We start from the raw sequence: 57,671 nt of genomic DNA, 5'->3' as shown, positions 1-57,671 counted from the left end.
CCACTGGGACCTGCCGCAGACCCTGGAGGACGGGGGCGGGTGGACCGTACGGGACACCGCCCACCACTTCGCCGGGTACGCGGAGGCGGTGTACGACCGGCTCGGAGACCGGATCAGGACCTGGACGACCCTCAACGAGCCGTGGTGCTCGGCCTTCCTCGGGTACGGCACCCGCGACCAGGCTCCCGGCCGCGCCGAGCCGGCCTCGGCCTTCCTCGCGGCGCACCACCTGCTGCTCGGCCACGGCCTGGCGGCCCGCGCCCTGCGCGCGGCGGGCGCCGGGGAGGTCTCGGTCACGGTCAACCTCACCCCGGTGTCCCCCCGCGACCCGCAGGACCGGCACGACGTCGCGGCGGCCAGGCTCGTCGACGGCCTGCACAACCGGATCTTCCTCGACCCGATCGTGTACGGGCGCTACCCGGCCGACATGCTGGAGCACACGGCCCGCTTCACCGGCCTGGACCACATCCTCGACGGCGACGAGGAGCTCATCGGCGCCCCGATCGACTTCCTGGGGGTCAACTACTACGCGCCGACCTATGTCGCGGCGAAGGTCGGCACGCCCTCCTCCGACCGCTTCCCCGGCACCGAGGGCGTCGAGCACCCCGACCCCGGCCTGCCGGTGACCGCCATGGGCTGGCCCGTCGAGGCGGACGGCCTGCGCAGGCTCCTGGTACGGCTGGCGCGGGACTACCCGTCCACCCCTCTGATGATCACCGAGAACGGCGCCGCCTACCCCGACTCCGCCGAGGACGGCAGGGTGGCCGACGCCGAGCGCGTCGACTACCTGCGCACCCACCTGCTCGCCGCCCACCAGGCGATCCAGGAGGGAGCCGACCTGCGCGGCTACCTGGCCTGGTCGCTGATGGACAACTTCGAGTGGGCCTACGGCTACGACAAGCGGTTCGGGCTGGTCCACGTCGACTACGACACCCAGACGCGCATCCCCAAGGACAGCGCCCTGTGGTACAGCGGGGTCATCGGCAGGAACGGGATCTGACCCGGGAGTCCCGGGTATCACCTGACACGGATGCTCCCCCGCCCTCGGAAAGGGACGGGGGAGCATCCGCTTTCACCACCTCGTGAAGCCGCGATCCGTGTCCGTGATGCCGTACGACCTCCCGTCGTACGGCATCACGTCTTCGAGGCAGGCCCGTTTCCGCCACGGCGTACGGCCGGACACGGCGGCCGCCGCCGGGAGGTAACCCCTGCGCGCGTCACGCGGTGATCGCCAGCAGTTCCGGGTCCACCGGGTGGCGCAGCGGCCGGCCCGCCAGCGCCAGGAGCACCTCGTCCACCGCGCACGCCCCCAGCCTGGCCAGCTCGTTGCCCAGCGCCCCGGCGACGTGCGGGGTGAGGATGACGTTGGGCAGGTCCCACAGCACCGAGTCGGCGGGGACGACCTCGGGCTCGGTCACGTCGAGCACCGCCGACAGCCTGCCGGTGGCCAGCTCGGCGACGAGCGCCCCCTGGTCCACCAGGGAGCCCCTGGCGGTGTTGATGAGCGTCGCGCCGTCGCGCATCGCGGCCAGGCGGGCCGCGCCGACCATCCCGATCGTGTCGTCGGTGGCCGGGGCGTGCAGGGAGACGATGTCGGCGGCGGCGAACAGCTCGTCGACCCCGACCAGGCGGGCACCGAGCGCCCGCGCGCCCCGAGCGTCCAGGTACGGATCGGCGATCAGAACGTCCAGGTCGAAGGGGGCGAGCAGTTCCGCGACCCTCCTGCCGATCCTGGAGGCCCCGACCAGGCCGACGGTCCTGCCGTAGTTGCCGTAGTCGCCGTAGTCGCGGTGGCCGTCGCGCCCCTGGTACAGGCGCAGGTCCTCCCTCCTGTCCCGGTACTCGCGGGCGAGCGCGAGGACGGACTTGCCGGTGAGCAGGATCATCGCCACGGTGTACTCGGCGACCGGCAGGGCGTTGGCCGAGGCGGCCGAGCTGACCGGGATCCCCCGGGCGAACACGGCCTGGCCGACGTGGCCCTTGACGCTCCCCGCCGCGTGCACGACGGCCCGCAGGCGCGGCGCGCGGCGCAGCACGGACTCGTCGATGAGCGGGCAGCCCCAGCCGGTGACCAGGACCTCCGCCCGCTCCAGGCGCGCCCGCGCCTCGTCGGAGGCGAAGTCGGTGAGCGGCGCCGCCAGGTCGGCCTCGGCGACCGCGCGGAGGCGGTCGGCGACGCCGGGGGGGAACAGGCGGGCGGGCAGCCCCGGGTACATCGCCGGCACCACCGAGGGCGGACCGGCGGTCACCGGCCGGCCCAGATCAGGCCCCGCCGGGTGAGCTCGTGCACGGTGGGGTGCCGCAGGTCCTCCATCCGGTGGCCGACGGCGGAGAAGAAGACCTTCCCCCTCCCCCACCGGCGGGTCCAGACGACGGGCATCGGGGTCTGTGGGGAGACGAACCGGGTGGTGGCGAGGACCTCGTTGTGGGCGTCGGTGAGCATCCAGTACTGCTCGGTCTCGACGGTGAAGTCGTCCAGCCCGGCGACGATCGGGTGCCCGGCGTGCGCGGGGTCGATGACGACGTCGTAGGTGAGGAAGTCCTCGGGGTGGTGCAGGAAGAGCCCGCCGACCATCCGCAGGTAGTCGTGGCTGCCGTCGAAGGTCGCCACCAGGCCGCCGTGCCAGCCGGCGAAGCCGGTGCCCGCGCGGACCGCCGACACCAGTCCCGCCTCCTGTTCCGGTGTCAGGACGCCGCCCGTCCAGCACTGCACGATCAGGTCGGTCCCGGCCAGCAGCGGCCCGTCGGCGTAGACCGCCAGGTCGTCGGCGACGGTCACCTCGAAGCCCGCGGCGGCCAGCTCGGGGACGAACAGCTCGGTCGCCTCGACGGGGACGTGCCCCTCCCAGCCGCCGCGGACGACCAGCGCCCTCCTCATCGGCGGCCGGCCGGGTCGCTCGCCCAGTCGGGCAGGGTGAGCGGGGTGCGCTGGACCCCGATCCACTGGCGCCTGGTGAAGCCCGGCATCTGGTTCTCCGCGCCGTGACGGGCGTGCGCGTCGTTGACGTGGACCTCGCCCGCCCGCAGCCGCTCGGCCACGTCCATGCCGCGCATCAGGTCGGCGGTGAACACCGAGTCCATCATCATCGGATGCCGGTTGGCCAGCTCGACGGCCTCGTCCTCGGAGTCGACCACCGTCACCGGGATGACCGGCCCGAAGATCTCCTCGGTGAACGCGGGCATGTCCGGGGTCACGTCGGCCAGCACGGTGGGGCGGTAGAACAGCCCGTCGTAGGTGCCGCCGGCGACCAGCCGGGCGCCCTTGGCGATCGAGGGCGCGACGATCCGCTCGTGCAGCCGGGTCCGCTGGCCCTCGCTGATCAGCGGGCCCAGGTCGGTGTCCGGCGACATCGGGTCACCCAGGCGCAGCGCCTCGACCCGTCTGGTCACGGCCTCCAGGTAGCGGTCGGCGACCTCGCGGACGACGATGTGCCGGCTGGAGCTGATGCACGTCTGCCCCTGGAACTCCAGCGAGGCGATCATGGCGTGGGAGGCGGCCAGCTCGACGTCGGCGTCCTCCAGGACGATGAAGGCGTTGTCGCCGCCCAGCTCCAGGCGGATCGCGCGCAGGTCGGTGGCCGCGGAGGCCGCGATGAGCAGGCCGACCTCGCGGGAGCCGGTGAAGTCCAGCAGGTCCAGCCCCCGGTGCTCGGCCAGTGCCCAGCCGGCCTCGGGGCCGTCCCCGGTGACCACGTTGAACACCCCGGCGGGCAGCCCGACGGCCTCGGCGGCCTCGGCCAGCACGTGGCCGCCGACCAGCGGGGTCAGCTCGGCGGGCTTGAGCACGACGGTGTTGCCGAACGCCAGGCCGGGCGCGACCATCCGCATGGCGAGGTTCATCGGGTAGTTCCACGGCGTGATGACGCCGATCACGCCCAGCGGTACCGCGCGCGACAGCGAGAGCTTGCCCGCCTTGTACGGGGGCAGGATGTCCCCGGCGTTCTCGGTCGCCTGGACGGAGGAGATGAGGAGCTGGCGGATGCTCGTGCTCACCTCGTCCTCGGCCTTGGCCCGCACCCCGCCCGTCTCACGGATGCTCAGCTCGACCAGCTCTTCGTAGCGGCCCTGGAGGTGCTCGGCGAGGCCCCGCAGGTATCCGGCCCGATCGGGTGCCGACAGGGCGGCCCAGGCGGGCTGCGCGGCACGGGCGGCGGCGACGGCCCGATCGACGTCGGCGGGACCTCCCAGCGCGTACGTGCCGATCTGCGCACCGGTCGCCTTCTCGTGCACGGGGGCGGCGCCTCCTGAGGCGGCGTCCTGGAACGTCCCGTCGATGTACAACCTGCCCACAGCCATCCCCTACTTCATCATCACGCTTAGTACAGAATGCAAAATAAGTGCTGAACGGACGCGGCGTCAACAGTCCCGGGGACACCGTGAGGGCGGTCGCGGCGCCTCGCCCTGCGAGGTCAGACGGGCGCGTGCCCGGCCGGCTCCGGCGTCGGGGGCGGGGGCGTGACGCGGCCCGCGGGACGCACCGCGTGGCTGCGCAGCAGGAAGTCCTCGACGACCAGGGTGGCCGCGCCCAGGGCGACCGCCTCGGCCCCGAGCCTGCCCAGCTCGATCGACGCCTGCGAGAAGGGCAGGGGCAGGGCGTACCGGGCGGCGGCGGCGCGGATCTCGGGAAGGAACCTCCGCCCGAGGAGGGATCCGGCCCAGCCGCCGAGGATGATGCGCTCGGGGTTGAAGAGGTTGATCAGGTTGGCCAGCCCGGCCCCCAGGCAGCGGACGGCCTCGTCGAGCGCGGGCCGCGCCAGCGGGTCGGCGAGGAGTTCGGCGAAGACGCTCTCCTCGTCGTCACCCCCCAGGTCCCTTCCCGCGCCGGCCAGGATCGCCTCGGCGCCGATGTAGGCCTCCAGGCAGCCCTGGCCGCCACAGCGGCAGGGGCGCCCGTCGAGGACGATCTTCGTGTGGCCCCACTCGCCCGCGCCGCTCGCCGTTCCCCGGTAGGTGACGCCGCCGTTGATGATGCTCGCCCCGGCCCCCGTGCCGATGAAGGTCATGACCAGGTGCTGGGCGCCCTTGCCCGCACCGAACCAGAGCTCGGCCTGGCCCGTCGTCTTGACGCCGTTGTCGGCGAAGATCGGGAGCGAGGTGCCCTCGCGGAGGAGCGCGCCCAGGGGTACGCCGTCCCAGCCGAACGCGCGGGCGTGGATGAGCAGGTCGGAGCCCTGCTCGGCGACGCCGGGAACGCCGAGACCCATGCCGAGCACCTCGGACTCCGTGGCTCCGGCGTCGGACAGGACCGCCTGGAGACCGTCGAGGATGTGCCGGGCCACCACGGCCGGTTCGTGGTGGCTGGGGTCGAGGGCGAACTCCTTCCTCGCCCGCTCCTCCATCGCCAGGTCGTACAGCTCCACCCGGACGCGCGTCTCCCCGACGCCCACCCCGACCACGTATCCGTACGAGGGATCGACCTTGAGCATGATCCGTGGTCGCCCGCCGTCGGAGTCGACGGAACCGGTCTCCACCACGATGCCGTCCGTGATGAGGTCACCGATCACGTTGCTGACCGTGGCGGCGCTGAGGCCGGTCAGCTGGGCCAGATCGTGCCTGCTCAGCTCGCCGGCGAAGTACAGCGTCCACAGGACCACGGACCGGTTGCCCTTGCGCACGTCACGAAGGGTCCCCCGCTGTGGACGGCTCATGCTTCTCCCCCGGGGAAGTAATTTCAGATGTTAGTACAACTACTCTAGTCACTGCCGGACCTGGCTTTTCTGCCACGCTCCCACCTGACGGGGCACGGCCCGCCCGTATCGCGCGTGAGGAGAGTTTCCCAGGTCGCGCCGCGCGTCGCCATGCCCGGCCACACCGTGGAACCTGCGGGCGGAGAACCCCAGGTCTCCTGGGCGCGGACGGCCCCGGTTGTTAGGCTCGGCCACCAAGCAAGTGCTCACTCCAGAGCACGGGCAGGTGCCCACCCCAGGGCACGAGGACGGGCGAGGACGGGCGAGGACGGGCGATGGCGGCAGACGGCGGGACCGAGGGTCGTGTGGGGACGTACGGGCACTGCGACCCGCGCTTCTCGCGGGTACGGGAGGTGTTCGACGCGCACTTCGCCGGCGGCGAGGAGCTGGGCGCGGCGTTCGCGGTCTTCCTGGACGGCGAGCCGGTCGTGGAACTGTGGGGCGGGGTCGCCGACCGCCGCAGCGGGCGGACCTGGGAGCGCGACACCCCCGTGCTGGCGTACTCGTGCACCAAGGCGGTGACCGCGACGGTCGCGCAGCTGCTGGCCGAACGCGGCCTGCTCGACGTCACCGCCCCGGTCGCGGACGTCTGGCCGGAGTTCGCGCGGCGCGGCAAGGAGCGCGTCACCGTCGAGCACCTCCTCACCCACCAGGTGGGGCTGCCCGTGATCGAGGAGGAGGTCCCCGTCGAGGAGTTCGAGGACCAGGCCGCCATCGCGGACCGGCTGGCCGGGCAGGAGCCGATCTGGGAGCCGGGCACCGCGCACGGCTACCACGCGCTGACGTACGGGTTCCTGGTCGGCGAGGTGGTCCGCAGGGTGTCGGGCAAGTCCGTGAGCGAGATCGTGGCCGCCGAGATCTCCGGTCCCCTCGGCCTGGAGCTCTGGGTCGGCGCCCCGGACGACGTGGCGGCGCGGGCGGCCCGGCTGTCCGCCGGGGATCGCCCCGCGCCCCCCGCCGCCCCGCCCGCCGATCCGCCCGTCGCCTCGCCGTCCGCCCCGCCCGCGGAACCCGCGGCGCCGGAGCTGCCGGGACAGGGGCCGGGAGACCCGGTCTACGAGATGGCCAGGGCCTCGCTCGACAAGGACAGCCTGCTGAACCGGGCCCTGGGCAACCCTCCGATCCACCGGCTGCGGGGCGGCGCCAACCACCCGGTCGTGCTGCGCGCGGGCTGGCCCGCGATGGGCGCCGTCACCACCGCGCGGGGCCTGGCGGGTTTCTACCGCGACCTGGTGGCCGGGCGGATCCTGCGCCCGGAGACCCTGCGCGGCGCGACGCGCAGGAGGGTGAACGGACCGGACAGGGTGCTGTTCCTCGACAGCTCCTTCGGCCTGGGCTACATGCGCCCGGCGCTGACCTTCCTCACCCCCGCGAGAGGCGCGGAGACCGCGTTCGGCCACACCGGCATGGGCGGGTCGCTGGGCCTCGGCGACGTCGAGCACGGCCTGGGCATGGCGTACACGATGAACAGGATGGCGGGCGCCGCCTCGGGGAACCTCCGCGCCTACCGCCTGGCCGAGGCCGTCTACGAGTCGCTCCCCCGCGCCCACCCGGCCCGCTGACCCCCGCACCCACTCTGCCCCTGCCCCTGCGCGGTCGGCTACCGAGCACGATTCCAACGTCACCATTCGCAAAAGTTGACCAATCGTGACAACCAACCGCAGGGGTGAGACCGTCGAACAAGTCGACGGCACTCGGAAGGGGACGGGATGGTTCCGGGATACCGCGAGGTTCGGGAACTCGGCGCCGGCGGGGGCGGGCGCGTGGTGCTGGCCACCTACGCCCCCACAGGCGCCTACGTGGCCATCAAATACCTCAACGCGACCCTCAAGGACGATCACCGCTTCCTGGCGCGCTTCCGCGCGGAGGCCCGTGTCATGGTGGAGCTGCAGGACCCGAACGTGGTCCAGCTCTACGAGTACTACGAGGACGTGCTCGAAGCCGCGATCGTGATGGAGCTGGTCGACGGGGTCGCGCTCAGGCGGATCCTGTCCGAGCACGGCAGCACGAGCCCGGAGGCGGCGCTGGCCGTGCTCAAGGGCTCGCTGCTCGGCCTGGCCTTCGCGCACGCCGCCGGTGTCGTGCACCGCGACTACAAGCCGGAGAACGTGCTGATCCAAGCCGACGGCGGCAGCAAGCTGGCCGACTTCGGCATCGCCGCCCACGTCGGGGAGACCGGGACGACCGCCGGCACCCCGGCCTACATGGCGCCCGAGCAGTGGGAGGGGGCGCCGGCGAGCGCGGCGACCGACGTCTACGCGGCCACGTGCGTGTTCTTCGAGTGCCTCACCGGGCGCAGGCCCTACCTGGCCGACCACCGCCTCGTGCTGATGCACCGCCACCGGCACGAGGCGATCCCGGTGGAGGAGGTGCCCAGCTCGGTACGCGGGCTGGTCACGCGGGGCATGGCCAAGAACCCGGCGGACCGGCCGCAGAGCGCGCGGGCGTTCCTTGAGGAGCTGGAGGCGGCGGCGCTGGCGGCGTACGGGCCGGAGTGGGAGCAGCGCGGGCGGCGGCACCTGGCCGAGCTCGCCACGCTGCTGGCACTGGCGTTCCCGCTGGCCAAGCCCGCGCCGAAGGCGGCCTCCTCGGTCGCCCAGACGGTACTCGGCCGGGTGGGGCGGGTGCGCCGTCCCCGGCTGGGCCCCAGGACCCTGGCCGGGCTGGGAGTGATCACCGTCGCGATGACCGCCGGTGTGATCGCGGCCAACCGGCCGCAGGACCGGCTCTCCGCCGACACGATCTTCACCCCGCCGCCCGGTTCCGCGATGATCGAGGAGACCCCCGCGCAGCGGCGGCGGAGCCAGGTGTCGGCGCCTCCCGATCCCTCCGCCGGGCCGGGCCGCCCCTCGGGAAGTGCCGCCGCCAGAAAGCCCGGCTCCTCCCCGAACGGCGCGAACCCCGGCCAGGTCACCTCGCCCCCGTCACCGGTCCCCACCCGGACGCTGATCTCCCCGCCCCCCGCCCCTCCCTCGCCGACCGGCTCGCAGCCACCGCCCCCGTTGCCCACGCGCTCGCGAACCGCGGCCCCCACCCGCCCGCCCACGCCCGTACCCACGTCCACCCGGCCGCCGGTACCGGAACCCACCGGGACGGGGGCGCCGGGGTCCGTGCACACGGTCAGCGGCCTGAAGGTCGTGGGAATCGACTCGCTCGGGGCCACGGTCGGCTTCCGCGCCTCCACCACGGGGAAGGTCGCGGTGACCGTCACCTTCGCCGAGGGACCCGATCCCGGCCGGCTCGTCCGGGCGGCCCCGCGCACCTCCGTGATCGGCGGGCTGAAGAGCTACTCCCACACCGTCCCGCACGACTTCACCGTCCCCGCCTGCGAGCAGACCCTCTACCGCCGGGTCACGGTCTCCACCGTGCCCCGTTCCCCGGGCGGAGCGGCCAGCCGCACGGAGAGGGTCGGCGGCGAGCCGTGCGCGCCGTCCACGGTCTCGATCACCTCCTTCGACGGCACCACGGTCGGCTTCCGGGTGAAGGCCCCCAGCACCTGGCCGGTGACCGTGCGGCTCGGGTTCCTCCAGACGATCGGGGACACGCGAGAGACGCTGACCAGCAGCACGCGGGAGCTGGAGCTGTCCGGCGACACGGAATACGAGCGGGAGGTGATCGGGAAGTTCGCCGCCCTGCCCCGGTGCGGGGGGCACGTCACGCGGGTGGTGGTGATCAACACCGATCCCATGGGTGATTTCCCCACCCGGAGTGTCCGGATCGACCTGCCCCCCTGCGCCCCCGACCCGGGCACGAACCCGGACCCGGACCCGGACCCGGAGACAGGCCCGGAGACAGGCCCGGAGACAGGCCCGGAAACGACCCCGGAGACAGGCCCGAACACGGAAACGACCCCGGACACGAGCACGGACCCGGGCCCGCGCGAACCCCGGGACTCGGAGAGCCCTCCCGGGAACGGGCCCGCCCTGGTGGACATCGACCTGGGCGGACTCCTGGACGGCCTCCTGTGAGGTGATCGTGCCCGCGCCGGCGTGGTGAGCGGCGGCCACCGAACCGGACCGGACCCGCCGGCCGGCGGCACACCCCGCCACCGGAACCCCCGGGCCGGGGCGACGGGTCACCGGCCCGCGCCCCCGCCGGTGCCCGCCCAGGTCACGGGGCCCGGGACACGGGAACGCGCGGGAAAACGGCCTGCGCATAGTGTGGATTGTGCCGGTTGGATCCGGACATACGGCGATCCGCTCGCCGAAGCCGGCGTGAGGCACTGATGGATGAGGTGGCATCGGTCACCCCGAAGCGGTGGCAGGCGACGGCTCTGCCCCCCGAGGTGACCAGTTTCGTGGGGCGTCGGCACGAGATGGCCGAGGTCAAGCGCCTGCTGTCCGGAGCACGCGTGGTGACCCTCACCGGCCCCGGCGGGGTCGGCAAGACCCGGCTGGCCCTGCGCGTCGCCGCCGACGTCCAGCGGGCGTTTCCCGACGGGGTGTGGCTGGTCGAGCTCGCCGGGCTGGAGAACCCGGAGCTGCTCGCCGCATCGGTGAACGAGGCCCTGGCGATCAGGGACGTCTCCCACCGGCCCCCTGTGGAGGTGCTCGTCGACCACCTGCGGGAGAAGCGGGCGCTGCTGATCCTCGACAACTGCGAGCATCTCCTGCGAGCCTGCGCCGTACTGGCGGAAACCCTCGTCCGCGCGGCCCCCTCCCTGCGGATCCTCGCCACCAGCCGGCAGGCCCTGGGCATCTCCGGCGAGCAGACACTGGTCGTGCCCACCCTGCTGCTGCCACCGCCGCCGGGCCCCGGCGGCCCCGGGCCGTCCGCGGAGCCGCCGGCGCAGTCGGAGGCGGTACGCCTGTTCGCCGAACGGGCCACCGCCGTCCTGCCGGACTTCACGCTCACCGAGGCCAACAGGTCCGCGGTGGAGGAGATCTGCCGCCGGCTGGACGGCATCCCGCTCGCGATCGAGCTGGCGGTCGTGCGGCTGCGCGCCCTCTCCCCCGAGGAGCTGCTGGCCCGGCTGGACAACCGGTTCCGGCTGCTGACCGGCGGCTCACCCGCGACGCGGCCCCGCCAGCAGACGCTGCGCGCGCTGATCGACTGGAGTTACGCCCTGTGCACCGAGAAGGAGCGGCTGCTGTGGGAGCGCGTCTCGGTGTTCACCGAAGGCCTGGACCTCGACGCGGCCGAGGCGGTCTGCTCGGGGAACGGCATCGACCGCGAGGAGGTGGTCGACCTGGTGATCGAGCTGGTGGGCAAGTCGATCCTGGTCCGGGAGGACCTTCCCGCCACGTCCACCGCGACCCGCTACCGGTTGCTGGAGACGATCAGGCAGTACGGCCGGGAGAAGCTCGTGGCCTCGGGGCAGGAGAGCGCCCTGCAGCGGCTGCACCGCGACCACTATCGCCGACTGGCGGCGCAGGCGTACGCGGAGCGGTTCGGCCCGCGCCAGGTGTCCTGGCTGGGCAGGCTGAACCTCGACCACGCCAACCTGCGCACCGCGCTGGAGTACTGCTTCGGCGAGTCCGGGGAGACCTCCACGGCCCTGGGCATGGCCACCGATCTGCTCTACCACTGGATCACGAGCCACTACCTCAGGGAGGGGCGCCACTGGCTGGACCTGAGCCTCCTCTCCGGTACCGGCTCCGACGAGGTCCGGGGCCGCGCGCTGTGGTCCAACAGCTGGCTGGCCGTCATCCAGGCCGACATCGTCTCCGCCGCGACGATGCTGGAGGAGGCCAGGGAACTCGGCTGGCGTCCCGGGCACGAGCCGGTCCTGGCCTACGTCGCGCTCTACTCGGGGATGATCGCCATGTTCCGGAGGGACGTCGATCTCGCGATCAGCCTGTACGAGGAGGCGGTGACGCGCCACCGCGCCGACGACGACCCGGCGGGCCAGGCACTGGCGCTCGTCCGGCTCTGCCTCGCCCACTCCTTCCGGGGCGACTGGCCGAGCGCCGTCTCCGCCGGCGAGGAGTGCATCGCGCTGTGCGACGCCCACGGGGAGGGCTGGCACCGGGCGTACGCGATGATGGCGCTCGGCGTCGGGGTCTGGTGCCAGGGCGACGCCCCGCGCGCCACGGAGCTGGAGAAGGAGAGCCTGAGGTTCAACCGCTCACTCGACGATCTTCTGGGCGTCGGCGTCAACGTGGAGGTGCTGGCCTGGATCGCCGCCGCGGACGGCGACCACCGGCGAGCGGCCAGGTTGCTGGGGGTGCTGGAGACGGCCTGGCAGGTGATCGGGGCGCCGCTGTCCGGTTACGGGCACCTGACGCGCTACCACGACGAATGCGAGGAGCGCACGCGCGAGGCTCTCGGAAAGCAGGCCTTCGACACCTTGGTCAGGCAGGGCTCGAAGATGCGGTGCGACGAGGCCTTCGCCTTCGCTCTCGAAGAGGAGGCGCCCCGCGGCGAGCCCTCCGGCGAGGCCGAGGAGCCGTCGCCGCTGACCCGCAGGGAGACGGAGATCGCCAAGCTCGTCGCCCAGGGGCTGAGCAACAAGGAGATCGCGTCCTCGCTGACGATCGCCCAGCGCACCGCGGAAGGTCACATCGAGCACATCATGACCAAGCTCGGCTTCCACTCGCGGGCCCAGATCGCCGTCTGGACCGGCGAGCGCATCCGGAACGCGGACGGGAACCGCACGCCCGACGGCTGACGGGCAAGACGGAGACGACGGGAAAGCCAGGACGCCGGAGCCGACGAGTGCGATGATCCCGTCGGCTCCGGCGTCCGGCTGGAACCGGGTCGGGGGACTCGGCTCCGGCCTTCGGAGGTGGTCTGTGCGCCCGGCCCTCGTGGAACCGGGCGGCGGGGCCCGGGGCGGTGGTCCTGCAACCCGTGGCCGGGGTTGTGCGGTCTTTTACCCCCGGGACGGCGCGGGCGGGGCTTCTCAGCCGGGGCCTCAGGGCAGATCTCCGGGTGGCTCTCCGGGGCGGCGCGTGCGGCCGATCTCGCGCGGTCGGCTCTCGGCGTGTACGGCCGGCGCGGAGGCGGCGCGTCGATCGACCTCGCGGTCAGGCCTCGGGAGCGTTCGCGATGAGCTCGAACCAGACGGCCTTGCCGTCGGTCGTACGGGCACTGCCCCAGCAGCAGGACAGGAGCTCGAGCAGCTGCAGCCCTCGTCCCCGCTCCTCGTCGTCGCGTGCCCGGCACACGCGGGGCAGGTGGCAGTCAGGGTCCGCGTCCTCGACCTCGCAGCGCAGCAGGCCGTCCTGGAAGGAGAGGGCGAATCCGATGGTTCCCCGCGAGTGGCGCAGCGCGTTGGTGACCAGCTCGCTGACGAGCAGCTCGGCGACCGTGCTGTGCTCGTGCAGTCCCCAGTCCGCCAGGCAGGCGCGGGTCAGATGGCGTGCCTGGGGCACGGATGCCGACTCGGGTGCGAAGGAGCACGACGTCTCCTGGCCGTACGGCGCTCCGAGCAGAGCGTTCATGAGCGTTCACCTACGTGGTCGGCGGTTACCTCGGTCGGGCGCGGTTCGCACGCGCGTCCGCCGCCGGAGACCTCAGGCCGCCGCGGAGCAGTCCGCCCGCGTGGCGTGTTCGGTCCCGGTCCGGCGGGCACGCGCGACGAGATCATGCCGCCTGCCCCAAGGAGACGCGGTGCAGAGGCATGCCGTGGACGGGAGTGCTGCGACCGTCAGGCAGGAGCGCTCCGGTGTCGTCGAAGACCACCACGCCGTTGCAGAGCAGGCCCCACCCCTGCTCGGGGTGGAAGGCCACGAGGGACGCGGCTTCGTGATCGGGTGCGCTTGCGAGTGGGCAGCGCGGCTGGTGTTGACACATGGCTCGTACCTTTTTACCTTCACTGGTTGCTGTTGAGCCTTTCCTGGTGTGACCAGCATCTCTCAGCACCCATACGTGCATAGCGGGATAAATACCCATATGTCTACCCATTTCGCCGAAAAGGTAAAGAAACCAGGCGCTGGCGCAAAGAACGATCGGCAAGATCGAACGGGGCGGATACGGCGGTCCCGGCCCCGGTCGCGGCGACCCAGTAGATCTTTTTCCCGGACGGTTTACCATCGGAGATCATCCGGAGGCCCCCTGACATCGTCTTTTATCCGCATGTGTGACACCGAGCTCCTTGACGCGTCCTTTAGCATGTCGTGACCTGTCCTTGGGGCCGGGTAGCCTCCCTCGGCACGGAAGACAACTGGCCAGTGGTGCCGCCACACGCGTCCCTCCACACCCCCCGGTGGGCTCGCGTGAACGCGCCGTCGCTCAACCTCGTCTCCCGGTGGCCAGGTCGCGAGGCGGAGCGACCATGCCCGCACGGCCGCCGGGGGTCCCCCGAAATCCTCAATGACACCTGAGATGCGCAAGTTCATCGAGCTGCTGGAGAGCCAGCTCGGATACTCCGAGAAGAGTGGCGGCTACACCAAGTTCGGTGACTGGTACGGCAAGAACGTCGAGTTCGACGCCGACTACACCGCCGCCCCCTGGTGTGACATGTACCTGTCGTGGGCGGCGGAGAAGCTCGGCTACCAGGAGTGGGTCGGCCAGTTCGCCTACACCGTCCACCACGCCCAGTGGTTCCGGCGGCAGGACGCCTGGGGCACCGTCCCCAAGCCGGGGGCCATCGTCTTCTTCGACTGGAGCGGCTCGAACAGGATCGACCACATCGACCACGTCGGGATCGTCACCGGGGTCGAAGGGGGCAGGATCCACACGATCGAGGGCAACATCGACGGCGGGATCGCCAAGCGCAAGGAGCGCGACACCGGCAAGGTCGTCGGCTACGGGTATCCGGAGAAGATCAAGGCCAGGCTGGACCGGGAGGCGACCGAGAAGCAGACGCTCGTCAGGCCCGCCGACGCGGCCGGGGACAACACGGTGGTGATCGGCCCAGGACCCGGCCTGCTCGCCATGCTCCCCGCCCCCGTACCCGCACGGGAGACCCGCACGCCCACCGGGCCGGACACGGGTCCGGGCAGGCCCAAGGCCGCCCCCGGGCACGCCGCCGGGACGACGACCGGCAGAACCGGGAAGGACGGCGGGGACGCCAGGGCCGCCTCGGGGAACGACGGCAGGACCGCGTCCGGGAAGAGCCCCGCCGCGAGCGCCCCGCAGAACGATCGGACGACCGCGAAGGCGCCGGTCAGGACCCAGGAACCGGCCTCCGCCGGCCGCACCTCGCCGGGCAAGCACGCCAAGGCCTCCACCGCCGACACCAGCGCGCTCGCCGTCACGCCCACCGCCGCCGTCCGCGACCTCGCCACGCCCGCCCCGGGGTTCGACGCCCCCGCCGTACTCGCGCCGGTGCTGCTCGCCGCGGTCGCGATCCTCGCGCACGGCAAGGCCCGGCAGTCGCGGGTACGGCTCCTCGCACCCGCCTCGGCTCTCTCACCCTCGGCCCGCAGGACCCCGGGCTCGGTCCGCAGGACCCCGGGTCGCCGCCGCGCACCCGGCCGCCGCCGCATGCCCGGGAACGCCCCCGCCCGCGACCTCTCGTACGCACCGGCCCCGGCCCGGGGGTCCGTCACCCCCCGGGAGCTCGCTCCCGAGAGCACGTTCGCCCCGGCCGCGAGCACCGGGTTCCCCTCACTCACGACCTCCGTCGCCCACGTCGAGGAGCCCCGCGTGCCGGACCGTCGCGACGACCGTCCCCGCGCCCCCTACCGGGGCAGGCGTCGCCTGCACGAGCATGCCGTGGTGGAGTCGTCGACCTTGGTCCAGGACTCCCCGCCGCGCGGTCGCCGCCACCGCCGGGCCGACCCCGTGGCCACCACCGCCATCCCGGTCGTCCCCGCGCGTCCCGCCCGCCCTACCGCGCCCGCCCGCCCGGTCACCGGCCCGAGAGCGGCCGTTCCCGTCCCGGCGGCCCGGGCGGGCCAGGGCGATCCGGCCGGCCCGGCCGCCGCGGCCCGCTCCGCCGCGCCCCTCGCCGAACCGGGCGACATCCTGGTCCACAGCGGCTACCGGGGACGCCGCCGGGCGGAGGCGCTGGTCCAGCTGGTCTAGCCGTGCTCAATCTCTGTGGCCGGTACGGCCGGCCCCTTGAGGGGAGCCGTCGCGGCCTCGGCGGGGCGAGAGTGCTCAGCGCTGCTCGGGCGGGCGCCCCATGGTCCGGCGCAGCTGCTCCAGCTCCGCCTCCAGCCCGGCGATCCGGGTGTCGGCCCCCGGACCTCCCGGCCTTCCGGAACCCCTCGGGCCCCGCTGGGGCTGCGGCGGGCCGTAGGGCGAGTGCGGGTGGACCGCCCGGGTGTCCTCGGGCGCGGCCGGGAGCGGGTAGGGCGCCCGCTGCTGGTACTGCTGCGGCGCACCGTACGGCTGTCCCTGCTGCCCGTAGTGCGGCGGGCCGTACTGGCCGCCGTGCGCCGGGTGGCCGGGCTGCGCACCGTACGGAACGGGCGGGAACGAGGCCGGCACCCTGGCACGGCGCCTGCCCCTGGCGACCGAGGCGATCGTACCGATCACGAACAGGGCGATCAGGCCGCCGCCGCCCCACAGCAGCCACGGCAGGATCGGCGTGCCGCTCTCGTCCTTGCCTGCGGTGATGGCCTGCTGGGAGTCGCTGACGTACTTGGCGACGTACGGGTGGTTCGGCTGCAGCGCCTGCGTCTCGCGGAACTTGGGCAGCGCGTCGGAGTACCGGTTCTGGAAGAACAGGTCGAGCGCCTCGTTGTAGGCCTTCGTCGTCGACGACTCGGCCGGCTTGATGTTCTTCTCGTTCAGCTTCTCCTTGACGATGCTGACCGGCAGCACGAAGCTCTCACCCTCGGTGGAGCCGCCGTCCTGCTGGATCAGGCCGCCGACGAGGATGCCGATGACCCTGCCGTCCTTGCTGAACACCGGACCGCCCGAGTTGCCCGGGTACGAGGGCGCCTGGGTCTGGATGTACGGCACCCCCTCGGGGGTCTGGCGGGCGGCGTTGTAGGGGCCCTCGGTGAACGCCGGATCGAGCTTGGACTCCAGGTTGAAGATCGAGGTCTGCGTCACCGTACCGGGAAATCCGCTGATGTACAGGGTGTCGCCGACGCGCACGTCGGAGTCCTCGCCCAGCGGCACGGTCGGCAGGTTGCTCTGCCCGTTGGCCTTGAGGATCGCGACGTCCTTGCCCGGGTAGACGGTGCCCTTGGCGACCAGCTCGATCGGCACCGTCTTGGTGGTCTTGTCGACACCCCCGCCCGGCAGGCTCTGCAGCAGCGAGAGCGAGCTCTTGACGTTGCGGATCTTGATGTTGTCCGCGTTCCAGACCTGGAAGATCTTCGTCGCCGTCCTGAGGATCTCCTCGTCGGAGGCGATGTCGCCGAGGTCGGCGACCAGGTCGGCGGCGTCCTTCTCGTTGATCTTCGTGAGGGCCTGGGCCGCGAAGGTCCGCGCCAGCTCGGTCTCCTCCTGGCCGACGCAGTGCGCCGCGGTGACCATGTAGCCGTCCGGCGTGACCCACCAGCCGGTGCACAGCCCGCCCGCCGTCGCCTCGACGACCCGCTCCCGCCCGCCGGGCGAGAAGTAACGGCCCGGGTCCTTGGCCATCTGCTGGACGACCCAGCGGTAGATGCTGTTCTCGTCGGAGGAGATCTTGCCGCTCTGCACGGCGTCGACCCCCTGCTGGGTCAGGGTCCTGATCGCCTCCAGGTTCGCCTCGGGCGTCGGCACGGCCACGTCGGCCGTGTAGGACACCGAGGTCAGCTGGACGGCCGGATGGGTCCTGGCCGCCAGCCACGTCCCGACGGGGACGTCCACCTCCTTGGGTTTCGCCATCGCGGTGCCCGGCAGGGCCAGCGTGCTCGCCAGCGCCAGGCCGGCGACGGCGCCGATTCTTCCCCACATCTTCGTACTCTCCCCAAACTCGCTTCCCGGGCGAGAGCATGGCGGAGGCCGCTTGGGGAGGACTTGGAAGCGACTGGGACACCGGCGGCGTTCCCGGCGGCACGGGGCGGAGGCCCGCTCCCGTCAGCCGCGGCCGGCGCCGACGAGTTCCCTGCGCGGCTCCTCCGGCCTCTCCGGCCTCTCCTCGTCCTCCTCGTGGCCCTCGACGGAGAGGTCGGGCAGGATGCGGTCCAGCCAGGCGGGGCACCACCAGTTGGCCCTGCCGAGCAGGGCCATGGTCGCCGGGACCAGCAGGCCCCGGATGATCGTGGCGTCCACCGCGATGGCCACCGCCAGGCCGACACCGAAGATCTTGACCATGGGATCGGGGTAGGCGACGAACGCGACGAAGACCGCGACCATGATCAGGGCGGCGGAGGTGATGACCCTGCCGGTCGACCCCAGCCCCTCGGCCACCGCCCTGCGGTTGTCGCCGTGCTTCAGGTACGCCTGCCGCACGGCGGTGAGCAGGAAGACCTCGTAGTCCATCGACAGGCCGAACAGGATCGCGAACAGCATCAGCGGGATGTAGCTGTCGATCGGCACCGTGAAGAACACCGTGCTCAGGTAGGAGCCGTCCGCGCTGACCGGCGGGTCCATGCCGACCAGGCGGCTGCCCAGTCCCAGGGAGAAGACCAGCGAGAGCGCGCCGAACGCGGCGCCGAGGGAGACCAGGTTCATCAGCGCGGCCTTGATCGCGACGACCGGCGAGCGGAACGCCAGGAGCAGCAGCAGCGCGCTCAGCAGGACCACGACGCCGACGACCAGGGGCGTACGTCCGGCGATCCTGTCACCGGCGTCGGCCATGCCGGCGACCTGCCCGCCCACGTGCACCTGGGCTCCCTCGACGTCGAGCGCGCGCACCGCCCTGACCACCTCGAGCGCCCGGGGGTCGCCGGGGGCGTAGGCGGGGATCGCCTGCACCAGCGCCGCCGTACCGCCCCTGTTGAGGACCGGGTCGCCGACGTGGACCACTCCCTCGACGTCCGCGACGCGATCCTTCAGGTTCCGCAGCACGGCCGGGCTCGGCTCCCGGTCGACGACCCTGGTGTCCAGGTCCGCCACCACGACGAGCGGGCCGTTCATGCCGGGCCCGAACCCGGCCTGCAGGAGCTCGTAGGAGCGCCGCGTGTCGGTGCCGCGGTCGGCGTAGCCGTTGTCGAGCGGGCCCAGCTTGAGGGCGAGCGCGGGTGCGGCCAGCGCGCCCAGGAGGGCGACGCTGAGCGCGAGCACGCTCCACGGCCGCCGGGCCACCCAGTTGCCCAGCGAGGCCCAGCCGGAGGAGCCGTGACTGCCCCGCCGTCCCGTGAGCGGCAGGCGCAGCGCGTTGACCCGGTGCCCGAGCAGGCCGAGCAGCGCGGGGACCAGCGTGACCGAGGTGAACACCGCGCAGACGACCGAGATGCCGGTGATCCAGCCGAGCGTCTGCAGCATGGGGAAACCCGCGAGCATGAGCGCGCTGAGCGCGATGATCACGGTGCCCCCGGCGAACACCACCGCGCCGCCGGAGCCGGCGACCACCCGGCGGACCGCCTCGCGGACCGGCACGCCGTCGGCCAGCAGCTTGCGGTGCCTGCTGAGCAGGAAGAGCGCGTAGTCGATGCCGACGCCGAGGCCGATCATCGTCGCCATGATCGACGCCTGCTTGGGCACGTCCACGAGGTGGCCGAGCAGGCTCACCACGCCGAGCCCGGTCGCGATGCTGACCAGCGCGGTGAAGATCGGGATCATCGCGGCGACCAGGGTGCCGAACGCGAGCAGCAGCACCAGCAGCGCGCAGACCACGCCGATGATCTCGCTGGTCCCGGTCTTGATCTCCTTGTCCGCCGGGCTGCCCGAGGAGGCGGGCACCGCCTCGATGCCCGCCGCCCGTGCGGGTTCGGCCGCCTCGGAGAGGAGCCTGGTGGTCTCGGGCAGCTTGGTGGTGTCGTTCCCCTCCAGCTTGACCGCGATGATGCCGATCTCCAGGCTGGGGGCGAGACCGCCCACCTGGTAGGGGGATTTCACCTCCACCACGTGCGGCACCTCGCGGATCCGGTCCACGGCGCGCTCCACCGCGCGCTTCCTGTCCTCGGAGATGAGGGAGCCGTCGGGCGAGTAGAGGACGATCTGGGCCGAGCTCCCCACCCCGTAGCCGGGGCCGAAGCCGTCCTTCATCAGGTCGACGGCCCGCTGGGCGTCGGTGCCGGGAATGCTGACGTCGTTGCTGACCGGGCCGGGGAAGAACACCGATCCCGCTGTCAGCAGCGCCGCCGCGACCACCCACAGGGCCAGCACGGCCTTGCCGTGCCGCGCGCACCAGCTTCCCAGCCGCCCCAGCAAACCAGACATCGGTGACCGCCCCGCTTTAGAGTGTCAAACGTCCTGAAAAGCCGTACTGTACGCTCGTACAGAACCTACGGTATAAGAGTAGGGGGACAAATCCGGAAATGCTCTAGGCGGCGTGGGACTGAGACGATGACCACACTCGAGCACGGGCACGACACGCGGGAGCGGATCCTCGACGCCGCCCGCCAGCTGTTCGCCGAGCGCGGCTACGCGGCGACCTCGCTCGCCGACATCGCCTCCGCCGTCGGCCTGACGAAGACGGCGGTCGCCTACCACTTCCATCCCAAGGACCGCCTGGCCACGGAGCTGATCGCACCCGCCGGCCAGGACATCGTGGCCCTGATCGAAGACGACTTCGACGACGACCGCGCCTTCGTCGAGGCCCTGGTGACCTTCACGGTCAGGCATCGGGCGATCATCCGGCTGATCATGGAGGACATCAGCGGCGCCGACGACGCGCCCCCCGGCTCCCCCGGCGAGGCCATCCGCGCCTTCCGCGACGCGATCTACCACCGCCTGGCCGGGCCCGACCCGGACCCCGCCCGCCGGATCTGGGCCTGGACCGTACTCGGCTCGCTCCAGTCGGTGGTCAAGACGATCGAACTTCCCGAGGAAGAGGTCAGGAAGACCCTCCTGGCCTTCGTGCTGGCCTCTTTCTGATTCCGAGGCACCCCTTCCCTGGGCTCCTCGCGTCCGGTCACCCCGGACGTCTCATCCGGAAGGGGCGGCCTCCCCGGGAACGGGCACCGGCGGGACCGTGGGATCGGGAGGCTCGGTGCTCTCCCCCGGCCCCGGTCCGGGTCCGCTCTGGCCCCCGACACCGACCGTGATCACGATCGTCGCACCGGGCCTGGCGCAGGTGCCGGGCGCGATGCTCTGCGCCAGCACCACTCCGTCCTGGCCCGCGCCGGTGACCAGCCGCGCCCGCGTCCGTACGGCGAACCCCGCCCCGCCGAGGGTGTTGGAGGCGTCGGTCGCGCTCTGGCCGGTGACCGGTGGCACCGGGACACCGTGCCTGGAGACGACGAGCTCCACCGCGCTCCCCGGGGAGACACGCCTGCCCGCGCCGGGGGTGCTGGCGAGCACCCGCCCGGCCGGCTGGTCGGAGCAGCGCGTGCTGACCCCGCCGGCGACCAGCCCGGCCTGGGCCAGCGCCGCCTGGGCCGCTCTCCTGGCGAGACCGACCAGCGTGGGCACCTGGGTGCCACCGGAGACCCGCAGGTCGACCCTGCCCCTCTTCGGCAGCGCGGTCCCCGGCGCCGGGCTGCTCGCGAGCACCTCACCGAGCGGCCGGTCGGAGGTGACCGCCCTGACGGCCCCGGTGACCAGCCCGGCCTGCTTGATCAGACGCGCCGCCTCGGAACGATCCAGCCCGACGAGCGCGGGCACGACCACCGTGGCGGCGGGGGGCGGCAGGGGGGAGGATCTGACGCCCTCCGCACGCGGGGGCTTGGCCGGGACCGTCGGCGGGTTCGGGAGCGGTTTGATCGGAGCGCTCGCCCTGCCCTCGTGCGACGTGGTGTCGTCCTGGGGGGTGGACTCCACCGCCGGGACGACCGGCGGGACGGGCGCGCCGCCCGGCGCGACGCCGCTCAGCGCCGGGACCAGGACTCCCACCAGCACGGCGGCGCTGATGAGCAGCGCACCGGAGACCGCGACCGAGGCCCTGGTGGCCGCCTGCCCGGGGTGGGTCCTGGGCTCGTCGAAGTCCTCGCCCCCCGCGGGGAACGCGCGCCCGCCGGGCGGCGCGCCCGCCGAGGACGCGCCGCCCGGTTCACCGGTCCCGCCGAGCCCGGCCCGCCAACCGGTCCCCGTCGCGCCCCGCCTGCCGGAAAGGCCCGTGACACCGGGCTGAGCGGAGAAAGCCGAAGGGCCGGAGAGAACCGAAGGGCCGGAGGAGACCGGAGTGCCGGAGGAGACCGGAGTGCCGGAGGAGACCGGAGTGCCGGAGGCGTCGGGCCCGCCGGGCGCGGGCGGGAATCCCGGCACCGGCGAGAACCGGGACTCGGCCACCGACCGGCCCCCGTCGTCACCGAGCAGCGCGAGCAGCAACTCCCTGCTGGTGGGGCGGTTGCGGGGATTCTTGTCCAGGCAGTCGACCACCAGCGCGCCGAGCAGCCCGTCGAGACGGCCCAGTTGCGGGGCCGCGGTGAGGATCCGGTTCAGGACGGCCGCGATCGAGTCCTGCCCGAAGGGCGCGTGGGCGTTGGCGGCGAAGCACATCGTGGCGCCCCAGGCGAAGACGTCGGCCGCCGGGTTGATCTCGGCGCCCTCCACCTGCTCGGGCGCCATGTAGGCGGGGGTGCCCGCGCCGCGCCCGCTCTGGGTGGCCGCGGCGTCCAGCGCCCTGGCCAGCCCGAAGTCGATGACCCTCGGCCCGTCGGGACCGAGCAGCACGTTCTGCGGCTTGAAGTCGCGGTGCACGATCCCGGCCCGGTGGATGGCCGCCAGCGCGGTGGCCGTGCCGATGGCCAGGCGCTCCAGCCTGCCTCCCTCGCGGGGCCCGCTGACCGCGACCTCGCGGTGGAGCGACGGGCCGTCGACGTACTCGCTGACGATGTAGGGGCGGTCGCCGTCCAGCCCGGCGTCGATCACCTGGGCCGTGCAGAACCGGGCCACCTGCTTCGCCAGCTCCACCTCGCGCAGGAAGACCTCGGGGTCCTCCCCCACCGAACCGTGCAGAAGCTTGACCGCGTAGGGCTCGGAGCCGGTGTCGGGGCGCACCCCGACGTAGACCACCCCCTGCCCACCCTCTCCGAGACGCCCGATGATCTCGTACTCACCGAGCGCCGCCGGATCCCCCGTCTTGAGCGGCTGCGCATACGGCACGCGAGCCTCCCCTCGCCGCCACCCTTCTCACTCAAGAAGAAGCATCGCCGACAGTCAACGGGAATGAAGGTCTTGTCTTCCTCACCGTGACACTCATGTGATGCTCAGGTCAGGGCAAGACACAACACATCCTCCGAATACGCGGCCGCCTTTTCTTCCGGCCCACCGTGCCGTTTTCTCTTCACCCTCCTTACTCTTTTCCCGTCTCCCGCGCCGCACGGACCTCCCCCCTTCTCCCGGCCCTTTCTCTGCGCCTCCCGCCCCGTGCGGACCGTTCCCCGCCTGGACGGGAGGCGCGAGCCGACCCGGTAGCCTGGCGAGGTGCTTGAAGCGATCAAAGCCACCCGTTACGTGACGCCGCTGCGCGAGGGCGGCTCGCTGCCCGGGATCATGGAGGCGGACGACCTCGGCACCTACGTCGTGAAGTTCCGCGGTGCCGGGCAGGGTCGCCGGGTCCTGGTCGCGGAGGTCGTGTCCGCCGGGCTGGCCCGGCGCCTGGGATTCCGTACGCCCGAGCTGAAGGTGATCGACGTGGATCCGCAGCTCGGCGCCCGCGAGCCCGACGAGGAGATCCAGGACCTGCTCAAGGCCAGCGAGGGCAACAACCTGGCGGTCGACTTCCTGCCGGGCGCGCTGGGCTTCGAGCCACTGGCCTGGTCCCCCGAGGCCGGGTTCGCCTCCCGCCTGCTCTGGTTCGACGCGCTGATCCACAACGTCGACCGGAGCTGGCGCAACCCGAACCTGCTCCTGTGGCACGGCGACACCTGGCTGATCGACCACGGCGCGGCGCTCTGGTTCCACCACAACTGGCCCTCGGCCAACCCGTTGCGCGACTTCGACGCGGGCGACCACGTGATGGCGCCCTTCGCCACCCGGATGCCCGAGGCCGACGCCGAGTTCAGCGAGCTGATCACCAGGGACCTGCTCGACGGGGTGGTGGACGAGGTCCCCGACGAGTGGCTGGAGGACGAGCCGGGGTTCGACGGGGCGCAGGCCGTGCGGCAGGCGTACGTCGAGCACCTGCTGGCCCGCGCCCAGGGACCGCGCACCTGGCTGCCGCGGCCCTCGGGCCAGGAGCCCCGTCAGGACCAGGAGAGGAAGACCGGCTCGGTGGGCGCGTTCTGGAAGGACAACCGGTGAAGGACGTCTACGAGTACGCGGTCATCCGGGTCATCCCCCGCGTGGAGCGCGGCGAGCTGATCAACGCCGGCGTGCTGCTGTACTGCCAGTCCCGCGGCTACCTGTGCGCCCGGGTGGAGTTGGACGAGGCGCGCCTGCGCGCCCTCGACACCGGGGTGGACCTCGACGGGGTACGGCACGCGCTCGGCGCCTACCAGCGCTCCTGCGGCGGTGACTCGGGACCCCTGACCAAGGAACCGCTGGGCAGCCGCTTCCGCTGGCTGACCGCTCCGCGCAGCACGATCGTGCAGACCGGCCCGGTCCACGCCGGCCTCACCGCGGATCCGGAGGCGGAGCTGGAGCACCTCGTGACCCGGCTGGTCCGCAGCCCCTGAGTCCCGGCCTCGCGAGAGACCTCAGAAGAGCACCGACATGAAGGTGCCGACCTCGACGAAACCGGCCCTGCGGTAGGCGGCCCTGGCGGGGGCGTTGTAGTCGTTGACGTACAGCGACACCACCGGGGCGAAGTAGTCGAGCGCGTGCTTGATCACCGCGGCCATCCCCGCCACCGCGTGGCCGCGGCCGCGCATGTCGGGGTGGACCCAGACGCCCTGGATCTGGCAGGCGTGCGGCGTCACCGCGCCGATCTCGGCCTTGAAGACGACCTTGCCGCCCTCGATGCGGGCGTAGGACCTGCCGATCCTGATCAGCTCGGCGACCCTGGACCGGTAGAGGGCGCCGCCGTCCCCGAGCTCCGGGGAGACACCCACCTCCTCGGTGAACATCGCCACGCAGGCCGGCAGCAGGATGTCGAACTCGTCGGGCCGGACGCGGCGCACCAGCGGGTCGGCGGGGACGGGCGACGGCTCGCCGATCACCATGACCGGCTGTGCCCAGCGGATCGCGCGGGCGGCACCCCAGTACGGCTCCAGCCGCTCCCAGAGCACCTCCACGGCGTCCGCCGGGCCGACGATCGAGGAACAGCGGCGGCCCTGCTTGCGCGCGCGATCGGCGAAGGCGTAGACGGCGTCCGTACCGGCGTTGACCGGAACCAGGTTCGCCCCGGCGTAACAGATGGAGGTCAGGCCGCCGCGCGGCCCGAACCCCCACATCTGGCCACCGAGCCTGGCCGGATTGAGCCCGACCGAACGGACCCTGGAGGCGACGAAGACATTGCCGACGGGGTCGGTGTCGAGAAGCGCCAGGACCTCGTCTCGATCGTTGTCGTCGAGCACGCGCGACGCCGTTGTGCGCAGCATCACGTGCTCAGCCTACGCGACCCCCTCGAATTTGGCAGGAACCAACACAGAGCCTCTCATCTACCTGCTTTGGTCACCTCGTCCTGCCGTGTGCCCGGCGGGCACGCGGACGGTCGCGGGGGCGACCACCGGTACGGGCGCGGGGATTCCGGGGCACCGGGCGTCCGGCGTGCCGGAGCCCTGGCGACCGCCGGGAAGGGTGCCCTCCCTGAGGTAGGCGGCCAGGCGACGGTCGACGCAGGCGTTCCCGTTGAGCGCGACCCCGTGGTTGCCGCCCGGCACGGCCAGCAGCCGGGAGCGGTGGAACATGGCGCGCATCCGCACCGCCCCGGCGTACGGGGTGGCGGCGTCGCGCTCGCCCTGGATCAGCAGGATCGGCGGCAGCTCGGCGTTGTCACGGATCTGCACGGGCCTGCCCGCCTGCTGCGGCCAGAACGCGCACGGCGCGTTGTACCAGGCGTTGGGCCAGGTGAGGAAGGGCGCCTTGGCGTTGGCCTTGGTCATGTCGGCCCGCCAGCGCGCCCAGTCGCGCGGCCAGGCGGCGTCGCGGCACTGCACCGCGAGGTAGACCGCGTAGCTGTTCTCGTCCTTGGCGTCGTTCACCGCGTGCTTGCGGTAGGTGTTGACCAGGGGGGTCGCCTCACCCTTCTTGACGTAGGCGGAGAAGGCCTTGGCCAGCTGCGGCCAGACGGCGTCGGAGTAACCGCCCAGGGTGTAGACGTCGTCGAGCTCGCTCGGGCCGACCACCCCTCCGGCCGGGCGGTCGCCCAGCCGGTCCCGCATGGCGTCCCAGGCGAAGGAGACCGCCCTCTCGGTGGCCCCGAGCCGGTAGACCGGGTTGTGGCGGGCGACCCACTTCAGGAAGTCCCTGTGCCTGTCCTGGAAGGCGATGCTCTGGTCGAGGTTCGAGCGGTACCAGATGCCGCGCGGGTCGACCACGCTGTCCAGGACGAGCCGCTTGAGCCGGCCGGGGAAGAGCGTCGCGTAGACCGCGCCGAGGTAGGTCCCGTACGAGTAACCCAGGAAGCTGATCTTCGGCTCGCCGAGCGCGGCCCTGATCACGTCCATGTCCCTGGCGGAGTTCTCGGTGGTCATGTGCGGCAGCATCCAGCTCCACCGCTCGCCGCACGCCTGGGCGTACTTGCGGGCCCGGGCGATCAGCACGCTCTCGTCGCGCCTGGTTACCGGCACCTGGTCGGGACGGGGCGCCTGGTAATACTTCTCGGGGTCGACGCACCTCAGCGCGGGCTCGCTCGCCCCCACCCCGCGCGGGTCGAAGCCGATCACGTCGAACCGGTCGGCCAGGCCTTCGGGAAGCCCCGCCGCGACGCCCCTGACCAGGTCCCGGCCCGACGCCCCGGGACCACCCGGGTTGACCAGCAGCGCGCCGAGACGGTCGTGGGCGGCCTTCCCCCTGATCCGGTTCAGGGCGATGCCGACGGTCTGCTGCGGGTTGGCGTAGTCGAGCGGCACCCTCACGGTGGCGCACTCCATCGGGTTGTCGACCCGTCCGGCGGGAGCGGGCACCGCCCCGGTCACCGGGGTCGCCCCCTCGCAGGGCCCCCAGACCAGTTCCTGTCTCTCCTGGGCCACCGCCCCCTGCGGCACCCCCACCGCCGCGGCCAGCATCGCGATGCTCGCGGCGATCCCGACGACCCTCTTCTTCACTGTGTGATCCCCCTACTCGTACGGCAGAGGCGATGGTCTCCCGGGGGCGGCGCGATCATCCGGAACACAGCCGGATGCCTGGCAAAGTGTAGTCAGATGATTGCTAAGTGTAATGACGCGAGGTCCGGGCGAAGGCCCCGCGCGGGGGGCGCTGCGGAAGGACCGGTCCACCCCGGTGCGAGTCACACGCGGGGGCGTCGCGGAAGAGCCGGCCCGTCCCGGTACGGGTCACGCGCGGGGACCTCGCGAAAGGCCCGGCCCTCCCCGGTACGGATCCGGTGGAGGAGAGGCCGCCACACGGAGCCGCCCGCACCCCGGAGCGATCCCGGGGGCGGGCGGAAATCCCTCCGGCCGCCCGGCCGGAGGGACCGGAGGATCGAGCGGCCGGGCGAGCGGTCAGCTGACGACGACCTGGGGACCCGGGGCGTCGTCGTCGAGGTCGACCTCCACGCCCATCTCCTCGGCGAGGCGCAGGGCCTCCTCGATCAGGGTCTCCACGATCTGCGACTCGGGGACGGTCTTGATGACCTCGCCCTTGACGAAGATCTGGCCCTTGCCGTTGCCGCTCGCGACGCCGAGGTCGGCCTCGCGGGCCTCGCCGGGGCCGTTGACGACACACCCCATCACCGCGACGCGCAGCGGGACCTTCAGCCCTTCGAGCCCCGCCTGGACCTGCTCGGCCAGGGTGTAGACGTCGACCTGGGCGCGCCCGCAGGAGGGGCAGGAGACGATCTCCAGGCCGCGCTCGCGCAGGTTGAGCGACTCCAGGATCTGGTTGCCGACCTTGACCTCCTCGACCGGAGGAGCCGACAGCGACACGCGGATGGTGTCGCCGATGCCCTCGGCGAGCAGGGCGCCGAACGCGACCGCGGACTTGATCGTGCCCTGGAAGGCCGGGCCCGCCTCGGTGACGCCCAGGTGCAGCGGGTAGTCGCACCGGGCGGCGAGCAGGCGGTAGGCCTGGACCATCACGACCGGGTCGTTGTGCTTGACGGAGATCTTGATGTCGCGAAAACCGTGCTCCTCGAACAGCGAGCACTCCCACAGCGCCGACTCCACCAGCGCCTCGGGGGTGGCCTTGCCGTACTTCTGCAGCAGGCGGGGGTCGAGCGAGCCGGCGTTGACGCCGATCCGGATCGGCACGCCGCGCTCGCCGGCCGCGCGCGCGATCTCACCGACCTTGTCGTCGAATTTCTTGATGTTGCCGGGATTGACCCGGACCGCCGCGCAGCCCGCCTCGATCGCGGCGAAGACGTACTTCGGCTGGAAGTGGATGTCGGCGATCACCGGGATCTGCGACTTCCTGGCGATGATCGGCAGCGCGTCGGCGTCGTCCTGGGAGGGGACGGCGACGCGGACGATCTGGCAGCCCGAGGCGGTCAGCTCGGCGATCTGCTGAAGCGTCGCGTTGACGTCGGCGGTGACCGTGGTGGTCATCGACTGGACGGAGACCGGCGCGTCCCCGCCCACGGGGACGGAGCCGACCATGATTTGACGGGATATGCGTCGCTCGGCGATCGGCCTGGTCCTTACGGACGGGATTCCGAGAGCAACAGAAGTCATTTTCAGCCCTTGAAGAGTCGACGACACTCATCAGTCTAGGCAGTCCCAGTGAGCTCGCGTGCCCGTATCCGCGCCCAGGAGTCGGCGTCGAGGACCTCGGCCACCGAACCGGCCTCGGTCACGGTGTGCTCGGAGACCACCGCCGCCACGGTGTCGACGATGCCGGGAAACGGCAGGCGCCCGGCCATGAAGGCCTCGACGCAGACCTCGTTGGCGGCGTTGTAGACGGCCGGGGCCGTGCCGCCGGCCTCGCCGACCCGCCGGGCCAGCGCGACGGCGGGGAAGGCCTCGTCGTCGAGCGGCTCGAACGTCCAGGTGTGGGCGGTGGTCCAGTCGACCGCCGGGGAGGCGTCGGCGACCCGCTCGGGCCAGCCGAGGGCGAGCGCGATGGGCAGGCGCATGTCCGGCGGGCTGGCCTGGGCGATGGTCGAGCCGTCGACGAACTCCACCATCGAGTGGATGACCGACTGCGGGTGGACGACGACCTCGATGCGGTCGAAGCCGATGTCGAAGAGCAGATGGGCCTCGATGACCTCGAGGCCCTTGTTGACGAGTGTGGCGGAATTCACCGTGATGACCGGTCCCATCGACCAGGTGGGGTGGGCGAGGGCCTGCTCGGGGGTGACGTCCGCGAGGTCCGCGCGCGACCTGCCGCGAAAGGGCCCGCCGCTCGCGGTGACGACCAGGCGGCGCACGGCGGAGGCGTCGGGGCCGGTGGGCCCCGCGGCCCACAGGCACTGGGCCAGCGCGGCGTGCTCGGAGTCGACCGGGATCAGCTGGCCGGGTTTGGCCAGGCGCTTCACCAGCGGCCCGCCGACGATCAGCGACTCCTTGTTGGCGAGCGCGAGCACCCGGCCGGCCTCCAGCGCGGCCAGCGTGGAGGTCAGCCCCAGCGCCCCGGTGATGCCGTTGAGGACGACGTCGGCGGGCCAGGCGGCGGCCTCCGCCACCCCCTCGGGCCCGGCCAGCACGCGCGCGCCCACCCCGTGCGCGGTCAGGGCCTCGCGCAGCTCCGGCACGGCGGAGGGATCGGCGACGGCGACCACGTCGGGCCGGAACTCGGCCGCCTGCCTGGCGAGCAGGTCGATCCGGCCGCCGTAGGCGGCCAGCGCGGCCACCCGGAACCTGCCGGGGTTGCGGGCGATGACGTCGAGGGACTGGGTCCCGATGGACCCGGTCGAGCCGAGCAGGACGACGGAACGGACGGTGTCTGGCTGCACCGCCCCATTCTCCCGGCTCGGACCGCGCTGTCGAATCGGCCGTACCGGGCCGTACCCCTCATGATCAGGCTGGATCATGGCGAAAATCTGTTAGGCGTGGAACACGGGATAAAAGTCAGTATTTAAGTCCGAATTTCGTCATATCAATAGTTGTAAAGCCTGAGAAATGCGTACGTACGGCGCACTAGCTTCCCGGAACAGCAACAGGCCCTCGGGAGGTACATATGCGGCGCAAGGCACGGCTCGTCCCTATTCTCACCGCCATCGCGGGAAGCACCCTGCTCTCCACGACGATCGCGCACGGCGCCGCGGCGGACGCCGGCGCGGGCGCCACGGCGGGCACGGCGGGCACAGCGGGCGCGGCGAGCGCGGCGGGCGCGGGCGGCGTCACCTCGGCACGGGCCGTTCCCCAGCCTGTCGAGAAGGAGGCGGCCGACACCAGGAAGGAGCAGCAGACCGTCCAGCGCTACTGGACCGAGGCGAAGATGGAGGCGGCCAAGCCGCTCGCCGCCCTCGTCCCCGAGAAGGACGGCGCCCGGCTCACCGCCGGGGCGATCGCGGCGCAGGCCGCGGCCGACCCCGTCTCCGTCCCCGCGACCGAGCCCGGCGGCGACACCGTCACGGCCCTCAAGGGCTCGGCGGCCGCCCGTGCCTCCACCGGCGCGGCGTGGACCCGCGGCGGGGCGATCGTCAAGACCGCCGGACGCGTGTTCTTCACCTACCAGGGCCGCAACGCCTCGTGCTCGGCGAACGCTGTGACCAGCGAGAACAAGAGCACCGTGATCACCGCGGGGCACTGCGTGCGGATGGGCGGCGCCTTCCACGGCAACTGGGTGTTCGTGCCGGGATACGAGAACGGCGACCGGCCGCACGGCACCTGGGTGGCGACCACCCTTTACACCACCCCGCAGTGGAACAACAGCGAGGACGTCAACTACGACGTGGCCTCGGCCGTGGTGGCCCCGCTGAACGGCAGGTCTCTGACCGACGTGGTCGGCGGCCAGGGCGTCTCCTTCAACCAGGCGCGCCGCCGTCAGATGCACTCCTTCGGCTACCCGGCGGCCGCACCGTACAACGGCTCCAGGCTGATCTACTGCGCCGGGCGGGCGTTCGACGACTTCCTGATGTCCCGCGACATCGGGCTGAACTGCAACATGACCGGCGGGTCGAGCGGCGGGCCCTGGTTCCTCGACTTCAACGAGAGCACCGGCCTGGGCACCCTCAACTCGGTGAACAGCTTCAAGTACGCCTTCGCCACCGGCTGGATGTTCGGCCCCTACTTCGGGGCCGAGGCGCAGGCCGTCTACGAGGCCGCCCAGACCACCGGCGCCCCCTGATATTCACCAGAAGTAATCACAAGAACACCCCTCGTAGTGCAAACTCGGGTTTCATGACCTCAAGCCTCCCCCTGCTTGCGGCCGCCCCGCTCGTCGCCGGGTTGCTGAGCGCCCCGGCGACCGGCGCGACGGCCACCTGGCAGACGGCCGCCGCGTCCGGGCAGCGGGCCGTGAAGACCCTCGCCACACCCCTCACCCAGAGAACAGGCGCGACGTCCGGCATGCCGGACGTCGTCGGGCACGCGACCGCTCTCACCGCGTCGGAGCGGAAGCGCGTGCTCGGTTACTGGACCCCTCGCCGGATGGCCTCGGCGCTCCCCGTCGACCGGCTCGCCAAGGTCACCGGGATGCTCGGGCGGCTCTCCGCCGCCGGGCGGGGGGTCGCCCCCCGCCGGAGCCCGCACGGCGCCGCGTCCCGCACCGCGGGCGCCCGCTGGACCTCCGGCGGGGCGGTGGGGCGCACCACGGGGCGGGTGTTCCTCACCATCAAGGGCAGCGACTTCGTGTGCTCGGCCAGCTCGGTCAGGAGCGCCAACAAGGACCTGGTGGTGACCGCCGGCCACTGCGTCAAGGACGGCACCGGCGCCTGGGCCGACAACTGGACCTTCGTCCCCGGCTACAGCCAGGGCCGCCGCCCGTACGGGCAGTACACCGCACGCCGCATGTTCGTCGCGGGCCCCTGGTCGCGCGAGGGCGACGACAGCCACGACATCGGCATGGTGGCGGTCAACACCAGCGGCGGCAAGCACCTCGGCGACGCCGTCGGCGGCCAGGACATCGCCTTCGGCGCCCCCCGGGGACGCCTCGCCAGCGGTTTCGGCTTCCCCGCCGACTCGCCCTACGACGGCGAGCACCTGGTCTACTGCGCGGGCCCGCTGCGCGACGACCCGAACGGGCAGACCGGCGACCAGGGCATGCGCTGCGACATGACCGCCGGATCCAGCGGAGGCCCGTGGCTGAGCGGTTTCAACGCCTCCACCGGCCGGGGCACGATCGTCTCGGTCAGCAGCTTCAAATACAGCGACGACCGCCACACCATGTACGGCCCCTACTTCGGCGCCTCCGCCAAGACCCTCTACGCCACCGCATCCGCGTCGTGACCCCGGCGCGGAGGCGGCGCTGAGGCGCGGCCGGTTCTAAAGGGTCAGGCCGGTGAGCACCATGACCTTCTCGTAGGTGAGGTCGGCGATGGCCGAGCGGAGGCCCTCGCGGCCGACCCCCGAGTCCTTCACCCCTCCGTAGGGCATCTGGTCGGCACGGTACGACGGCACGTCACCGATGATCACACCGCCGACCTCGAGCTCCCGGTTCGCCCGGAAGGCGTTGTCGAGGCTGCGGGTGAACACCCCGGCCTGCAGCCCGTACCTGGAGTCGTTGACCGCGGCGAACGCCTCGTCCACTCCCGACACCTTCTGGACGACCATCACCGGGCCGAAGACCTCCTCGCGGGAGACCTTGGCGTCGGCCGGCGCGTCGGCGAGCACGGTCGGCGCGAAGGTGGCGCCGTCGCGGGTGCCGCCGGTCAGCAGGCGGGCCCCCGCCGAGACGGCCTCGCCGACCCATCGCTCCACGCGCTCGGCGGCCTCGGCCGACACGAGCGGGCCGACCTGCGTCTTCTCGTCCGCGGGGTCACCGGTGACCAGTGCCTCGACGGCCGGGACGAGCCGGGACACGAAGTCGTCGTGAACCGACTCCTCGACGATCACGCGCTGGACGGCGATGCAGCTCTGACCTGCCTGGTAGTTGGAGAACAGCGCGATCCGCGAGGCGGCCCAGTCGAGGTCGGCGTCGGCGAGCACGACCGCGGCGGCGTTGCCGCCCAGTTCCAGGGTCACGTGCTTGCGCGGGACCCGATCGATGATCGCGTACCCCACGGGGGCCGAGCCCGTGAAGGAGACGACAGGCAGGCGCGGGTCCTCGACCAGCGCGGCGGCGCGGTCGTTGGACACCGGGAGCACGGAGAACATGCCCTCGGGCAGGTCGGTCTCGGCCAGGATCTCGCCCAGGACCAGCGCGGACACCGGCGTCGCGGGGGCGGGCTTGAGGACGATCGGGGCCCCGGCGGCGATGGCGGGGGCCACCTTGTGCGCCACCAGGTTGAGCGGGAAGTTGAACGGGCTGATGCCCAGGATCGGGCCGTACGGGACGCGCGAGACGTAGGCGAGGCGGCCGGCGGAGGCGGCCTCGGTGTCCAGGCGCACGGTCTCGCCGCCGAGGCGGCGGGTCTCCTCGGCCGCGAACCTGAAGGTGGAGACCGCGCGGGTGACCTCGCCGCGGGCCCAGAAGATCGGCTTGCCGTTCTCGGCGGTGATCAGGGCGGCGATCTCGTCGGCCCGCTCGGCCAGGCGGCGCGAGACGTGCGCGAGAGCCTCGGCCCGCACGTGGATCGGGAGCGCGGCCGCCTGTTTGCGCACGGCCGCCGCCGCGGCGACGGCCTCCTCGACCTGGCCGTCGGTCGGCACGGAGCAGACGGCGACGACGCGGCCGTCATGCGGGTTGGTCACGGTGAGCTCGGCCTCGCCCGTGGCGGGGCGTCCGGCGAGCCAGAAGGGGCGCACGTCCATGTTCCGACGCTATGTCACCGGCGCGGAAGCGGCCTTACTCCACTCCGCACAACAGCCCCGTGGCGGTACACCGTTCCGCATAAAACCCGCCCCCCAACCCCTGTAACGAAAACAGGGGCATTCGGGGATATTCCTTACAGGTGCCGGTTTGAATGATCCCGGGCGTGGCTAAGTCACCGGTTGGACGATGAGAGTGGAAGGGCGTGGGCGCATGACCTCCTCGGCGCCGCGCGGCCTTCAGGGTGCCTATCTGATCGGTGAACGGGCGTCCCAGGACCAGCTTCGCGCCAGGCTGCTCGACGTCGCCAGCCAGTTGCTGGTCACCATCGGGCCGGAGAGCCTGTCGATGCGCCGCATCGCCACCGAGGCGGAATGCTCGACGACCGTCATCTACACCATGTTCGGCAGCAAGGAGGGCCTGGCCGAGGCACTCTACTTGGAGGGCTTCGAGCGCTTCCGGCGCCGCCTGGAGGCCGTCCCCTCGCGCAAGGACGCGCTGGAGCACCTCATCGCCCTGGGCCCCGCCTACCGGGAGGCCGCGCTGGACGAGCCCGGCTACTACGCCCTGATGTTCGAGCGCGCGATCCCCGGCTTCATGCCGAGCGAGCGGGCCAGGACCCTCGCCCGCGCGGCGCTGAACATCGTCGACCGGGTGATCGCCGACTGCATCTCGGCCGGGTACATCGTCCCCACCCAGCCCAGGAAGATCGCCGACGCCGTGTGGGCCGCCGCCCAGGGCGCGATCGGCTTGGAACGTGCCGGGCACCTGCGCGACGGCAACACCTACGACACGGTCACCTACGCCGTCATCTCCCGCTACCTGGTCGTCGACCGCCACCGATCCTGACGGCGCCCTCCGGACGGGGCCGCCAGCCACCCCTGTCCCGCCCCCATCCCGACGGACCCCCTCCCGGGGACTCTGGCGCGCCCGTCACCTGGCGACGGCCAGGGCGACCCAGAGCTCGGCGCGGACCGCGGGATCCTCGAGGTCGCGGCCGACCAGCTCCGCGACCCGGCGCATGCGGTAGCGCAGGGTGTGGCGGTGCACCCCGAGCCGCTGCGCCGCCGCGTCCCAGTGGCCGTTGCAGTCCAGGTAGGCGCGCAGGGACCCCAGCAGGTCCGCGCGCGAGCCGTACGCCCTGAGGGGGGCGAGCAACGCCGAGGAGAACGCCTCCGCCGCGCCGGGGTCGAGCAGGGAGAGCAGTCCCTGACCCGCCAGGTCGGCGAAGCGCACCACCCGCGCGGTGCCGCGCCCGGCCGCGGCGAGCGCCCGGTCGGCCTGGTCGAGCCCCGCGCGCAGGTCGCCCAGACCCACCGGATCACCGACGCCGACGAGGCCGTGCTCGCCGAGCGCCGCGGCCACGGCACCGGCCCGCGAGGCCGGGACCAGCAGGACCACCCTGTCACCGTCGATGTCACCGTCGGCGTCACCGTCGGCGTCACCGTCGGCCGCCGCGAACTCGCTCCCGGCGGCCTCCAGCAGCGCCTCCGGCTCGCCTGCGCAGGCGACCACCACCAGCGGCCCGTCGTCGAGCCGCTCCCCCAGCCGTTCCAGCGTCTCGCGCCCGGCGTCCGCCTGCCCGGCCAGCAGCAGTCGCAGCACCGCGGAGCGGACCCGGCGCTCGGCGGCCAGGTGCTCCCCGCCGTGCTCGACGGCGAGCGTCAGCAGGGACGCGGCGGCGTTGACCACGGTGTGCGCGACCGGGGTGAAGGACCGGCCGATGCCGACGGCGAGGAATCCCCTGACGCGGCGGGCCCCGAGGGGCCGCACGATCACGTGCTCCTCGGGCGAGGAGAGGGCCACGCTCGCGGGAGCGCCCTGGCTCGTGATCCTTCTCAGCCGCTCCAGCTCGGGGCCGAGGTCTCCGGCGGCCGCCGCCGCGCCCCTGCCCGCCAGGTGCCGTACGGTCCCCGCCTCGTCGAGCAGGATCGCCCAGCCGCCCAGCTCGCGGGCCAGGCGGTCGATCACCGCGCGCGGGCCCTCCGGGCGCAGCGCGGCGCGGGTGAGGCGGCCCTGGGCGGCGAAGGCGTTGCTGAGCTCGTCGTACTGCTCGGCGGCGATCAGCTCGCTGACCGTCTTGCCGATGGCGACGAACGGGGTGTCGCGCGGCACCTCGACCAGCGGCAGCCCGGCCCGCGCGGCGGCCTCGACCAGCGCCTCGGGGATCGTCTCGTGCCCGAGCCCGACGCCGAACCCGAGCCCGGCGACCCCCCTGGCGACCAGGCGCTCGACGTAGGGACCGGCGTTGCGGGCGTCCAGGCGCATGCCCGTGGTGAGGACGAGCTCGCCGCCCTCCAGGAACGGGGTGGGGTCCTCCAGCTCGCTGACCGCCACCCAGCGCACCGGCCGGTCGAGCGCCTCCCGCCCGGCGAGCACGACGAGCCCGAGCGGCAGCCGTCGTACGACGGTGTTCAGCGTCGGCGCCACCACCACCCCCATTTTGTACGTTATGTCTATTCTGCTCCCTGCAATTTTGCCATAGTGCATCATCGGCACACCGGCATTCGCGACATAGCTTCACATCATGAGCACCGTCACCGAGGGCGGCCCCTCGCTTCCGCAGGAGCGCCGCCTCGTCACCGAGATTCCCGGCCCGAGGTCCCGCGAGCTGCTCGCGCGCAAGCAGGCCGCCGTACCCCCGGGCATCGGCACCACACTGCCCGTCTTCGTGACGCACGCGGGAGGCGGTGTCGTGGTCGACGCCGACGGCAACTCGCTGATCGACTTCGGCTCCGGCATCGCGGTGACCGGCGCCGGCAACTCCGCCCCGCGCGTCGTCGAACGGGTGCGCAGGCAGGTGGCGGACTTCACCCACACCTGCTTCATGGTCACGCCGTACGAGTCGTACGTGCGGGTCGCCGAGAAGCTCAACGAGATCACCCCCGGCGACCACGAGAAGCGCACCTTCCTGCTCAACAGCGGCGCCGAGGCCGTGGAGAACGCGGTCAAGGTCGCCCGCCACGCCACCGGCCGCCAGGCGGTCGTCGTCTTCGAGCACGGCTACCACGGCCGTACCCTGCTGACGATGACGCTGACGGCCAAGAACATGCCGTACAAGCACCGCTTCGGCCCGTTCGCCCCCGAGGTCTACCGGGTGCCGCTGGCCTACCCGTTCCGCTGGCCCACCGGCCCGGAGAACTGCGCCGAGGAGGCCGCGGCCCAGGCGATCGACCAGATCACCAAGGAGATCGGCGCCGAGAACGTCGCCGCCGTGGTGATCGAGCCCATCGCGGGCGAGGGCGGCTTCATCGAGCCCGCCAGGGGCTTCCTGCCGAGGATCCTGGAGTTCTGCCGCGCCAACGGCATCGTCTTCGTCGCCGACGAGGTCCAGACCGGCTTCTCCCGTACCGGCCACCTGTTCGCCTGCGAGGACGAGGGCATCGTGCCCGACATCATCGTCACCGCCAAGGGCATCGCGGGCGGCCTGCCGCTGGCCGCCGTCACCGGCCGCGCCGAGATCCTCGACAGGGTCCACGTGGGCGGCCTCGGCGGCACCTACGGCGGCAACCCGCTCGCCTGCGAGGCGGCGCTGGGCGTGATGGAGAGCATCGAGGCCGACGACCTGACCGGCAGGGCCCGCCGCATCGGCGAGACCATGCTCCCCCGGCTGCGCGCCATGGCGGAGCGGAACCCGGTGATCGGCGACGTGCGCGGCCGGGGCGCCATGATCGCCATCGAGCTGGTCGTCCCCGGCACCAAGGAGCCGCACCCCACGGCGGCGGGCGAGATCGCCAGAAGGTGCCACGCCGAGGGCCTGGTCGTGCTGACCGCGGGCACCTACGGCAACGTGCTGCGTTTCCTGCCGCCGCTGGTCATCCCCGACCACCTCCTCGGGGAGGGGCTCGCGATCCTGGAGAAGGCCGTGAACGAGGTCTGATCGTTTAGAACGCACCAAAAGGGGCACCCGGCTTGATGCCGAGTGTCCCTTTTGCCGTTATGCGGCTCGCATGTAGGTCGTGATTTAACCCCCGCTTGACATCCGCCACAGCGATCACGGGCTGCGACCGCGTTATAACGGTTCCGATAAGAAAGTGCGCGATCAACACAGGAAACGTGTCGACGTCCTCCCCGCGGCCGAGCCACGGGAGAAAACAAGGGGTCACCACGCTGGAGGTATTTAGCATGAACTGGGGGCCGCCCAGAACGGCACACGTCACGATGACCTTCGATCCGGAAGGGCTGACCCGCACCCAGCGTGAGGGCGACGCCTGCGTGGCCTGCCACAAGAAGTGGCCCCGCCCGCGGACCAGGATCGGCCGCCTTCCCGACGGCACAGCCCTCTTCGCCTGCCCTGAGTGCGCCGACGCGCTGCTGCCGCAGCAGGACGACACCCGTTCCCGCCCCCGGCGCGTGGCCTTCTTCTGACCTTCCCGAACTTCTGAACCTTCCCTGACGCCGAACCTCCCGGTACCGCCGGTGCGGGCCCGCGGGCCCCGCGCCGGCCCCGCGCCGGCCACGAGACCGGCTCACCCGACGGCCCGCCGCAAGCGATCCACCGGGAACCGGCTCGCCCTGCGGCCCGCCTGAGACGTCCCACCCGGCAGTCCATCCGAAGCGGCCCACTCCGGTAGTTTCTCCACATCGAGACATCGGAGCAGCGGAGCGCGCCCACACGCCCGGGATCGAGCCGCCGTACTGCCGGGAACGGTATCCGCACCCCCTGGGGGGCGAGAACCCTCCCTCCCGCGCGGACGGATGTCGAGACCGGCTCCCCCGCTCCGACATGCCTGTGAGAGGCGCCCGCACCGGGTGCCGCGAGCACGAGGAGCGAGACCGTGAAGTACATGCTGCTGATCTACAGCAACACCGCGATCTGGGAGACCCTCTCCAAGGAGGAGCTCGACGGCCTGATGGGCGAGGCCGACGCCCTCATGAAGGAACTCGCCGACTCCGGGGAGTGGGTCGGCGGGGAGGCGCTGGCCGATCCGTCACAGACCAGGACCGTGCGGGTGCGTGACGGCGTCCCCGCGACCACGGACGGGCCGTTCCTGGAGGCCAAGGAGCACCTGGCCGGATACTGCGTGATCGACTGCGAGACCCCCGAGCGGGCGGCCGAGATCGCCGCGCGCTGGCCGGACGCCCGGCTGTGCGCGATGGAGGTACGACCGATCATGGACGGGGCCGGCACCGAGGCATGACCGTTTCCGCCGAGGCCGAGGACCTGCTGCGCGAGCTCGCGCCGCAGGTCCTCGGCGTGCTCGTCCGGCGCTACGGGCACTTCGACGCGTGCGAGGACGCGGTGCAGGAGGCGCTGCTGGCCGCCGCCCTGCAGTGGCCCGAGCAGGGCCCGCCGGACAACCCCCGAGGCTGGCTGATCACGGTCGCGTCCCGCAGGCTGACCGACGAGCTGCGCAGCGAGTACGCGCGCAGCCGCAGGGAGAACATGGTCGCGGCGCGGGCGCCCGCCGACGAGCTCCTGTCGCCCGCCGCCGACGCCGAGCCGGCCGGCGGGCAGGACGACACCCTGACCCTGCTGTTCCTGTGCTGCCACCCCGCCCTGACCCCCGCATCGCAGATCGCGCTCACCCTGCGGGCCGTCGGCGGCCTGACCACCGCGCAGATCGCCCACGCGTTCCTCGTCCCCGAGACGACCATGGCCCAGCGCATCAGCCGGGCCAAGCAGCGGATCAAGAGCACGGCCATCCCCTTCGCGCCGCCTCCCGAGCCCGAGCGGGCCGAGCGGCTGCGGGTGGTCCTGCACGTGCTCTATCTGATCTTCAACGAGGGCTACACGGCCACCTCGGGCCCGGACCTGCAGCGCCGCGAGCTGACCGGCGAGGCGATCAGGCTCACCCGCGCGGTTCACGGGCTGCTGCCGGACGACGGCGAGGTGACCGGGCTGCTCGCCCTCATGGTGCTCACCGACGCCCGGCGGCCGGCACGCACCGGCCCCGGTGGCGCGCTCATCCCGCTCGCCGAGCAGGACCGCAGCCTGTGGAGCGGGACGTCGATCGCCGAGGGGGTGGCGCTCGTCACCGGCGCGCTGGCGCGGGCCCCGCTCGGCCCGTACCAGCTCCAGGCCGCGATCGCCGCGGTGCACGCCGAGGCGGTGCGCGCGGAGGAGACGGACTGGCCGCAGATCCTCGCGCTGTACCGGCTGCTCGAACGCCTCGCCCCCAACCCGATGGTCACGCTCAACCACGCCGTCGCGCTCGCGATGGTGCGGGGCCCGAAGGCCGGGCTCGACCTGCTCACGACCCTGGAGGGCGACGACCGGATGGCCGGGCACCACCGCCTGCACGCGGTGCGCGCGCACCTGCTGGAGACGGCCGGTGACCGCGAGGCCGCCCGCGCGGGCTACCGGGAGGCCGCGCGCCGCACCACCAGCCTCCCCGAGCAGCGCTATCTGGAGGGCAGGGCCGCACGGCTGGCAGGGCCGGAACCCTAGGCGGCCTTTACGAAGTAAGCTCACGAGGCGGGCATCAGGCCGGCAGGAGCGTCCTGACCGTCTCCTCGCGCATGCCCCACGGCGAGCCGTAGGCGTTGAGCAGTTCCAGGAAGGGCACCGCGTCGAACGCCTCGGGGCCGAGCACCCCGCTGCCCGACCAGACGCCGGTGGCCAGCAGCTCCAGGGCGACCACCGGGTGCACGGCCGTCTGCCAGACCACGGCCTGGCAGCCGTACTCCCGCATCGACCACTCGTTGTCGACCACGTGGTAGAGGTAGACCTCGCGCGGCGCGCCGTCCTTGCCCACGCCCTTCACCCAGGTCCCGGCGCAGGTCTTGCCCCGCATCCGGTCGCCGAGCGTGGCCGGGTCGGGGAGGCTGGCCGCGACCATGTCGCGCGGCGAGGCCTCGACGCCGCCCACCTTGATCTTGTTCGCGTTGTCCAGGCCGAGCTTGTGCAGGGTCTTCAGCACCCCGATGAACTCCTCGCCCAGGCCGTACTTGAACGTCACCCGCTTGGCGTCGATGTAGCGGGGCACGAGGAGCACCTCCTCGTGCTCGACGTTGACGCACTCGACGGGCCCGATCCCCTCGGGGAAGTCGAACACCTCGGGCTCGCTGAACGGCTCGGTGGTGTGCCAGTCGCCGTTCTCCCAGATCACCGGCGGATTGAGGCACTCCTCGATGGTCGTCCAGATGGAGAACGTCGGCGCGAAGTCGTAGCCGTCGACCACCAGGTTGGAGCCGTCACGGACGCCGATCTCCTCGATGGTCTCGAACAGGTGCTCGGCGGCGTAGCGCGCGAACACGTCGGCCAGCCCCGGCTCCACGCCCATGCCGACCAGCGCCAGCCCGCCCTTCCGGCGCCAGGTCTCGCCGAGGGCGAACTGCTCGTCGCCGAGCTTCACCCCGGTCAGCTCGTACGGCCTGCGCGGGTGGGGCCGCGACAGCGACATCGCCATGTCGAGGTAGTGGGCGCCGGCGTTGAGCGCCGCCTCGAACAGGGACATGGTGAAGCGGGGATCCACCGCGTTGAAGAGCACGTCGCAGCGGTGCTCGGCGAGGGCGGCCTCGACCGCGGCCCGGTCGGAGGCGTCCAGCCCGATGGCGCTGAAGCGCGGATCCGCGATCCTGGCCACGACGGCGGCGGCCCGGTCCTGTTGAGAGTCGGCGACCACGATGTGTTCGAAGAAATCTCGGCGTGCGGCGATCGGCACGACGGCGGACCCGACGCCGCCCGCTCCGACAAGAAGGATTCTCATAGCGGGTAGCCTACCCACTGACTGGTTGACCAGTCGATAGACGAGCCATGATTTTCCCACCGAATCCATCGTTGAAAGCGATCAATACAACGAAAAGCGTGGCCATACGCGAGACATTCGGACATGCCAGAGGAAGGACCCCGCGAGGAAGGGGACGGGCCCAGGACCCGTCAGGCTCCAATCCGGCCCCGCCGAAACCTGATCTGTCAGGCTCGGCCCCGAGGGGAACCGGTCACTTCACGAGCTGCTTCCAGCGCTCCACCCAGTCGGCGTAGTCGGTGCATTCCCCGCTCCGGCCCCCGCAATCGCGCGTCGGGCGGGTGGCGAAGCGGACGTCGCGCAGCCACCGGCTGTCACGCACGCGGTAGATCTCGCACATCCGGCGGGCGTGCCCGCCGCACGCCTCCGGGTTGGCCGGGGCGAGCCCGGTCCAGGCCGCGGCGGGGCGCTGCGCCGACGCCGAACTCATCCAGTTCAGCCACCGGTAGGCGCAGTTCGGGCTGGCGGGCCTGGCCGCGAGCATCCACGCGTCGGCCCACCCGGTCACCGGCGCCTCCGACGCCTTCATCGGCCGGCCCGCGCGCCGGAAGAGGTCCAGGTGGTACGGGAGGGCCTGGGCGATCCGCACCGGCCCCGCCGACAGGGCTCTCACCAGCTCCAGGGAGCTGTCCCAGTAGACCCGGTCGGGACCGGCGTCCTCGGCGAGGAGCTTCACGGCGGCGTCGAGCTGGGCGGGGGTGAGCTGGAACGGATCCTCGATCCCCAGCTCCGGACGCGTCCCGCCGAGGGCGAGCGCGGCGTCGGCGATGCTCAGCGGACTGTTCCTGATCGCCGCCGGAGCCGCTCCGTAGAGCGCCGACGGTTCCTTGGGCCCGCCCTCCTCGTGGACCACCTGGTTGACCCCCCACAGGTAGGGGATCCCGTAGACCCTGCCGTCCACGCGCAGGCCGGGCAGCTCGCGCAGGCGCTTGGGGATGTGCTTGTAGCCCGCGACCAGCGCCGTGTCCAGCGGCGCCACCTTCCCCCGCGCCACCAGCTCACCGGCCAGGTCGGGGGCGGGCGAGACGGCGTCGTAGGAGCCCGCGGCGAATCTGGCGGCCATCTCCTCGCTCGTACGGACCCGGTCGAGCTTGACGACGCATCCGGTCTCCTGCTCGAAGGGGGCGAGCCAGTTGGCCCGCGAGCTGGTCCCGCCGTACTCGACGTACCCCTGGAAGGTCAGCACCTGGAGCGTGCCCTCGCCCTTGCCGATGGACGCCGACGGTGTCGGTGCGGGGGTCGGTGCCGGTGTGGGTGTCGAGCCGGGGGCCGCGCCGGACCCGGAGGTGGGCGTCTCGGCGGGCGTCACGGGTGTGGCGGAGGGCGAGGGGCCGCGCGCCGGCCCGGCCACGCTCACGGCTCCCGCCTGGGCGCAGGCGGCGAGCGCCAGCCCTCCCGCTCCCAGCAGCGCTCCGAGACGCGCCCGGCGGAGCCTGTCCCTGCCCACGAGGCCCACGAGGTTTCCTCCCGACGTCGCCACCGATCTGCCCGGGAGCCTACCGGCCCTCCCCCGCCCCGGGGGTCCGTGGACGCGCGGAATCCGCACGCCGCACCGGAGGAGCCGGAGATTCCGGAAAAAGGCCGGAGAATACGCGAGCCCGCGCCCCGGCAGGAGGGGCGCGGGCTCGCGGTCCGGAGATTACCCGTTGGTCGGGAAGCCGAGGTTGACGCCGCCGTGGCTCGGGTCGAGCCATCGGGAGGTGACGACCTTGCCCCGGGTGTAGAAGTGCACGCCCTCGGTGCCGTGGACGTGGGTGTCACCGAAGAGCGAGGACTTCCAGCCGCCGAAGCTGTAGAAGGCCATCGGCACCGGGATCGGCACGTTGATGCCGATCATGCCGACCTCCACCTCGTTCTGGAAGCGCCGGGCCGCGCCGCCGTCGTTGGTGAAGACCGCGGTGCCGTTGCCGAACTCGCCGCCGTTGATCAGCTCCAGACCCTCCTCGTACGAGGAGACGCGGACGATCGCCAGAACCGGGCCGAAGATCTCCTCCCGGTGGACCCGGGAACCGGCGGGCACGTGGTCGAGGACCGTGGGCCCCAGCCAGAAGCCGGGGGTCTCCTGGGCGGCGCCGCCGCCCAGGACGGGGGTCAGCCGGCCGTCCACGACGAGCTTCGCGCCCTCGGAGACGCCCAGGTCGAGGTAGGAGACGACCTTGTCGCGGTGGGCCCCGGTGACGAGGGGGCCCATCTGGGAGGAGGGGTCGTCGCCGGGGCCGACGGTCAGCGCGGAGACCCGGGAGACGATCCTGTCGACCAGCTCGTCCCCGACCGGGTCCACGGCCAGCACCACGGAGATCGCCATGCAGCGCTCCCCCGCCGAACCGAAACCGGCCGACACCGCGGCGTCGGCGACGAGGTCGAGGTCGGCGTCGGGCAGGACCAGCATGTGGTTCTTGGCGCCGCCGAGCGCCTGGACCCGCTTGCCGTGGGCGGTGCCGGTCTCGTAGACGTACCTGGCGATGGGCGTGGACCCGACGAACGAGACCGCGCGCACGTCCGGGTGCTCCAGCAGCCGGTCCACCGCCACCTTGTCACCCTGGACGACGCCGAAGACGCCGTCGGGCAGCCCGGCCTCCTTCCAGAGCGAGGCCATCAGCAGCGACGCCGAGGGGTCCTTCTCCGACGGCTTGAGGACGAAGGCGTTGCCCGCGGCGATCGCGATCGGGAACATCCACATCGGCACCATGGCCGGGAAGTTGAACGGGGTGATCCCGGCGACGACGCCCAGCGGCTGCCGGATCGAGTAGGAGTCGACCCGGGTGGAGACGCCCTCGGAGAAGCCGCCCTTGAGCAGGTGCGGGATGCCGCAGGCGAACTCCACGACCTCCAGGCCCCTGGCGACCTCGCCCAGCGCGTCGGAGTGGACCTTGCCGTGCTCCTCCGAGATGAGGCGGGCGAGCTCGTCGCGGTTGGCGTACATCAGCTCGCGGAAGCGGAACAGCACCTGCGAGCGCTTGACCAGCGAGGCGTCCCGCCACGCGGGCCAGGCCGCGGCGGCGGCGGCCACGGCCGCGTCGACCTCGTCCACGGACGCGAGGTGAACCCGCCCGGAGACCTCTCCCGTCGCGGGGTCGAAGATCTCGGAGGTGCGGCCGGAGCCCTCTACGGGGCCGCCGCCGATCCAGTGGGTGACGTTCTTCACGAGGCGACCTCGGCGTTGATGGTTTCGAGCGCGCTGACGATGATCCCGAGTCCCTCGGCGGCCTCGTCGAGGGTGAGGGTGAGCGGCGGGGCCATCCGGAGCACGTTGCCCTTCAGGCCGCCCTTGCCCGCGAGCAGGCCGGACTTCCTGGTCTCCTCCATGAACCGGGCGGCGAGGGCCGGTGAGGGCTCGCCGGTCGCCGGGTCGACCAGCTCGACGGCGAACATCAGGCCCTTGCCGCGGACGTCGCCGACGACCGGCAGGCGCGGCGCGGCCCCGCGCAGCCCGTCGATGATCAGGGCGCCGGTCCTGGCGGCGTTCGCCTGCAGGTCGTGGTCGAGGACGTAGTCCAGGGTGGCGTTGGCGGCGGCCATGGAGATCGGGTTGCCGCCGAAGGTGGCCAGCCCGACCGCGTGGAGGTTGTCCATCAGGTCGCCGCGGGCGACGACGCCTCCCACCGCGAAGCCGTTGCCCAGCCCCTTGGCGAAGGTCATCATGTCGGGCGTGACGCCGTGGTTCTGGATGCCGAAGAAGGCCGAGCCGGTGCGCCCCCAGCCGGTCTGCACCTCGTCCGAGACGAACAGGATGCCCTCGGCGTCGAGGACCTCCTTGTAGGCGGCGAACAGCCCGTCGGGGGGCATGGTGAAGCCGCCCACCCCCTGGATCGGCTCGGCGATCAGTGCCGCCACGTCGCCGGCGACGGCCGTGGAGAGCACGTGGCGCAGGTCGTCGACGCAGGCCGCGATGTAGCCGTCGTCGGACAGGCCGCGGAACTGGGCGAGGTGCCGGTCGGCGCCGTGCAGGAAGTGCACGTTCAGCGGCGACAGCGAGTTGTTCTTCCACGCGCGGTTGCTCGTGACGCTGACCGCCCCGAAGGAGCGGCCGTGGTAGCTCTGCCGCATGGCGAGCACCTGGTCGGACCTGCGCGCGTAGGTCGCCAGCAGCAGCGCGGTCTCGTTGGCCTCGGTGCCGGAGTTGGTGAAGAAGACCTTCGCGTCCGGGATGCCGGAGAGCCTGGCGATCTTCTCGGCCAGCTCGACCTGGCCGCGCAGCAGGTAGACCGTGGAGGTGTGCACCACGCCGGTGGCGATCTGCCGCTCGACGGCCTCCCGCACCTCGGGCACGTCGTACCCGATCATGTTGGTCAGGATCCCCGCGAAGAAGTCGAGGTAACTCTTGCCCGACGCGTCGACGACGCGGTTTCCCTTGCCCGAGACGATCTCGATGGGCTCGTCGTAGTAAAGGGCCAGCCAGTTGGGCATTACCGCGCGATGGCGCGCAAGGAGGTCCGACATACATCGAGTATCACCTCTCGATGCCACCGCTCATACCTGCAACATGTCGGGATGTTCGCGTCTAACCCATCACACTGTCAGGTCCCGCCGTCCGGGCTTCACGGCCGGACCCCGGGCATCGACAGCCCTCGGGTACGGCCGCGACGCGCCGGTGGCCGGCCCGCCAGGGCGGGTACGGCCACCGGTGAGCGAACGCACGGGATCGACGGACCGGGAAACCTCTCAGCTCTCCGCTTTCACCAAGTCCGTGTCCGAACCGGCCCCGGCCCCGGGCCCGGGCGCGGGTGCGGGTGCGGAGCGCAGCACCAGGAACGCCAGCGTGGCGGCGGCGAGGGTGAAGCCGACTCCCACCCAGGAGCCGAACGACATGGCCGAGACGAACGCCTCGCGCGCGGTCCCGATCAGCCCCGCGTCCCCCAGCCGCAGCGCCTCACCGATCGACTCGCGTGCGGCGGCCGGGGCGTCGGCGGGCATCGACGAGGTGTAGACCCCGGCCAGCACGCTGCCGAGCACGGCGATGCTCAGCGCCATGCCGACCTGCTGGACGGTGTCGTTGAGCGCCGACCCGACACCTGCGTGCGCTGGCGGCACCGCTCCCATCAGCGTCGCGTAGGCCGCGGGGCCCGCCAGGCCGCCACCGATCCCCATGAGCATCAGACCGGTGATCAGCAGGCCGTACCCGGTGTCGGCGGTCATGAAGGCGAGCACCCCGAAACCGCCGGCCATCACGGCGAGACCGACGGCGACCAGCACCCGGTTGCTGACCTTCTGCCCCAGCCCGGCGCCGACCCCGTTGAACAGCGCGGCGGCCACGGCGTACGGCAGCAGCGCGAGACCGGCCTGCATGGGGCCGTAGCCCAGCACGAACTGCAGGTACTGGGTGAGCATCAGCAGCAGCGCGCCCGTGCCGAACGACATCAGCACGATCGAGAACGACGCCCCGCTGAAGTTCCGGTTGCGGAACAGTTCGAGCGGGAGCATCGGGTGCTCCGATTTCAGCTCCCAGATCACGAAGGCCGTCAGCGCGGCCACCGCCACCCCGGCGGCGACCAGCGACTCCGCCGAGGTCCAGCCCGCGGTCGGCGCGGAGATGACCACGTAGACCAGGGCGCTCATGCCGGCCGTGGACAGCACCACGCCGGCCGGGTCGAGCCTTCTCGCCGGGCCACGCGACTCGGGCATCAGCAGCGCCGCCGCGATCACGGCGACGACCGCGACCGGCACGTTGAGCAGGAAGATCGACCCCCACCAGTAGTGTTCGAGCAGGAAGCCGCCCAGCGTCGGACCGGCGATCACGCCGACCATCGCCACCGCGCTCCACGCGGCGATCGCCTTGCGGCGCTCCTCCTCGTCGAAGACGGTGATCAGGATCGACAGGGTGCTCGGCATCAGGATGGAGCCGCCGACGCCCATCAGCGCGCGGGCGCCGATCAGGTGCCAGGGCTCGGTGACCAGCACCGCGAGCAGCGAGGCGCCGCCGAACAGCACCAGGCCGATGATCAGGAAGCGCTTGCGGCCGTAGCGGTCCGACAGGCTGCCCGAGGTGAGCAGCAACCCGGCGAAGACCAGGACGTAGGCATCGATGATCCACTGGATGTCCGACGGGCTGGCCCCCAGGTCGACCATGAGGGCGGGGATCGCCAGGTTCAGGACGGTGTTGTCCACCACGAGGACCAGCAGACTAAGGCAGAGCACTCCGAGGATCCACCAGCGCCTCGGATCGCGTTCGACTCGTACAGTGTTCGATTCCACTCGCACACTGTACGATAACCTCGAACAGCGTGCCAGCGGATTTATGCTTGAACGGTGAAAGAGCACTTCAGCTCCGTCTGGACGCGCGAGCAGCGCACCGCGAAAAGCCCCACCCTCAGCCGCGCGCAGATCGTGCGCGCGGCGATGGAACTGCTCGACGCCGAGGGGCTGGACGCGCTGAGCATGCGCCGCCTGGGCGCCAGGCTCGGCTCGGGGACGACCAGCGTCTACTGGCACGTGGCCAACAAGGACGAGCTGCTCGAGCTGGTCCTCGACGAGGTCTACGGCGAGTTCACCGTCCTGAACGTCCAGGAGACCACCTGGCGCAACGCCGCCTCCTCCTTCGCGTACGGCATCCGCCAGGCGCTCTTCAGACACCCCTGGGTCATCAGTTTCATCGGGACGACCCCCGCCATCGGCCCCAACGCGATGCGGATGATGAGCGGCCTCGTCGCCACCTTCGACCACGCGGGGTTCCGCGGCCTCGACCAGGACTACGCCGCCTCGACGCTCATGGCCTACGTGCTCGGGATCACCGCGCCCGAACTCTCCTGGCGGTCCATGCTTGACCGGACGGGCCTCACCTCCAACGAGCTGAACGAGTCCATCCAGCCCATGGTGGAGAAGGCCGCCGCCGATCATCCGGAGCTGGCCGCCCGCTACGCCGAGTTCAGGTGCATGGACGTCGACACCACGAGGGCGCTCAACTTCGATTTCGGCCTGACCTGCCTCCTCGACGGCCTGGAGGCCCGCCTGAACCGCGCCGCGTCACCTCCGGCGTCGCGGGGCCGCCCGGAGCCGGGCACCCCGGAGCCGGGCAGCCCCGCCGCCGGGGACGAGGCCGGCAGTGCCCCCGGGGGACACCGGGGGTGAACCCGGGGGACGCCGGGCGCCAGGGGACGCCGACGGTACGCGGGACGCCGCCCTCGCCCTAGATCTCCAGCCACCGCTGGATGCGGCGGAGCAGCTCCTGGGCGTCGACGGGTTTGGTGACGTAGTCACTGGCCCCCGCGGACAGGGTCTTCTCCCGGTCTCCCTGCATGGCCTTGGCGGTCACCGCGATGATCGGCAGATCCGCGAAGTCGGCCATCTTGCGGATGGCGGCGGTCGCGGCGTAGCCGTCCATCTCCGGCATCATGATGTCCATCAGGACCAGGTCGATGTCCTCGTTGCGCGACAGGATCTCGATGCCCTTGCGGCCGTTCTCCGCGTAGAGGACCTGCATGCCGTGCAGCTCCAGGATGTTGGTGAGCGCGAAGACGTTGCGGACGTCGTCGTCGATGACCAGGACCTTCCTGTCCACCAGCACGGCGTCCACCTCCTCCACCGGCTGCGGCCGCTCGTCGGGGCTGGCCTGCACCAGGGGCAGCACGTCACCGGGCTCCGGCGCGGACAGGTGCAGGGTGATGCGCTCGCGCAGCTCGTCGAGGCTGGGCAGGCGCTCCAGCGGCTGGGTGTTGGACCGCCCCTTGAGGAGGTTCTCCTGCGGCCGGGTGAGCGTGCGGGTGTGGTGGGCGAGCACCGGCAGCCCGCGCAGCGCCGGGTCGTCGTCCAGCATGCGCAGGAAGTCGGCCGCCCCGTCCTGGCGCATGCCCAGGTCGAGCACGATGCAGTGGTGGTCGTCCGCGGCCAGGATCTCCAGGGCGGAGACCGGGTCGTTGGCGGTCGACACCTGGACGGGACCGTGCGTCTCGGGCAGGTCGGCCACGACGCTCTCGGCCAGCTGCGAGAGCAGCCCGTTGGGGCGGGACTCCACGACGAGCAGGCGCCGCCCCTCCGCCCCGGGGAATCTCTCGAGAGGCACGGCCGCCGGCGCGGGATGCGCCGGCGGGACCGGGGCGGACGCGGCGCCGAGGTCGCCTCCGGTGCGCGCGCGGGCGGCTGCCGGGGTGAGGGCGGCGATCGGCAGGTAGAGGCTGAAGGTGCTGCCGGAGCCCAGGGCGCTGACCGCCCGGATCTCGCCGTTGAAGAGCGCGGCGATCTCGCGGCTGATGGACAGCCCCAGCCCGGTGCCGCCGTACTTGCGGCTGGTCGTGCCGTCGGCCTGCTGGAAGGCGTCGAAGATCTGGGAGAGGTTCTCCTCGGCGATGCCGATGCCGGTGTCGACGACCTGGAAGGCGAGCGCCTCCTGCCCGTACGCCCCCGGCAGGTTCATCGTGCCCACCCGCTCGATGCGGAGCTCCACCGAGCCCTTCTCGGTGAACTTCACCGCGTTGGAGAGCAGGTTCCGCAGCACCTGCCTGAGCCGCTGCTCGTCCATGAGCAGTTCCTCGGGCACGTCGGGGGCGACCACGACGTCGAACCGCAGCCCCTTCTCCGTGGTCAGCGGGCGGAAGGTGGCCTCGACGTAGTCCAGGAGCTGGCGCAGCGGCAGCGGCTCCAGGCTGATGTTCATCTTGCCCGCCTCGATCTTCGACAGGTCGAGGATGTCGTTGATCAGCTGGAGCAGGTCGGTGCCCGCCGAGTGGATGACGTTGGCGTACTCCACCTGCTTGGCGGTGAGGTTGCGGGCCGGGTTCTGTGCCAGCAGCTGGGCCAGGATGAGCAGCGAGTTGAGCGGGGTGCGCAGCTCGTGGCTCATGTTGGCCAGGAACTCGCTCTTGTACTTGGAGGCCAGCGCGAGCTGCTTGGCCCGGTCCTCCAGCTCCTGCCGCGCCTGCTCGATCTCCCTGTTCTTCGTCTCGATGTCGTGGTTCTGCCGGACCAGCAGCTCCGCCTTCTCCTCCAGCTCGGCGTTGGAGCGCTGCAGCTCCTCCTGCCCGACCTGGAGCTCGGTCGCGAGGCGCTGCGACTCGGTGAGCAGGGAGTCGGTACGGGCGTTGGCGACGATCGTGTTGACGTTGACGCCGATGGTCTCCACCAGCTGCTCCAGGAAGGCCCGGTGCACCTGGGTGAAGCGGTTGAGACTGGCCAGCTCGATCACCCCGAGGACCTGGTCCTCGACGATGATCGGCAGCACGATGAGGTTGACCGGGCCGGCCGCTCCCAGGCTCGAGGAGACGGTGATGTATCCGGCGGCGATGTCCTCGACCAGGATGGACCGCTTGGCCACGGCGGCCTGTCCCACCAGCGAGTCCCCGAAGAAGTGGCGGCGGGCGGTCTCCCGGTGGCCGTAGCAGCCGACCACCCGCAGCTCCGAGCCGTCCGGCTTCTCCTCCGCGAGCAGGAACGTGCCGTGCTGGGCGGAGACCAGCGGGGCCAGCTCGTTCATCACCAGCTCTGCCACGACGGCGAGGTCGCGGTGGCCCTGCATCAGCCCGGAGATGCGGGCCAGGTTCGACTTGAGCCAGTCCTGCTCCTGGTTGGCCAGGGTGGTCTCGCGCAGCGACTTCACCATGGAGTTGATGTTGTCCTTGAGCTCGGCCACCTCGCCCGAGGCGTCGACGGTGATCGAGCGGGTGAGGTCGCCCGAGGTCACCGCGCTGGTCACCTCGGCGATCGCGCGCACCTGGCGGGTCAGGTTTCCGGCCAGCTCGTTGACGTTCTCCGTCAGCCGCTTCCAGGTGCCGGACACGCCCTCGACCTCGGCCTGCCCGCCCAGCCGCCCCTCGCTGCCGACCTCGCGGGCCACCCGGGTGACCTCCGCGGCGAACGACGACAGCTGGTCGACCATCGTGTTGATGGTGGTCTTCAGCTCCAGGATCTCGCCCCGGGCGTCCACGTCGATCTTCTTGGTCAGGTCGCCCTGCGCGACCGCCGTGGTGACCTGCGCGATGTTGCGCACCTGGTTGGTCAGGTTGTTGGCCATCGAGTTGACGTTGTCGGTGAGGTCCTTCCAGGTGCCGGCCACGTTGGGCACGCGGGCCTGGCCGCCCAGCTCGCCCTCGGTGCCGACCTCGCGGGCGACCCGGGTCACCTCGTCGGCGAACGCGCTCAGCGTGTCGACCATGGTGTTGATGGTCTGGGCGAGCGCGGCGACCTCGCCCTTCGCCTCAACGGTGATCTTCTGCGACAGGTCGCCGCGGGCGACCGCCGTGGTGACCTGCGCGATGCTGCGCACCTGGCTGGTCAGGTTGTTGGCCATCGAGTTGACGTTGTCGGTGAGGTCCTTCCACGTACCGGAGACCCCTCGCACGGTGGCCTGGCCGCCGAGGTTGCCCTCGGTGCCCACCTCGCGGGCCACCCGCGTCACCTCGTCGGCGAAGGCCGAGAGCTGGTCGACCATCGTGTTGATGGTCTCCTTCAACTCCATGATCTCGCCGCGGGCGTCGACCCGGATCTTCTGCGACAGGTCGCCCTTGGCCACCGCCGTGGTGACCTGCGCGATGCTGCGCACCTGGGCGGTGAGGTTGTCGGCCATCACGTTCACCGACTCGGTCAGCGCCTTCCAGGTGCCCGATACGCCCTTGACGTCGGCCTGCCCGCCCAGCCTGCCGTCGGTGCCCACCTCGCGGGCCACCCGCGTCACCTCGTCGGCGAACGACGACAGCTGGTCCACCATCGTGTTCAGCGTGTTCTTCAGCTCCAGGATCTCACCCCGCGCCGAGACCGTGATCTTCTGCGACAGGTCGCCGCGGGCGACGGCGGTGGCCACCTGCGAGATGTTGCGCACCTGGTCGGTGAGGTTGCCCGCCATGTAGTTGACGGAGTCGGTGAGGTCACGCCAGGTGCCCGATACGCCCTTGACGTCGGCCTGCCCGCCCAGCCTCCCGTCGGTGCCCACCTCGCGGGCCACCCGCGTCACCTCGTCGGCGAACGACGACAGCTGGTCCACCATCGTGTTGATGGTGTTCTTCAGCTCCAGGATCTCACCCCGGGCGTCCACGGTGATCTTCTGCGACAGGTCGCCTTTCGCCACCGCCGTGGTGACCTGCGCGATGCTGCGCACCTGGTCGGTGAGGTTGCCCGCCATGAAGTTGACGGAGTCGGTGAGGTCACGCCAGGTGCCGGCGACGCCGGTCACCTCCGCCTGCCCGCCCAGCCTGCCCTCGGTGCCCACCTCGCGGGCCACCCGCGTCACCTCGTCGGCGAACGACGACAGCTGGTCCACCATCGTGTTCAGCGTGTTCTTCAGCTCCAGGATCTCACCGCGCACGTCCACGGTGATCTTCTGCGACAGGTCGCCGGTGGCGACCGCGGTCGCGACCTGGGCGATGTCGCGCACCTGGTCGGTGAGGTTGCCCGCCATGGCGTTCACCGAGTCGGTGAGGTCCTTCCAGGTGCCCGAGACGCCCGGCACCTCGGCCTGCCCGCCCAGCTGCCCCTCGGTGCCCACCTCGCGGGCCACCCGGGTCACCTCGGAGGTGAACAGCGACAGCTGGTCCACCATCCCGTTGAAGACGGTGGCGATCTCCTGCAGCAGCCCGTCGCCGTCCTCGGGCAGATGCGTGCCGAAGTCTCCGTCGCGCACCGCGGTCAGGCCCGCCAGGAGCTGCCGAAGATCGAGCTCCTCCACGTCTGAAGCGCCCTTCGTGGCCCTGCTCCGCACCGTGCCGGCGGTCTCAACCATGTCCACCCTCGCGCCCTCGGCCGTAAAAGGTGAGGTAATCCTAGGCGGGCGAAAAGCGAGCGGGAAACGGGGAAACGGGGACATACGGGCGAGAAGGCAGCCGGGAAACGGGCAGGGAGCAAACAGGCTGTAAAGTACATGCCACTCGCGCTTACACGCTGATCGGATATTCTTGGCGGGTGCTCCCTACTGTCGCCGACGTCCTCGCTCTGGACACCGTCCGCCGGGGCAATCCGCGGGTCGTGGCGGGAGCCGACCGGCTGGACAGCCGGGTGCGCTGGGTGCACGTGGGCGAGGTCACCGACATCGCGCACCTGCTGCGCGGCGGCGAGCTCGTGCTCACCACCGGCATAGCGCTGCCCGACGACCCCGGCAAGCTGGCCGACTACATCGCCGAGCTGGTCTCCGTGGGCGCGTCGGGGCTGATCGTGGAGCTGGGCCGCAAGTTCATCGGCGAGTTGCCCGGCGCCGTGGTCCGCGCCGCCGAGGATCACGGCCTTCCCCTGGTCACCCTGGCCAGGGAGACACCGTTCGTGCAGATCACCGAGTCGGTGCACGCCCGGATCATCGACGCCCAGCTGGAGGAGCTCCGCGCCTCCGAGCAGCTGCACGAGGTCTTCACCGAGCTGTCGGTCGAGGGCGCCTCCCCCGCGGAGGTCCTCGGCCAGGTCACCCGGCTGTCCGGCTACCCGGCGCTGCTGGAGAACCTCGCGCACCAGGTGCTGGCCTGCGAGACCGCCGGGCGCGACACCGGATCGCTGCTGGCGGGCTGGGAGACCCGCTCCCGCGCGGTCGCCCCCGACCTGCGCACCGCCTACGACGCGGCCTCCGGCTGGCTGGTCACCATGGTCGGCGCGCGGGGCCAGGACTGGGGCCGCCTGATCCTGCTCTGCGACACGGAGCCGGGGCCGCGCGACATCGTGCTCGCCGAGCGCGCCGCGACCACTCTCGCCCTGGGCCGCCTGCTGGAGCGCCACCAGGAGTCACTGGAACGCCAGGCGCACGGCACGATCATCACCGGCATCCTGACCCACGCGTACGCCGACCCCGAGGAGGCCGCGGCGCGCGCCCGCGCGGTCGGTGTGCCGCTCACCGGCCGCAAGCTCGTCAGCGTGGTGCTCCGCCTGGCCGAGCCGTCGGAGAACATGCCGGACGGCCAGGAACAGCTCGCCCAGCTGGGCGAGCTGGCGGACGCGGCCTCCGCGGCCTGCCGCGAGGCCCGCCTTCCCGCCCTGATCGGCGCGCTGGACCAGAACCGGGTCGGCGTCCTGCTCCCCCTGCCGCCGCGCGTCCTGCCCGAGTCCGCGCTGACCACGCTCTCCGACCACCTGCGCGTCGCCTTCACGACCCCCTTCGTCCTCGCCGCCGGCTCCGTGGTCGAGTCGGTCCGCGACGTGCGGAGGAGTTTCCTGGAGGCCGAGCAGGTCGCCGACGTCGCCGTCAGGCAGCCCGACGGCCGCCCCTTCTACCGGCTGCCCGACCTCCGCCTGAGGGGCCTGCTCCATCTTCTGCGCGACGACGCCCGGCTGCAGACCTTCGCCGAGCGCGAGCTCGGCCCGCTGCTCGCCCACGACGCCCAGCGCGGCGGCGATCTCACCAGGATCCTGCGGGTCTATCTCGACGCGGGCCGTAACAAGGCCGTCGCCGCCCAGCGGGCCCACCTGTCCCGGCCCGCCTTCTACGACCGCCTCCGTAGGCTGGAGCGCGTCCTCGACACCGATCTGGACGATGTCGAATCCTGTCTCTCCCTCCATGTCGCCCTCCTGGCGCTGGAGTCCTTCCGAAGAGACAGTCCCCGTTCCTGAAAGGCCCCCATGACCGAGATCTTCGTCCCCGAGACCGCCGATCTGTCCCGGATGGTCACCGCCGCCGGGGCGTTCTCCGTCCCCACCGACGAGGTACGGCTGTCACCCGGCGAGCTGGAGCCCCACCAGATCCTGGCGGGCTCCCCGCGCGTCTCGTCGATCGAGCTGTGGTCCTCGCCGGACGGTAAGCAAAGCCGGGGCATCTGGGAGATCACGCCGGGCACGGTGATCGATGTGGAACGTGACGAGATGTTCGTGGTCCTGTCCGGTCGCGCCACGCTGGAGGTCGACGGCGGCGCCACCCTGGAGCTCGTCCCCGGGTCGGTCTGCCTGCTCGCCGAAGGTGCCAAGACCGTCTGGATCGTCCACGAGACCCTGCGCAAGGTGTATCACTGCGTGGGCTGACCCGCATCGGCGACCCGGGTCGTACGGCGCCTCGACGCCGTACGACCCGCGGGTGTCCGGGCTTCCCCGCGACCGGACCCGCCTGAATCGATGGTGTCCGGTTAACCGTGGTGTCCGGTTAACCGTGGTGTCCGGTTAACCGTGTCTGTCGGACGCGGTGTCCATGTGGACGTGGTCGACGGGATCGTCCGCGCAGATGTGGAGATCCCAGCGGCGCGGACGCGTCAGGATCGCTCCGAGGATGACACCGAGGAACACACTTGCGGTGATCACGATGAGAACGCTCAGCCCCATGACGGCTGCCTCTCGTAAAGATGTGCCGCTTGATCTGAGGAAATGCGGCCTACCGCACCGTAGCGCCGCTTTCCCGCCCGCGTGGCGAAACATCAAGGGACTAATCCTTATTGACCAGGCCTATCAGCCCATTGACCAGGCCCATTGACCTGGCCGAGGCCTTTTCGGCGCTCCCCTCCGGCTACACGGCCTCGCGTGAGTAATGACACTTTCTTGGGATGTTTCGCGTGTTTCGCTCCCCTGCACCCATGGATCTCGGCACGATGGTGCACGAAGTCGGAGACCAACGGGGAGAGATGCACATGTCGCGACACCTTGTCGCTGGATTGACGGCCCTGACACTCACCGCCGTGGCGATTCCCGCCGCGGCGGAGCAGGCGAGTTCGGGGTTTCCCTCCTCCGCGTTCCCGCTGGGCGTGAGCATGGCCCCGGTGAAGAACCAGCAGAGCGTGGCGCCAGGAATTACCCTTTTCAGGGTGAAACACGGCAAATCTACCCAAGGATGGACAGTTTCCGCTCTCATGCCCAACGGGCATGATGCCGGTTCCCTTGTCACCGCACAGACGGTGGCCCAGGCGGTGGAGGCCGCGGGATTCACTCCCGAGATCCTGAAGGTCGTGCAGCCCGCCGCCTCGGACGCGCCCGCCGTGGAGCGTTACATGGTCCGGACCGGTCTCTGGTCGTTCGGCCAGCGGGCCAAGGCCGACAAGGTCGTGAAGGAGCTCAAGGAGTTCGACGTCCGGGCCAAGACCGACTATCTCGGCGACGACGGCACCGAGACCACCGGCCCCTGGGACATGCGCGTGCTGATGGTCAACCCGAAGGTGTTCAGGGGGTCCTTCAAGACGAGCGTCGGCAAGAGCGTGGCCAAGCGCGAGAGCACCAGCTCGATGTCGAAGCTGACCGGTGCCATCGCCGGGGTCAACGGCGGCTTCTTCAACATCCACACGGCCAAGGCGCTGCAGGGCGACCCGGTCGGCGTGTCCGTCGTGGGCGGCAGGCTCCTCAGCGAGGCCGTGCCCGGCCGTAGCGGTCTCGTCATCACCCAGGGCCGCAAGGCGCGGATCACCGAGCTGAAGACGACGGTCACCGCGATCTCCTCCGACGGGACGAAGACCGAGGTCAACGGCATCAACCGAGCCGCCGGAGCCGAAGAGCTCGTCCTCTACACCGAGGAGTTCGGCGGCAAGACGGCCGCCGACGGCGGCATCGAGGTCGTCGTCGACGCCGCCCAGGGCAAGGTCATCAAGGTTCGCCAGGCCGGCGGCATCGTCGCCCGGGGCACCTACCTGCTCCACGGCACCGGCCTCATGGCCGTCTGGCTCCAGGAACACGCGCAGGGAACCTGGATGAAGGTGGACAGCAAGGTCATCGACCTGCGCACCCAGCGGGCCATACCGCTCACCCCGGAGACACATGTCATGGGTGGCGGGGTCGGGCTGGTCAGGAACGGGCGGGTACGCATCACCGCGGCGGCCGACGGACACGCCTCGATCAACATGATGCTCCGGCGCCACCCGCGCACGATGGTCGGTATCGACAAGTCGGGCGGGCTGATCCTGGCCACCGTCGACGGGCGCAACCCGGGCGTCGCCGTGGGCGCCTCGATGGTGGAGGCGGCCCAGCTGATGCGGTGGCTGGGAGCCAAGCAGGCCATCAACTTCGACGGTGGCGGCTCCAGCGTGATGGTCGTCGGTCACAAGGCCGTGAACCGGCCTTCGGACGGAGCGGAGCGGACCGTGGGCGACGGTCTCTTCATCACGCCCTGACGAGGGTGATCAAACGGAGAAGCCCCGGCCCTTCTGGGCCGGGGCTTCTCCGTTGTCCGGGACTCTCATCGTCCGGGGCTCTCGTTCGTCCAGGATTCTCGTTCGTCCGGAATTCTCGTTCACAGCGCTCCCGGTTGTCGGGGTTCCCGGTTACCGGGCTCCCGATTACGAGGCCGTCTTTCCGGAACCCGGTGCGACTTCGGGAAGGCCGGTGAACTCCAGAAAGCCCCGTGAAAAGATCGCGAGAGGCCCGATTGCGAGAAGACCGTGAGCGAGTCGCGAGCAAGGCCGTGAACGGGCTGTGAGCGAGCCGCGGGTAAGGCCGTGAGGGCCTGAGCGGGCCATGAGCGGGAAGAACCCGTGAAAGCATGAAGGCCCCCACCAACGGTGGGGGCCTTCAAAAGATTGTCCGGCGGTGACCTACTCTCCCACACCGTCCCCGGTGCAGTACCATCGGCGCTGAAGAGCTTAACTTCCGGGTTCGGAATGTAACCGGGTGTTTCCCCTTCGCCATAACCGCCGTAACTCTATGAAACACACAAACACTACTGTTTGTTGTCTCAGAATTGCGTAGTGGACGCGAGCAAGACCTTGGTCTGGCGCTGCTCCGGACCCGGCGAAGGGACAGAGCGCTGCACAGACCAAGCATGTTGCTTTGTGGTCAAGTCCTCGGCCTATTAGTACTGGTCAGCTCCACACATTACTGCGCTTCCACTTCCAGCCTATCA

General features: G+C 71.6%; 41 protein-coding genes and 1 rRNA gene (1 of these 42 running past the window's edge). 19 read left to right on the top strand and 23 right to left on the bottom strand.

Annotation, left to right across the window (positions count from 1 at the left end):
- On the top strand, positions 1–1,000 hold the 3' portion of the coding sequence (locus tag ACTOQ1_RS28490) for a GH1 family beta-glucosidase (protein WP_440071051.1). The gene continues 386 nt to the left of window position 1, outside the view; 1,000 of the gene's 1,386 nt are visible here — the last part of the coding sequence; the start codon falls outside the window, past its left edge; the stop codon is at positions 998–1,000.
- Positions 1,001–1,217: 217 nt separating this feature from the next.
- Here ACTOQ1_RS28490 and ACTOQ1_RS28485 read toward each other — a convergent pair whose 3' ends face one another.
- The 4 genes from ACTOQ1_RS28485 to ACTOQ1_RS28470 form a co-directional block, all read right to left on the bottom strand.
- Complete coding sequence (locus ACTOQ1_RS28485; RefSeq protein ID WP_440071050.1) at positions 1,218–2,216, bottom strand: hydroxyacid dehydrogenase; 999 nt, start codon at positions 2,214–2,216, stop codon at positions 1,218–1,220.
- Positions 2,217–2,245: 29 nt separating this feature from the next.
- A complete protein-coding gene (locus ACTOQ1_RS28480) occupies positions 2,246–2,878 on the bottom strand; it encodes a ThuA domain-containing protein (protein ID WP_440071049.1) in 633 nt (210 codons plus the stop codon).
- Complete coding sequence (locus ACTOQ1_RS28475; RefSeq protein ID WP_440071048.1) at positions 2,875–4,290, bottom strand: aldehyde dehydrogenase family protein; 1,416 nt, start codon at positions 4,288–4,290, stop codon at positions 2,875–2,877. The genes ACTOQ1_RS28480 and ACTOQ1_RS28475 overlap by 4 nt, the downstream gene beginning before the upstream one ends.
- Before the next feature lie 119 nt (positions 4,291–4,409).
- Complete coding sequence (locus ACTOQ1_RS28470; protein WP_440071047.1) at positions 4,410–5,648, bottom strand: ROK family transcriptional regulator; 1,239 nt, start codon at positions 5,646–5,648, stop codon at positions 4,410–4,412.
- 314 nt (positions 5,649–5,962) lie between these two features.
- On the opposite strand from ACTOQ1_RS28470, the gene ACTOQ1_RS28465 reads away from it, so the two are divergent.
- The 3 genes from ACTOQ1_RS28465 (at position 5,963) to ACTOQ1_RS28455 (ending at position 12,297) form a co-directional block, all read left to right on the top strand.
- On the top strand, positions 5,963–7,249 hold the full coding sequence (locus ACTOQ1_RS28465; RefSeq protein WP_440071046.1) for a serine hydrolase domain-containing protein: 1,287 nt from the start codon (positions 5,963–5,965) through the stop codon (positions 7,247–7,249).
- 147 nt (positions 7,250–7,396) lie between these two features.
- Complete coding sequence (locus ACTOQ1_RS28460; RefSeq protein ID WP_440071045.1) at positions 7,397–9,655, top strand: protein kinase domain-containing protein; 2,259 nt, start codon at positions 7,397–7,399, stop codon at positions 9,653–9,655.
- 257 nt (positions 9,656–9,912) lie between these two features.
- Complete coding sequence (locus ACTOQ1_RS28455) at positions 9,913–12,297, top strand: ATP-binding protein (protein WP_440071044.1); 2,385 nt, start codon at positions 9,913–9,915, stop codon at positions 12,295–12,297.
- Between the two features lie 358 nt (positions 12,298–12,655).
- Here the strand turns inward: ACTOQ1_RS28455 and ACTOQ1_RS28450 are convergent, their stop codons facing one another.
- Together ACTOQ1_RS28450 and ACTOQ1_RS28445 are read right to left on the bottom strand one after the other, a co-directional pair.
- Positions 12,656–13,072, bottom strand: a complete 417-nt coding sequence (locus ACTOQ1_RS28450; RefSeq protein WP_440071043.1) for an ATP-binding protein — start codon at positions 13,070–13,072, stop codon at positions 12,656–12,658.
- A gap of 142 nt (positions 13,073–13,214) precedes the next feature.
- On the bottom strand, positions 13,215–13,424 hold the full coding sequence (locus ACTOQ1_RS28445) for a DUF5999 family protein (protein WP_389912735.1): 210 nt from the start codon (positions 13,422–13,424) through the stop codon (positions 13,215–13,217).
- 531 nt (positions 13,425–13,955) lie between these two features.
- Between ACTOQ1_RS28445 and ACTOQ1_RS28440 the strand changes: the two genes are divergently transcribed.
- Entirely contained in the window at positions 13,956–15,602 is a 1,647-nt protein-coding gene (locus ACTOQ1_RS28440; protein WP_440071042.1) for a CHAP domain-containing protein, read from the top strand.
- Between the two features lie 75 nt (positions 15,603–15,677).
- On the opposite strand, the gene ACTOQ1_RS28435 is transcribed toward ACTOQ1_RS28440, so the two are convergent.
- Positions 15,678–17,414 (bottom strand): trypsin-like peptidase domain-containing protein, encoded by a 1,737-nt coding sequence (locus tag ACTOQ1_RS28435; RefSeq protein ID WP_440071041.1) that lies wholly within the window; start codon positions 17,412–17,414, stop codon positions 15,678–15,680.
- Between the two features lie 123 nt (positions 17,415–17,537).
- On the bottom strand, positions 17,538–19,784 hold the full coding sequence (locus tag ACTOQ1_RS28430) for an MMPL family transporter (RefSeq protein WP_440071040.1): 2,247 nt from the start codon (positions 19,782–19,784) through the stop codon (positions 17,538–17,540).
- A gap of 126 nt (positions 19,785–19,910) precedes the next feature.
- Between ACTOQ1_RS28430 and ACTOQ1_RS28425 the strand changes: the two genes are divergently transcribed.
- Positions 19,911–20,441, top strand: a complete 531-nt coding sequence (locus tag ACTOQ1_RS28425) for a TetR/AcrR family transcriptional regulator (RefSeq protein ID WP_440071039.1) — start codon at positions 19,911–19,913, stop codon at positions 20,439–20,441.
- A gap of 51 nt (positions 20,442–20,492) precedes the next feature.
- On the opposite strand, the gene ACTOQ1_RS28420 is transcribed toward ACTOQ1_RS28425, so the two are convergent.
- Positions 20,493–22,610: a protein kinase domain-containing protein gene (locus ACTOQ1_RS28420; protein ID WP_440071038.1), complete on the bottom strand. Its 2,118-nt coding sequence runs from the start codon at positions 22,608–22,610 to the stop codon at positions 20,493–20,495.
- 321 nt (positions 22,611–22,931) lie between these two features.
- On the opposite strand from ACTOQ1_RS28420, the gene ACTOQ1_RS28415 reads away from it, so the two are divergent.
- Together ACTOQ1_RS28415 and ACTOQ1_RS28410 are read left to right on the top strand one after the other, a co-directional pair.
- A complete protein-coding gene (locus tag ACTOQ1_RS28415; RefSeq protein ID WP_440071037.1) occupies positions 22,932–23,750 on the top strand; it encodes a HipA family kinase in 819 nt (272 codons plus the stop codon).
- The gene (locus ACTOQ1_RS28410) at positions 23,747–24,124 is read left to right on the top strand and encodes a DUF3037 domain-containing protein (protein WP_440071036.1); all 378 of its coding nucleotides are present in this window, start codon (positions 23,747–23,749) and stop codon (positions 24,122–24,124) included. The genes ACTOQ1_RS28415 and ACTOQ1_RS28410 overlap by 4 nt, the downstream gene beginning before the upstream one ends.
- Before the next feature lie 21 nt (positions 24,125–24,145).
- Here ACTOQ1_RS28410 and ACTOQ1_RS28405 read toward each other — a convergent pair whose 3' ends face one another.
- The 4 genes from ACTOQ1_RS28405 to dxr form a co-directional block, all read right to left on the bottom strand.
- Entirely contained in the window at positions 24,146–24,988 is an 843-nt protein-coding gene (locus ACTOQ1_RS28405) for a GNAT family N-acetyltransferase (RefSeq protein WP_440071148.1), read from the bottom strand.
- Positions 24,989–25,048: 60 nt separating this feature from the next.
- Positions 25,049–26,656, bottom strand: a complete 1,608-nt coding sequence (locus ACTOQ1_RS28400; RefSeq protein WP_440071035.1) for an alpha/beta hydrolase — start codon at positions 26,654–26,656, stop codon at positions 25,049–25,051.
- A 396-nt stretch (positions 26,657–27,052) separates the two neighbouring features.
- Positions 27,053–28,219, bottom strand: coding sequence for a flavodoxin-dependent (E)-4-hydroxy-3-methylbut-2-enyl-diphosphate synthase (gene ispG / locus ACTOQ1_RS28395; RefSeq protein WP_362834450.1), 1,167 nt, complete (start codon positions 28,217–28,219; stop codon positions 27,053–27,055).
- Between the two features lie 35 nt (positions 28,220–28,254).
- Positions 28,255–29,439 carry a 1-deoxy-D-xylulose-5-phosphate reductoisomerase gene (gene dxr / locus ACTOQ1_RS28390; protein WP_440071034.1) on the bottom strand — a complete coding sequence of 395 codons (1,185 nt, stop codon included), beginning with the start codon at positions 29,437–29,439 and terminating at the stop codon, positions 28,255–28,257.
- Positions 29,440–29,663: 224 nt separating this feature from the next.
- Here dxr and ACTOQ1_RS28385 point away from each other — a divergent pair, with 224 nt between their 5' ends.
- On the top strand, positions 29,664–30,776 hold the full coding sequence (locus ACTOQ1_RS28385) for a trypsin-like serine peptidase (RefSeq protein WP_440071033.1): 1,113 nt from the start codon (positions 29,664–29,666) through the stop codon (positions 30,774–30,776).
- Between the two features lie 53 nt (positions 30,777–30,829).
- The gene (locus tag ACTOQ1_RS28380) at positions 30,830–31,876 is read left to right on the top strand and encodes a trypsin-like serine peptidase (protein ID WP_440071032.1); all 1,047 of its coding nucleotides are present in this window, start codon (positions 30,830–30,832) and stop codon (positions 31,874–31,876) included.
- A 36-nt stretch (positions 31,877–31,912) separates the two neighbouring features.
- Here ACTOQ1_RS28380 and ACTOQ1_RS28375 read toward each other — a convergent pair whose 3' ends face one another.
- Complete coding sequence (locus ACTOQ1_RS28375; protein WP_440071031.1) at positions 31,913–33,340, bottom strand: aldehyde dehydrogenase family protein; 1,428 nt, start codon at positions 33,338–33,340, stop codon at positions 31,913–31,915.
- 211 nt (positions 33,341–33,551) lie between these two features.
- On the opposite strand from ACTOQ1_RS28375, the gene ACTOQ1_RS28370 reads away from it, so the two are divergent.
- The gene (locus tag ACTOQ1_RS28370) at positions 33,552–34,187 is read left to right on the top strand and encodes a TetR/AcrR family transcriptional regulator (protein ID WP_440071030.1); all 636 of its coding nucleotides are present in this window, start codon (positions 33,552–33,554) and stop codon (positions 34,185–34,187) included.
- 84 nt (positions 34,188–34,271) lie between these two features.
- Here the strand turns inward: ACTOQ1_RS28370 and ACTOQ1_RS28365 are convergent, their stop codons facing one another.
- Positions 34,272–35,780, bottom strand: coding sequence for a PucR family transcriptional regulator (locus ACTOQ1_RS28365; protein WP_440071029.1), 1,509 nt, complete (start codon positions 35,778–35,780; stop codon positions 34,272–34,274).
- A gap of 85 nt (positions 35,781–35,865) precedes the next feature.
- Here ACTOQ1_RS28365 and gabT point away from each other — a divergent pair, with 85 nt between their 5' ends.
- The 4 genes from gabT (at position 35,866) to ACTOQ1_RS28345 (ending at position 39,729) form a co-directional block, all read left to right on the top strand.
- Positions 35,866–37,218, top strand: coding sequence for a 4-aminobutyrate--2-oxoglutarate transaminase (gabT, locus tag ACTOQ1_RS28360; protein ID WP_440071028.1), 1,353 nt, complete (start codon positions 35,866–35,868; stop codon positions 37,216–37,218).
- Between the two features lie 245 nt (positions 37,219–37,463).
- Positions 37,464–37,706 (top strand): hypothetical protein, encoded by a 243-nt coding sequence (locus tag ACTOQ1_RS28355; protein ID WP_440071027.1) that lies wholly within the window; start codon positions 37,464–37,466, stop codon positions 37,704–37,706.
- Between the two features lie 419 nt (positions 37,707–38,125).
- On the top strand, positions 38,126–38,479 hold the full coding sequence (locus tag ACTOQ1_RS28350) for a YciI family protein (protein ID WP_362834476.1): 354 nt from the start codon (positions 38,126–38,128) through the stop codon (positions 38,477–38,479).
- Positions 38,476–39,729, top strand: a complete 1,254-nt coding sequence (locus ACTOQ1_RS28345) for an RNA polymerase sigma factor (protein WP_440071026.1) — start codon at positions 38,476–38,478, stop codon at positions 39,727–39,729. Before ACTOQ1_RS28350 ends, ACTOQ1_RS28345 begins: the two co-directional genes overlap by 4 nt.
- Positions 39,730–39,763: 34 nt before the next feature.
- On the opposite strand, the gene ACTOQ1_RS28340 is transcribed toward ACTOQ1_RS28345, so the two are convergent.
- The 5 genes from ACTOQ1_RS28340 to ACTOQ1_RS28320 all read right to left on the bottom strand — a co-directional run bounded on the left by ACTOQ1_RS28340 (position 39,764) and on the right by ACTOQ1_RS28320 (position 47,221).
- Positions 39,764–40,990: a saccharopine dehydrogenase family protein gene (locus tag ACTOQ1_RS28340; RefSeq protein ID WP_440071025.1), complete on the bottom strand. Its 1,227-nt coding sequence runs from the start codon at positions 40,988–40,990 to the stop codon at positions 39,764–39,766.
- 232 nt (positions 40,991–41,222) lie between these two features.
- Positions 41,223–42,485 carry an ABC transporter substrate-binding protein gene (locus ACTOQ1_RS28335; protein WP_440071024.1) on the bottom strand — a complete coding sequence of 421 codons (1,263 nt, stop codon included), beginning with the start codon at positions 42,483–42,485 and terminating at the stop codon, positions 41,223–41,225.
- A gap of 183 nt (positions 42,486–42,668) precedes the next feature.
- Positions 42,669–44,174 carry a CoA-acylating methylmalonate-semialdehyde dehydrogenase gene (locus ACTOQ1_RS28330; protein WP_440071023.1) on the bottom strand — a complete coding sequence of 502 codons (1,506 nt, stop codon included), beginning with the start codon at positions 44,172–44,174 and terminating at the stop codon, positions 42,669–42,671.
- Positions 44,171–45,469, bottom strand: a complete 1,299-nt coding sequence (locus tag ACTOQ1_RS28325) for an aspartate aminotransferase family protein (RefSeq protein ID WP_440071022.1) — start codon at positions 45,467–45,469, stop codon at positions 44,171–44,173. The genes ACTOQ1_RS28330 and ACTOQ1_RS28325 overlap by 4 nt, the downstream gene beginning before the upstream one ends.
- A gap of 222 nt (positions 45,470–45,691) precedes the next feature.
- Positions 45,692–47,221, bottom strand: coding sequence for an MFS transporter (locus ACTOQ1_RS28320; RefSeq protein ID WP_440071021.1), 1,530 nt, complete (start codon positions 47,219–47,221; stop codon positions 45,692–45,694).
- Positions 47,222–47,275: 54 nt separating this feature from the next.
- Between ACTOQ1_RS28320 and ACTOQ1_RS28315 the strand changes: the two genes are divergently transcribed.
- Entirely contained in the window at positions 47,276–48,094 is an 819-nt protein-coding gene (locus tag ACTOQ1_RS28315) for a TetR/AcrR family transcriptional regulator (RefSeq protein ID WP_440071020.1), read from the top strand.
- A 58-nt stretch (positions 48,095–48,152) separates the two neighbouring features.
- On the opposite strand, the gene ACTOQ1_RS28310 is transcribed toward ACTOQ1_RS28315, so the two are convergent.
- Positions 48,153–52,670: a HAMP domain-containing protein gene (locus tag ACTOQ1_RS28310; protein WP_440071019.1), complete on the bottom strand. Its 4,518-nt coding sequence runs from the start codon at positions 52,668–52,670 to the stop codon at positions 48,153–48,155.
- A gap of 179 nt (positions 52,671–52,849) precedes the next feature.
- Between ACTOQ1_RS28310 and ACTOQ1_RS28305 the strand changes: the two genes are divergently transcribed.
- Positions 52,850–54,475: a PucR family transcriptional regulator gene (locus ACTOQ1_RS28305; protein ID WP_440071018.1), complete on the top strand. Its 1,626-nt coding sequence runs from the start codon at positions 52,850–52,852 to the stop codon at positions 54,473–54,475.
- 9 nt (positions 54,476–54,484) lie between these two features.
- Positions 54,485–54,880, top strand: a complete 396-nt coding sequence (locus tag ACTOQ1_RS28300) for a cupin domain-containing protein (RefSeq protein ID WP_440071017.1) — start codon at positions 54,485–54,487, stop codon at positions 54,878–54,880.
- 135 nt (positions 54,881–55,015) lie between these two features.
- Here the strand turns inward: ACTOQ1_RS28300 and ACTOQ1_RS28295 are convergent, their stop codons facing one another.
- Positions 55,016–55,153 (bottom strand): hypothetical protein, encoded by a 138-nt coding sequence (locus tag ACTOQ1_RS28295; RefSeq protein WP_362851263.1) that lies wholly within the window; start codon positions 55,151–55,153, stop codon positions 55,016–55,018.
- A 542-nt stretch (positions 55,154–55,695) separates the two neighbouring features.
- On the opposite strand from ACTOQ1_RS28295, the gene ACTOQ1_RS28290 reads away from it, so the two are divergent.
- Complete coding sequence (locus ACTOQ1_RS28290) at positions 55,696–56,943, top strand: phosphodiester glycosidase family protein (protein WP_440071016.1); 1,248 nt, start codon at positions 55,696–55,698, stop codon at positions 56,941–56,943.
- Between the two features lie 407 nt (positions 56,944–57,350).
- Here the strand turns inward: ACTOQ1_RS28290 and rrf are convergent.
- Positions 57,351–57,467: ribosomal RNA gene (rrf, locus tag ACTOQ1_RS28285) — 5S ribosomal RNA — on the bottom strand.
- Between the last annotated feature and the right edge of the window lie 204 nt (positions 57,468–57,671).

The sequence above is a fragment of the Streptosporangium sp. OZ121 genome, from assembly GCF_051918885.1.
Taxonomy (GTDB): Bacteria; Actinomycetota; Actinomycetes; order Streptosporangiales; family Streptosporangiaceae; genus Streptosporangium.
Note: the sequence above shows the minus strand (reverse complement) of the source record. Positions and strands in the feature narration are given on the sequence as shown.

Excerpts from the sequence above, each read along its gene's own strand:
- ACTOQ1_RS28485 (WP_440071050.1), bottom strand. The coding sequence starts at position 2,216 with ATGTACCCGGGGCTGCCCGCCCGCCTGTTCCCCCCCGGCGTCGCCGAC.
- ACTOQ1_RS28480 (WP_440071049.1), bottom strand. The coding sequence starts at position 2,878 with ATGAGGAGGGCGCTGGTCGTCCGCGGCGGCTGGGAGGGGCACGTCCCC.
- ACTOQ1_RS28470 (WP_440071047.1), bottom strand. The coding sequence starts at position 5,648 with ATGAGCCGTCCACAGCGGGGGACCCTTCGTGACGTGCGCAAGGGCAAC.
- ACTOQ1_RS28465 (WP_440071046.1), top strand. The coding sequence starts at position 5,963 with ATGGCGGCAGACGGCGGGACCGAGGGTCGTGTGGGGACGTACGGGCAC.
- ACTOQ1_RS28460 (WP_440071045.1), top strand. The coding sequence starts at position 7,397 with ATGGTTCCGGGATACCGCGAGGTTCGGGAACTCGGCGCCGGCGGGGGC.
- ACTOQ1_RS28455 (WP_440071044.1), top strand. The coding sequence starts at position 9,913 with ATGGATGAGGTGGCATCGGTCACCCCGAAGCGGTGGCAGGCGACGGCT.
- ACTOQ1_RS28450 (WP_440071043.1), bottom strand. The coding sequence starts at position 13,072 with ATGAACGCTCTGCTCGGAGCGCCGTACGGCCAGGAGACGTCGTGCTCC.
- ACTOQ1_RS28445 (WP_389912735.1), bottom strand. The coding sequence starts at position 13,424 with ATGTGTCAACACCAGCCGCGCTGCCCACTCGCAAGCGCACCCGATCAC.
- ACTOQ1_RS28440 (WP_440071042.1), top strand. The coding sequence starts at position 13,956 with ATGCGCAAGTTCATCGAGCTGCTGGAGAGCCAGCTCGGATACTCCGAG.
- ACTOQ1_RS28435 (WP_440071041.1), bottom strand. The coding sequence starts at position 17,414 with ATGTGGGGAAGAATCGGCGCCGTCGCCGGCCTGGCGCTGGCGAGCACG.
- ACTOQ1_RS28430 (WP_440071040.1), bottom strand. The coding sequence starts at position 19,784 with ATGTCTGGTTTGCTGGGGCGGCTGGGAAGCTGGTGCGCGCGGCACGGC.
- ACTOQ1_RS28425 (WP_440071039.1), top strand. The coding sequence starts at position 19,911 with ATGACCACACTCGAGCACGGGCACGACACGCGGGAGCGGATCCTCGAC.
- ACTOQ1_RS28405 (WP_440071148.1), bottom strand. The coding sequence starts at position 24,988 with ATGCTGCGCACAACGGCGTCGCGCGTGCTCGACGACAACGATCGAGAC.
- ispG (WP_362834450.1), bottom strand. The coding sequence starts at position 28,219 with ATGACTTCTGTTGCTCTCGGAATCCCGTCCGTAAGGACCAGGCCGATC.
- ACTOQ1_RS28385 (WP_440071033.1), top strand. The coding sequence starts at position 29,664 with ATGCGGCGCAAGGCACGGCTCGTCCCTATTCTCACCGCCATCGCGGGA.
- ACTOQ1_RS28380 (WP_440071032.1), top strand. The coding sequence starts at position 30,830 with ATGACCTCAAGCCTCCCCCTGCTTGCGGCCGCCCCGCTCGTCGCCGGG.
- ACTOQ1_RS28375 (WP_440071031.1), bottom strand. The coding sequence starts at position 33,340 with ATGGACGTGCGCCCCTTCTGGCTCGCCGGACGCCCCGCCACGGGCGAG.
- ACTOQ1_RS28370 (WP_440071030.1), top strand. The coding sequence starts at position 33,552 with ATGACCTCCTCGGCGCCGCGCGGCCTTCAGGGTGCCTATCTGATCGGT.
- ACTOQ1_RS28365 (WP_440071029.1), bottom strand. The coding sequence starts at position 35,780 with ATGGGGGTGGTGGTGGCGCCGACGCTGAACACCGTCGTACGACGGCTG.
- gabT (WP_440071028.1), top strand. The coding sequence starts at position 35,866 with ATGAGCACCGTCACCGAGGGCGGCCCCTCGCTTCCGCAGGAGCGCCGC.
- ACTOQ1_RS28355 (WP_440071027.1), top strand. The coding sequence starts at position 37,464 with ATGAACTGGGGGCCGCCCAGAACGGCACACGTCACGATGACCTTCGAT.
- ACTOQ1_RS28350 (WP_362834476.1), top strand. The coding sequence starts at position 38,126 with ATGCTGCTGATCTACAGCAACACCGCGATCTGGGAGACCCTCTCCAAG.
- ACTOQ1_RS28345 (WP_440071026.1), top strand. The coding sequence starts at position 38,476 with ATGACCGTTTCCGCCGAGGCCGAGGACCTGCTGCGCGAGCTCGCGCCG.
- ACTOQ1_RS28340 (WP_440071025.1), bottom strand. The coding sequence starts at position 40,990 with ATGAGAATCCTTCTTGTCGGAGCGGGCGGCGTCGGGTCCGCCGTCGTG.
- ACTOQ1_RS28325 (WP_440071022.1), bottom strand. The coding sequence starts at position 45,469 with ATGTCGGACCTCCTTGCGCGCCATCGCGCGGTAATGCCCAACTGGCTG.
- ACTOQ1_RS28310 (WP_440071019.1), bottom strand. The coding sequence starts at position 52,670 with ATGGTTGAGACCGCCGGCACGGTGCGGAGCAGGGCCACGAAGGGCGCT.
- ACTOQ1_RS28300 (WP_440071017.1), top strand. The coding sequence starts at position 54,485 with ATGACCGAGATCTTCGTCCCCGAGACCGCCGATCTGTCCCGGATGGTC.
- ACTOQ1_RS28290 (WP_440071016.1), top strand. The coding sequence starts at position 55,696 with ATGCCCAACGGGCATGATGCCGGTTCCCTTGTCACCGCACAGACGGTG.